Raw genomic sequence first — 50330 nt, forward strand, 5'->3', positions numbered from 1 at the left:
AAGGCTATAGCAAGTCAGAAATTCTTTGAGTTCAAAACTAAACTAATGTCTAAGTGTAAGCAAAATAATATAGAACTTAGAATTGTTGATAGATTTTATCCATCATCAAAGACTTGTAGCCAGTGTGGAGAGGTTAATAAGAATTTAAAACTTAAAGATAGAGTTTATAAATGTAGTTGTGGTTTATCTATTGATAGAGATTTAAATGCAAGTATTAATCTTAAAAATGCTAAAAAATATAAGGTAGCTTAAATACAAAGTAATTTTCCCACACGTGGCTCAAAAGCACTTATATATGTACGGAGGGCTAACTTCGGAATTTAAGCCTTTGGAGAACTATACCAAATCGTAGTAGCTTAGGCAAGGCGAGGTTCAGTGAAGAAGGAAAAATCTCGATATGGATATATTTGACCATATTTTGAGTAGCAGAGTTTAAAATGTTAAATATAGATGAAATAAAAGAATTAATACCACATAGATATCCATTTTTATTAGTGGACAAGATTACAGAGTTAGAAGTTGGAAAAAGAGCTGTTGGTATAAAAAATGTAACAGTTAATGAACCATTTTTTCAAGGTCATTTTCCAAATTACCCATTGATGCCAGGCGTGTTGATAGTAGAAGCTCTAGCACAAGTGTGTGGAGTGGCAATGATGTCTTTGGAAGAAAATAAAGGGAAATTAGGTGTATTTGCTGGTATTGATAAAGTTAGAATCAAGAGAGAAGTAAGACCAGGAGATACATTGACTATGGAAGTTGAAATGACAACGCTTAGAAGAAATATAGCAAAAGCAGATGCTAAAGCTTATGTTGGTGAAGAACTTGTCTGTAAAGGTGAGTTAATGTTTGCTCTAGTAGAGAAATAAAATTTTTAAGAGTGAAAACAGAAGAATAAATATCAAAATAAAAAGGTAGATAATTTGGAGTATTTATTAAATTAAATACTCTATAGTATCTACCCTTTTAATACAAAAAATTTTATCAGTTACCTTATATAAGATTTAAGTAGATACCAATAGTGCTAAGGCTATTGTTTCAGCTAAGTCTAGTATAAAGCTAAGACGTATATTATTAAATGAAAGTCTGTTATTTTCATCAATTTTATCTACAATTCCTACTATAGAATAATTTCCTATTTGAGGTAGTTTTTTTCCCACACCTTTTCCAGGCAGGATAGGTCCTTCTCTAATCTGTATATTACCTATGTTACTCTGTGACCCCAAGCAAGCATCTATAGCCAAGAAGTTACCTTGCATATGTGTATTTTTTATAGTATCTAAAGACTCATATATATTTAAGGCGTGAATAGGGTTATCTAGTGTACCGTAAACGGGGTATTTAAATTTACTGTTTTTAAGTATTGTTCCAACTAAAGGGCCTAAAGTATCACCTATAGCCCTGTCTGTTCCTATGCAAACAACAATCGTATTTTCATTAATTATGGTTTTGAGAACTGAACTTAGCATCTGTATAACATCATCATCGCTGTAATTTACTTTAGCTAAATACAATAGGAACACCCCCTTCAAAAAAATATATGAATAAAAAACATTAAAAAGACCTAACTTTAAATTTCAGATAGAGATAATATTTTATTTGTCTCACAAAAAAAGTAATGGCAAAAATATGACTAAAAATCTTGACAAAATTTTAAAAAAATAGTAAGCTAATAAGGTAAAATAAAACTTAAATCTTGATTACCTTATCAAGAGAGGCTGAGGGATAGGCCCTGTGAAGCCCAGCAACCACCCAAATGGGAAAAGGTGCTAATTCCTGCAAGACAAAAGTCTTGAGAGATGAGGTCAGTTAATTAGTATGCGATTACGATTATTAACCTCTTCTTATAAGGAGAGGTTTTTTATTTTGAGTAAAATTTCTAAGAATTGAAGATAAGGTAAAACCTATAATAAAAATTAAGAATGAATAAGGAGGAACAAAAATGGCAAGACATTTATTTACGTCAGAATCAGTTACAGAAGGACATCCTGATAAGATATGTGACCAAATATCAGATTCAATATTAGATGCATTGTTAGAAAAAGACCCACAATCTAGAGTAGCTTGTGAAACTACAGTAACAACAGGCTTAGTTTTAGTAGCTGGAGAAATAAGTACATCTGCTTATGTAGATATACCTAAATTAGTAAGAGAAACAGTAAAAGAAATTGGATATACAAGAGCAAAATATGGATTTGACTGTGACACTTGTGCAGTTATAACTTCTATAGATGAACAATCTGGAGATATAGCTATGGGAGTTGATGAAGGTCTAGAGAGTAAGACTGGAGAAGAAATAGAACAAGAAATAGAAAAAGTGGGAGCTGGAGACCAAGGTATAATGTTTGGATTTGCATGTAATGAAACTCCAGAATTAATGCCACTTCCAATATCATTAGCTCATAAATTATCAAGAAGACTTACAGAAGTTAGAAAGACAGGTTTAGTTGATTATTTAAGACCAGATGGAAAAACTCAAGTTACTGTTGAATATGAAGGAAATAAAGCTATAAGAGTACATACAGTTCTTATATCAGCTCAACATTGTGAAACAGTATCAAATGATAAGATAAGACAAGATTTAATTGAGCATGTTATAAAATCAGTTATACCAGCTGAATTACTTGATGAAGATACTAAAATTTATATAAACCCAACAGGAAGATTCGTTATAGGAGGACCTCAAGGAGATACAGGTCTTACAGGAAGAAAAATAATAATAGACACTTATGGTGGATATTCTAGACATGGTGGAGGAGCTTTTTCAGGAAAAGACCCTACAAAAGTTGATAGATCTGCTGCTTATGCCGCTAGATATGTGGCTAAAAATATTGTTGCAGCTGGACTTGCAGATAAATGTGAGATAGAACTTGCATATGCCATAGGTATAGCTAGACCATTATCTATATTTATAGATACTTTTGGGACAGGCAAAGTTTCAGAAGAAAAGCTTGTTGAACTAGTAAACAAACACTTTGATTTAAGACCAGGAGCAATAATAAGAGATTTAGATTTAAGAAAGCCTCTTTACAAAAAGGTTGCTGCTTATGGTCACTTTGGTAGAACTGATATAGATTTACCATGGGAAAAAACTGATAAAGTAGAACAATTAAGAAAAGACGCATTAGGTGAATAGTGCTTAGACAAGGAACTGCTAGAATGTAATTTTATAATTACGTTTTAGCAGTTTTTTATTTTATGATTAAATATATTTAATAAATACTAATTTTCAATCATATAATAAAGAAACATTATTTAGTGAGATTAATATATTTCATTATATAATATTGCATTAAATTAATACATATTAGGAGACATATGTTAAAAACTGGTTAAGATTTCGTTAAGTAATGTTAAATAATTCAAAAAATATTGAAAAGCATCAATAATACAACTAATATAGTCTTAATAAACTTACATTAAATTTTACTTATTAAAAAATTTATTTTATTTAGGAGGGAGTAGTGTGTATGTCGAGTAAAATGAACATCAAAATGGTTATAAGTTTTGCTGGAGCATATGTAGCGACTGTAATAGGTTCTGGATTTGCAACTGGTCAAGAGATATTACAATTCTTTACGTTTTATGGGTATGCTGGTATTATAGGAGGAATAATATCTATGGTATTATTCTCATGGTTTGGAGCAGAAGTTATAGAAAAAGGGAGAGAACTAAAGCTTAAAGAGCCAATAAAGATTTATCAAGTATATTGTGGAAAATATCTTGGTACATTTTTTGAATGGTTTGGACCATTGTTTTTGTTTGGTACATTAGTAATAATGATTGCAGGAGCAGGAGCTACATTGTCAGAGTATTATGGGCTAAATCCATATGTAGGTAGAATTGGCATGGCAATAGTTTCCCTAATAACTGTATCTCTAGGTTTGACAAGACTTTCCAAGATACTAGGCAATATAGGTCCTATAATAATAATATTTACACTTTTAGTGGGAGCAATTAGTTTATTTAGTAATATTGGTGCTTTATCAAATGCAGGAGCTATAGTTGATAGTCTAAACGTTAAAACTGCTACATCAAATGGATATTTCTCAGGTGTACTTTATACTTGCTATAATGTAATAATAGTAATAACATTCTTGACAGGAATGGGAGCTTCAGCAGTAAATAAGAAAGATGCTGTATGGGGAGGTATAGTAGGTGGAGTAGCACTTATGGCAGCAGCTATAATGATGAATCTAGCACTACTTTCAGATGTAGGAAATATATACACAAAAGAAATACCAGCTCTTTATTTAGCTGACAAGATATCTCCAATTATAGGTATTTTATTCTCAGTAGTACTTTTATTAGGAATATATACTACAGCTGTACCATTATTATGGTCAGTAACTAATAGATTTGTGGAAGATGACCATCCTAAATTTAAAATAATAACAGTAGTAGTAAGCATATTAGCATGTATAGGAGGATTATTACCATTTGATAAACTTGTAGGGACATTATATCCATACACAGGTTATATGGGAATTTTAATTTTACTATGTATGCTTTATCGAAGAATTACCAAAACTGAAGGATATAAGGAAAATAAATCTGAAGTAAATTAATATCAAAATAAATTTGTGAAATTTAATCTATGTTTTAGAAGCAAGCTGGTTGAAATAAAATAATTATTTGTATATGGTGCCTTTATTTTAAGGTACCATATTTTTAGGATGCAGATTTTTTTTGTTTCTGATAAAATGTATAATAGTTGGAAATTAAGTTAAGTATAAAAATATAGAAAAATTTTCTGATAGAATCCTATCATAGAACTTAATATATTTAAGTATACTAACATGCAAACGGAACAATTATTAGTATTTTTAGGAGATAAAAATGGAAAAATTAGAAGGAATGATAAGTGAAATAGTCTTTAAAAATGAAGATAATGGCTATACAATAGCTCATCTGGTAAATGAAAATGATGAAATTGTTGTTGTAGGATGTATGCCTACCTTAGCAATGGGAGAGAGTATAGAAGTTGAAGGTAAATGGGTAAACCACAAAATTTATGGAACTCAATTTGAAGTGAATAGTTTTATGCCAGTGACACCATCATCTTTAGAAGGAATTTATGTTTACTTATCTTCTGGTATGATACATGGAATTGGCGAAAAAATGGCTAAGAGAATAATTGATAAGTTTGGTGTTGATACACTAGATGTAATACAAAATTACCCAGAAAAATTACAAGAAGTAGAGGGTATAGGCAGTAAAAAGGTAAAGCAAATAGTAAAGAGTTATGAAGAAGATAGAGAATTAAGAAACATAATAATAGAACTATCTCCTTTTGGAATAACACCCAATTACTGTCTAAAAATATATAAAAAATATAAAAGTAGTGCAATAGAAATTATAAATAAAAATCCATATCAGCTTGCTGAAGACATAAGAGGAATAGGGTTTAAAGTAGCTGATAGTATAGCTAATAAAATTGGCATAGATAAAAATTCTAAAGATAGAGTATGTCAAGGAATATTATATACCTTAAATAAATCCCTAAGTAATGGACATACATATTTACCAGAACACATTCTAATACAAGATTCGGAAAAATTGTTGGAGTTAAGTGGAGACATAGTAAAAGAATGTGTAATGATGTTGGTATATAATCAAAAAATACATATAGAAAAAGTAAATAATGAAAATCTCATATATCTTATGCCATACTACCTATCTGAAAATGGAGTATGTAGTCAAATAGTAAAATTGTCGCAGTATGAATTTGAAGATTTGAATATAGATATAGAAAATGAAATTAAAATTTTAGAAGATGATAAGAAAATTAAGTTAGCAGAGAAACAAGTTTTAGCAGTTAAAGAATCTATGAACAGTGGAGTATTAATTATAACTGGTGGTCCAGGTACTGGAAAGACTACTACTATTAATGCAATTATAGATATATTTGAAAATAATGGTAAAAGCGTAACTTTAGCTGCTCCAACGGGAAGAGCAGCTAAGAGAATGAGTGAAACTTCTAATAAAGAAGCAAAGACTATACATAGATTATTAGAAATGGGATTTTCAACAGATGATGATTTAACATTTTTTAAAGATGAAGAAGACCCGATAAACTCAGATGTAATAATAGTCGATGAAGTATCAATGGTAGATATTATCTTAATGTATAATTTACTTAGAGCAATAAAATTAGGAACAAGAGTAATATTAGTTGGGGATAGTGACCAATTACCTTCTGTAGGTGCGGGTAATGTACTTAAGGACATGATAGACTCAAATATTATAAATGTGGTCAAATTAAATGAAATATTTAGACAAGCTCAAGAAAGTATGATAATTGTGAATGCGCATAAGATAAATAATGGCGAACCACTTCATTTAAATACAAAGGGAAAAGACTTCTTTTTTATAAGAAAATCAACGAATGAAGAGATATTGAATGAAATAATAGGTTTGGTAAATGAAAGACTACCTAAATTTTATAATGTTGATAAACTAAAAGATATACAGGTTTTATCTTCAATGAGAAAAGGAGAGCTAGGAGTTACCAATCTGAATATAGAGTTACAAAAGTATCTTAACAAAAAGGAGAAGTTTAAAGTAGAAGAAAGTTTTTCTAAAAGGTTGTTTAGAGTTGGTGACAAGGTAATGCAAGTAAAAAATAATTATACAAAAAAATGGGAGACAGAAGACCAAAAGGAAAGTGGGGAAGGTATATATAATGGAGATATAGGCTATGTATATCATATAGATAAAGATAAGAAAACTATTTATGTGTTATTTGACCAAACTAAAATTGTATCATATTTATATGATGAGTTAGATGAGATTGACCATAGTTTTTGTACAACTATACATAAAAGTCAAGGAAGTGAATTTCCAGTTGTAGTGATACCAATAACTTGGGCTCCTCCTATGTTATTAAGCCGTAATTTATTATATACAGCAGTGACAAGAGCAAAAAAATTAGTTGTATTAGTTGGAGATGTGAAATATTTGGAATATATGATAAAAAATAATAGAGTAAATCAAAGATATTCAAACTTAGGATATAAGCTAAATAAATTCAAACAAGAAGGGCTGTTGATAGAGTAAATATGAAAATATGCAATGATAATTTTATTAAGAGTCTTAGAAATCTGATTAATAAATGTCTGGATTTTATTTATCCTGAAAATATAAATTGCATAATTTGTGATAAATCAATAAAAAAAACTAATACCTATTCAGTCTGTAAAAGTTGTTTTGATGAAATGAATTTTATACTAAATGGGTGCATAAAATGTGGAAAGCCAATCATACATCATTCGCTTGAAAAAGAATTTATTGAAGGATGTAGCTATTGTTTTGATAAAAGTTTTTATTTTGATAAGTCAATCTCCTGTATTGAATACAATGATATAACTAAAAAAATAATATTAGGATTAAAGTACAATCAAAAAACATTTATGGCTAAATACATAGCTCAAATAATGAAAGAAAAGTTGGATTTAGAAAATGTGAAATTTGATTATATATTATTTGTTCCACTTCATAGGAAAAGACTTAATAAAAGAGGATTTAATCAAGCACGAAAAATAGCTTTGAGTTTGAGTAAAATAACAAATGTTCCAATATTAGATTGTATATCTAGGGAAAAAAATACAAGGATGCTCTATAAGTTAAGTAAACAAGAGCGAAAAAAGGAATTAAAAAATGTATTTGCTGTTAACGAAAATATTAAATTAATAAATAATAAAAATGTACTTTTGATAGATGATATATTTACAACTGGCTTGACAACAAATGAAATATCTAAGATTTTAAAGTTATCTGGTGTTAATAAGGTTTTTGTAATGACTTTGCTTACAAGAGCAAATGACAACTATGTTATGGAATAATCTTATATATTGACAATTTCACTTTAAAATATTAAAATGAATAAGTGATATTTAGGTCTGTGGTTGAAAGTCCAAGCCAGTCGCAGGCAAAAGGATCCACGTAAGTTAACACTAAAAGTTGAGTTAATGAGCATGGTGCGGCTTAGAAGTAAGACCTACCGATAATAAAATCGAGAGAGAGTAGTAGTGCGGCGAACCCAAGCGAACCCTCCAGTAGGCGAGTGTGGGGTCAAAGACCAGGTCAGCTAAATATCATATTAAAAGAGAGCTAACATAATGTTTTTATGTGTAGCTCTTTTTTATATATAATAAATTTAGAATGAGTCATAAAGAGGTGATATATATGAACAAAAGACAAGAGAATTTGTTGACAGTATTGCTATTAAAAGAAGAATTTATAAATATCAATGAGATTGCTAACGATTTTGAGTGCTCAGAGAGAACAATAAGAAATGATTGTAAGTACATTGATGAATGGTTATCTACTTTTTGTAGTGCTTATATTAAAAGAAAGCCTAACATAGGGATTAAGTTTAGTGGAGATGATACGGATAAAATAGTAGTAAATCAGAAGTTAAGAGGTGAAGTTAAAAGAGTAAATAGTGAACTTCATAAACAAGTTGAGATATTGAATCTATTACTTTGCAATAATAAGAAAGTTACCTTAAATGATTTATCCAATAAATTGTATATAAATAAAAATATTGCTAGAGAAGAAATAAATAAATTATCAGTAGAATTAAGTAATTATAATTTAAAAATTTCAACTAAAACAGGTAGTGGTATATGTATTGAGGGAAATGAGAAAGACATAAGGATAATGTTAGTGGCGTTCTTATTTAAATATATAGATAAATACAGACTAAACATGGATGAAATAGAATATTTCCATATGGTAGACATAATAGTTGTCAAAAATATAATGTCTATGATAGAAGATAAAATGGATATAAGACTTACAGATGTCTCATTCAGGCAATTGATGTTATTTTTACTTATAAATATCATACGAATAAGGTTAGGGAATTCTTTTGAAATATTAAATATTAAAAAAGAACTAAAGTTAGAAATTCTTATATTAGATATAGAAAATGAGTTGAAATCCAGTCTGTCTATAGTGTTAAACCATGAAGAAAAATTATTTATAGAGTCACTAATACTTGGTATGAATAAACAAATAAATAGTAAAGATACTAAAAAATCACTATACCTTAATGAAGAATTATCAGAGTACACAAAAAGAATTATAAATCTAGTATCAGAAGAATCAGGTATAAACTTTAATAATGATATATTGCTTTATGACCAATTAATATGTCACTTAAATGTTACAATGTACCAAATGCAAAGTAATGTTTATTTGGAAAATCCACTTTTAGATAATATAAAAAATAAATTTTGTTTTTTATTTACAGTAATTTCAAATTCAATAGGAATTGAGCAAAAAGAAAAACAAATAACTGAAGATGAAATAGGTTATCTTACTCTTCACTTTCAAACATCTTTAGAAAGAAAAAGTAATAAGAGAGAATCAACTAAAAAAGCAAGTATCGTATGCCCATTTAGCTTTGGAGTAAGTATGTTGCTAAAAGTAAAGATAGAAAAGAGATTTAATAATATAGAAATAGTTGAAACTCTAAGGGAAGAAGATTTAAGAAGAGATAACTTCAATAAAATGATAGATTTTATAATTGCATTTCAAGAATATGAAAATGTACAAAAGCCAATTTTTATAACAACACCACTATTTACTGATGAAGATGAAAATAAACTTAAAGAATTTACCAACAAAATAAAAGAAAAAGATACATCATATAAACTTATGAATAGATTAATGATGTCTGATTATTTAATAAGAGAGCTAGAACATAATGATATTTATGAGGCTATAGCATACTTAACTAATTTATTAATCGAAAAGCATTATGCAGATAAGGAGTATTTAAATTCTATTATAGAAAGAGAAAAGGCATATCCAACTAATGTTGGGAAAGGAATATTGTTTCCTCACGGAGATATGAAATACATAAAACAATCTGTCTTATGTTTTGCAAGATTGAAAACACCAATAAAAATTAGAAATGGAAAATACATAAAGATTATACTTTTGTTAGCTTATAAAAAAGATGATGATAGAAAAGTATTTAGAGAATTATTCAAAGAAATATCTAAATTGACAGAAGATGAAAATATGCTTGATGTGCTAAGTAAATGTGATATTAAAAATATAAAAAATATTCTTATATAAATTTATATCAAAATGTGAATAAGCACAAAATTTTCCATCCAATGGAAAAAGTTGTGCATGTTTTTTTGTTTTTATAAGATATGATATATCTATCAGATAGAAATCAGTTAAAAGTAGACAAGTAATTTAGGAGGAAGAAATGGAAGAAATAGTATTAAAGATTATAATTCATGCTGGAAATGCAAAATCTATGCTTTACGAAGCTCTTGATTGTGCAAAGGAAAACGATTTTGAAAAGGCTGATGAATTAATCGAAAGTGCAAATGAAGAAATATTAAAAGCACATAAAGTACAAACAGAACTTATACAAAAGGAAGCAGGAGGAAATAAGTCAGATATATCTATCTTACTAATTCACTCTCAAGACCATTTAATGACTTGTATGAGTGAAAGAAACCTTATAAAAGAAATGATAGTGCTAAGAAAAGAAATTCAAAAACTAAAATAAAAAGTAATTAAGGGGGATTTAAGATAATGAAGAGAAAAGTATATTTATTTTGTAGTTTTGGGATGTCAACAAGCTTACTTGCAGGAAAGATGCAGAAAGTAGCAGATGAACACAATTTACCAATAGAAGTAGAAGCATTTCCAATAGCAGAAATTGATAAGATAGTTGCAGAAAAGAATCCAGATTGTATATTGTTAGGGCCTCAAGTTAAATACATGCTAAAGGAGTTAAAGCCAAAGTTTGAAGCTCAAGGAAAACCTGTGGATATAATAAACGAAACTGATTATGGAACTATGAATGGAGAAAAAGTATTAAAGCTTGCTATAAAATTAATAAAATCTAAACAAGCTTAAAGTCTTAAAATATAGTAAAAAGATACTGAGAAATGAGGGTGGATAGATGAATAAATTGGAAAGAATACTTATGCCATTGGCTGAAAAAATAGGTAAAAATAAATTATTAATTGCAATTAGAGATGGTTTTTTAGTATCATCACCATTATTGATAATAGGGTCGTTATTTTTATTAGTAGCGAACTTCCCAATAAAAGGATGGGACGAATTCGTAGGTCAAATTTTTGGTCCAGATTGGGCAGTAAAATTACAACAACCAACTATAGCGACTTTTGAAGTAATGACTTTACTTGCAGTTTTAGGAATTGGTTACTCTTATGCTAAACAAATAGATGTAGACCCAATTGCATCAGCAGCAGTTGCAATAGTAGCTTTTTTTATAGTGACACCATTTGTAATACCATATACACCAGAAGGAACAAAGGCAGTCTATATGGTAACAGGTATCCCATTAGGTTGGATGGGTTCTAAGGGAATGTTTGTAGGAATGATAACCGCAATAACATCTGTTAAATTATTTGCAGTAGTTGTTAAAAAAGGGTGGACATTGAAGATGCCAGATGGAGTTCCTCCAACTGTTTCAAAATCATTTGCTGCATTAATACCAAGTGCAATAGTTATGATAGTTTTCTTTTTAGTTAAGATTGCTTTTGAAGCTACACCATATGGAAGTATACATGAATTTATATTTAAGTTTTTACAAATGCCATTATTAAAATTAGGAAATAGTTTAGGTGCTATGGCAATAGCTTATATATTCTTACATTTATTCTGGTTCTTTGGAATAAATGGTAGTAGTGTTGTTGGAGCTGTCTATAATCCAATATTAAAAATTTTATCAGCTGAAAATTTAGCGGCTTTTCAAGCTGGTTCAAAAATACCAAACATAATAACTGGTCAATTCCAGGATATGTTTGCAACATTTGGTGGAGCAGGTAGTACACTATCCTTAATTATAGCTATGTTACTTATATGCAAAAGTAAACGTATAAAATCAATGGGTAAATTATCAATTCTACCAGGGATATTTGGAATAAATGAGCCATTAATATTTGGTCTACCAATAATGCTTAACCCAATATTATTGATACCATTTGCAATAGTTCCAACAATAAACATAATAATAGCTTATTTCTGTATGTCAGCAGGATTAGTACCACTTACAAATGGAGTTCAATTGCCATGGACAACTCCAATTATATTCTCTGGATTTCTAACAACAGGATGGCAAGGTGCTTTACTACAAATAATACTTCTTGTACTAGGAATATTTATGTACATGCCATTTATAAAAATGTTAGATAAACAATATTTAAAAGAAGAAAAAACAAATGTTGAAGAGGAAGATGATGATATATCTTTTGATGATTTAGTATTATAGGAGGAAAATTATGAAGAAAATAGTTATGATATTGGATCAAATACAAGCAGGTGCAGGTGGGAAAGAAAAAAGCAATATACCTCCTGCTGGAAAATCAAGCCCATTAGGTCCAGGTATAATGATGGAACCATTTTTAAAAGAATCTAAAGTGATAGCGACACTTTTTTGTGGGGATGAATTTTTTATAAACAATGAAGAAGAAGTAACAAATAAGATGATAGCTATGGTTAAAAAGTTAAATCCTGATGTAGTAATTTGCGGACCAAGTTTTAACTATGAAAATTTTTCTAAGATGTCAGCAATATTATCTAAAAGTATAAACAATAAAACGGATATACCAGCTTTTGCGGCTATGTCAGAAGAAAATACAGATATAATAAACGAATACAAAAATGATATATGTATAGTTAAGACACCTAAAAAAGGTGGAATTGGTCTTAACGATTCACTAAACAATATATGTAAATTAGCAAAATCAATAGCAAATAAAGAAGATATAACTTCAATGAGAGAAGAATTTTGTTATTAATTAATACTCCACCAATTGTCAAGTTTAAGTACCATACTATATTATGATTAAAGTATATGGATAGAGTTTATATAATTAAGGAGGGATTTTCTGATATGTGGGGAATGATAGCAACATGGAGAATGGCCATAGAAGGAATCACTGAAGCATCAGAACATTTAGAAAAAGGAATGGAAGCAGGAGATGCTGTAGAACTTGCTGTAAGAAAAGTTGAAGATTATCCATTCTATAAATCGGTTGGATATGGAGGACTTCCAAATGAAAACTGTGAAGTAGAACTTGATGCTGCATTTATGGATGGAAACACACTAGATATAGGAGCAGTTGCAGGTATAAGAGATTATTCTAATCCTGTCAGTATAGCTAGAAAACTAAGTTATGAGAAAGTGAATAATTTCTTAGTTGGAATAGGAGCTGAAGAGTATGCTCATAAAAATGGATTTGAAAGAAAAAATATGTTAACAGATAGAGCTAAGCTCCATTATAAGAAAAGGAAAAAAGAAACTTTAGATAAAGGATTAAGCCCATATGCTGGTCATGATACTGTTGGGATGATATCTTTAGATAAAAATGGAAAGATGTGTGCAGCAACCTCAACAAGTGGTCTATTTATGAAGAAAAGAGGTAGAATAGGAGATTCTGCACTATCTGGTTCGGGGTTCTTCGTTGATAGTAGCATAGGAGGGGCTACAGCTACTGGTCTTGGAGAAGATTTGATGAAAGGATGTATATCATATGAGATAGTTAGACTTATGAAAGAAGGAAAACATCCACAAGAGGCATGTGATATAGCAGTAAATGAGTTAGATGAACAGCTTATCAAAAGACGAGGAAAAGCTGGAGATTTATCATTAGTTGCTATGAATAATAAAGGAGAGTGGGGAGTAGCTACAAATATAGCTGACTTTACATTCTCAGTAGCTACTAAAGCAGAAACTCCTACAGTGTATATATCAAATAGAATAGATGGTAAAACTATACATAAGGTTGTTTCAAACGAGTGGATGGAAGCATATGAAGCTAGAATAAAGGCACCAATAGAAGTGAGTGAATAAAGTTTGTATTTATACAGTAAAGTAGAGTTCTTTAATATTTAAAAGGAGATTTTTATGAATATCATAAACAATAAAGTAGATGAGATAAAAGAAGATTTATTAAGTGATATTGTAGATATTGTAAAAATACCTAGCGTTGAAGGGGAGCCAGAAAATGGCTTCCCTTTTGGCGAAAAGGTAGGAAAAGCACTTAATAAAGCACTAGAAATTTCAAGAAAATTAGGATTTAAAGTTAGAAACTTAGACAATTATATTGGTTATGCAGAATATGGAGATAGTAAAGATTATATCTGTGTAATTGGCCATGTAGATGTAGTACATGAAGGTGAAAATTGGATATATCAACCTTATGGAGGAGATATATATAATGGAAGAATCTATGGTAGAGGGGTATTAGATAATAAAGGTCCTATAATGTGTGCTTTATATGGACTATATGTTATTAAAGAATTAAGTTTAAAGTTAGATAAAAAAGTTAGGATAATTTTTGGTACAAATGAAGAAAGTGGATTTAAAGATATACCATATTATTTAAAAAAAGAAAAACCTCCTATAATGGGGTTCACACCAGATTGCAAATATCCTGTTGTATATGGTGAAAAAGGTATGGCGAAAATTATAATCAAAAATAACTGTAACTATAAGGAAGATATATTTTTAAGCTTTATAGAAAATATGTCTGAAAAAGTGATTGTTACAAATCAAGAGTTACATAAAGAGAATAGTTACATAATGCTGGAGATAAAAGTAAAATATGACTTTAGTTATAAACTAGAAGATGTACTACATGAAATAAAATCTAATTTTCCTAATGGTACAGAGATAGAAGTAATTTGTAATTTTAATCCTGTATATTTTGATAAGGATAGTAAGCTTGTTAAAAAACTTCAAATAGCTTATGAAAGAGTAACATCATTAGATGGTACTCCAGTAACAACTAATGGAGGTACATATGCAAAAGTAATGCCAAATATAGTTCCATTTGGACCTTCGTTTCCAGGACAAAAAGGAATAGCACATAATCACGACGAATATATGGATATAGATGATATAATTTTAAATGCAAAGATATTTGCAAATGCAATATATGAATTAGCAAAGGAGTAGTTATGTTAGAGATAATAGGAATGACAGTAGAAGACGCTAAGATTATAGAAGATTGTGGCGCAGATAGAATAGAATTAGTTAGTGCTTTAACTGAAGGAGGACTGACACCAAGCTTTGGCCTTATAGAAAGTGTTGTTAACAGTGTAAAGATACCTGTGAATGTAATGATAAGACCTCATGCCAAAAGTTTTGTGTATAGTAAAGAGGATATAAATATAATGTTAAAAGATATAAATACAGTCAAAGAGATTGGAGCTAATGGCGTTGTATTTGGAATGCTAGATAAGAATGATAATATAGACGAAGAAAATTTAGATTTTTTGTTGCAATACTGCGATAATCTTGATGTTACATTTCATAGAGCAATAGATGAATCAAATACAATAGAAAGTGTTAATATTCTAAAGAATTATGACAGAATTACAAATATACTAACATCAGGGGGCAAGGGAAATATAAAAGATAATATAAAAATTATAAAAGATATGATGCTTAACTCTAATAATATAAAAATTCTTTTAGGTGGAGGTCTTGATTTTAATAATATAGTTGAAATAAAGGGAGTAACTAAGGCAAATAATTTTCATTTTGGTACAGCTGTTAGAATAGATAAGAGTCCATTTGAAGATATAGACGGACAAAAGCTTAAACAATTAGTAGATATAATTTCGAAATAATATAAACATATATGATTTATACAACTTATTAGATTAAATAAAGAGTGTTAGTCAATTGTAGTTTGGGTATATGAATATTGATTAAGAAATTATTGTTATGATGCTTTACTACTTTTAGGTAATCTTGAAGCTAAACTAAATAGTGAAAGAAAAAATGAAATATGGAGGTCTTAGAAGGTGGATAACTATGAAAAATTTATAAAAGTTAAGTGGCATAGAATACATATAATTTCCTAAAATTACCACTTTATGACATGAATTCACATATTAATAAACAATTATTGGAGATATTTGTGGATAGAAAGGGCAATAAAAATAGCTTTAAATACACAGGAACAAGAGTTATTAACAGTTTTATCCACATTATCCACAGGGTATTGTTATAATATTAATCCACATAAGCGTTAAGGTGATTAAAAATGAAAAATAATTCTATCAATTGAATAGAAAAAATCACAAAAGTTAATAATAAAAGAAGGATTATGAGAGTTCGTGTAGAATATATTATTAAAGTATAAATTTTCTTATACTGGCATAATTGAAGGGAGATGTACTTATGAACATAATTATATCTGGAAAACAAATCGAATTGACTGATGCAATAAAAAATAAAATCGAAAGCAAATTAAGTAAGTTAGATAATTACATTCATCCAGACACTGATGTAAAGGTTACAGTAAGTGCTAGAAAAACAAGACAAAAAATAGAAGTAACAATAGCTACTGTAAATGGTCCTATAATTAGAGCAGAAGATATGCAGGAAAATTTATACACAGCTATAGATGTTGTATATGATAAATTAAGTAGACAATTAAAAAAATATAAAAAGAGACTACAAGATAAGCATCAAGACAATAAGAGTATAAGATTCCAAGATGCAGAGATAAATCTAGCAGATGAACAAGAAGATTACGAAGATGAAAATCAAGATATAGTAATTCAAAGACGTAAGAAGTTTAGTGTTAAGCCAATGAGCGAAGAAGAAGCTGTATTACAAATGGAATTAGTAGGACATGATTTCTATATGTTCAAGAATATAGATTCAGATGAAATAGCCGTAGTTTATAAACGTCATAATGGCGGATATGGTATAATAGAACATGAATAAAGCAATTTAGATTTAATCATATTAGCTATCGATAAATTATTTATCGATAGCTTTTTAAATTAATATTAAAAGTATAGTTTTTATGGTAAAATGAATAATAGTACAATAAAGAACGAGGAGAGATGTAAAATATGAGCTTTATGGATAGTTTATTCAACATGGCAGATAAAAAAGAATTGAAAAAGTTCAGTAAGACTGTTGATATAATAGATTCATTAGAACCTAAATTTGAATCTATGGCAGACTCGGAACTTAAAAATATGACAAATACATTTAAAGAAAGATTAGAAAATGGAGAAAGTATAGATGATATACTTCCAGAAGCATTTGCAGTAGTCAGAGAGACTTCTAAAAGAGTATTAGGTCTTAGACACTACAGAGTTCAAATGATTGGAGGTATAGTATTACATCAAGGAAGAATAGCTGAGATGAAAACAGGTGAAGGTAAAACTTTGGTTGCAACTGCTCCTGTTTATTTGAATGCTCTTACTGGAAAAGGTGTACATGTTGTAACAGTAAATGACTACCTTGCAAAACGTGATAGAGACCAAATGGCAAAAGTTTATGAGTTTTTAGGAATGAGTGTAGGTGTTATTGTACATGGTCAAAATCCAAAAGTTAGAAAAGAACAATATGATTGTGATATAACTTATGGTACAAATAATGAATACGGATTTGACTACTTAAAAGACAATATGGTAATACACAAAGAGCAAAGAGTTCAAAGAGGATTAAATTATGCGATAGTGGATGAGGTCGACTCTATACTTATAGATGAAGCTAGAACACCACTTATTATATCTGGTCCTGGAGATAAATCAACTCACTTATATTCAGATGCAAATACATTTGTGTTAACTTTAAAACCAGATGACTATGAATTAGAAGAAAAAGATAAGGCTGTATCTCTAACAGCATCAGGTATACAAAAAGCAGAGGTATATTTTAATGTTGATAATATAACAGATATATCTCATACAGAGTTATACCACCATATAAATCAGGCTCTAAGAGCACATGTAATAATGAAAAAAGATGTTGATTATGTTGCTAAAGATGGAGAAATAGTAATAGTTGATGAGTTTACTGGTAGACTTATGTTTGGTAGAAGATATTCAGAAGGCTTACATCAAGCAATAGAAGCAAAAGAAGGTCTTAAAATACAGAGAGAATCTAAAACACTAGCTACTGTAACATTCCAAAATTACTTTAGAATGTATAAAAAACTTTCAGGTATGACTGGTACAGCAAAAACAGAAGAAGAAGAGTTTAAAGCAATATATAAAATGGATGTTTTCCAAGTGCCTACTAATAAGCTTATGGTAAGAGAAGATTTACCAGATTGTGTATATAAAAGTGAGATAGGTAAATTTAACGCTGTAGCTGAAGAAATAATTGAAAGACACAAAGTTAATCAACCAATACTTGTAGGTACAGTTTCGATAGAAAAGTCAGAACTACTATCACAAATATTAAAGAAAAAAGGTATTAAACATGAAGTGTTAAACGCTAAACACCATGATAAAGAAGCAGAAATAATAGCACAAGCAGGTAGACTTGGAGCTGTTACAATAGCTACTAACATGGCTGGTCGTGGTACTGATATAGTTTTAGGTGGGAATCCAGATTTCTTAACTAAGAGAGAAATGAGAAGAAATGGATTTAAAGAAGATGTAGTAAATAGAGTTGATACTCCAATAGAAGGAATACCTGTGGCAGGAAATGAAATTTTATTTGAAGCTAGAGCAGAGTACGAAAGATTATATAAACAATTTAAGCAACAAACAGAAGAAGAACAAAAACAAGTGATAGAAGCAGGTGGACTTGCTATAATTGGTACAGAAAGACATGAATCTCGAAGAATAGATAACCAGTTAAGAGGTCGTGCTGGTCGTCAAGGTGACCCAGGTAGCTCAAGATTTTATATAGGGCTTGATGATGACCTTATGAGATTGTTTGGAAGTGATAGAATATCTGGAATCGTAAATAAAATAGGTCTTGAAGAAGACATGCCTATAGAACATAGAATATTATCTAAATCTATTGAAGGTGCACAAAAGAAAGTCGAAGGTAAAAACTTTGGAATAAGAAAACATGTACTTCAATATGATGATGTTATGAATAAGCAAAGAGAAATAATATATGCAGAGAGAAAACGTGTATTAGAAGGTGAAGATTTACAAGAGCAAGTACAGTCAATGACTCATTCTATAATAGAAGAATCAGTGACTCTTTATACAAAAGATAAAGGATTTGATGAAGACGGATTTAAGGAACATATGTATAATCTGTTTTTACCAAAAGGTAGTATAGAAATCCCAGAGATAGAAAAGCTTAATCCAGTTGAAATAACAGAAAAAGTTTATGAAATAGCTATGAAGATATATACTGCAAAAGAAGAACAAATAGGTTATGAAAGAATGAGAGAAGTTGAGAGAGTTATCTTACTTCAAGCTGTTGATAATCATTGGATAGACCATATAGATGCAATGGATCAATTACGTCAAGGTATAGGGCTTCGTGCTGTAGGTCAACAAGACCCAGTTATTGCTTATAAAATGGAAGGTTTTGATATGTTTGATGAGATGAATAAACATATCAAAGAAGATACTGTAAGATATTTATTTAATATAACAATAGAGGCTCCAGTGGAAAGAAAAGCAGTTGTAGATGTTGAAAATCTAACTTCTCCATCAGATGGAACTCTTCCAACAAGTAAAACTATTAAAAAAGATGAAAAGGTTGGAAGAAATGATTTATGTCCTTGTGGAAGTGGCAAGAAATATAAAAACTGTTGTGGAAGATAGTCTTGGAGGATTAAATGTTAAGGATACAAGAGTATAGACATAGTGTGGAGCAAATAGCTTCAAATTTAGAAGAATTGAGGGTTTCTCTTTGACGTAGCTTCATTGATGGAAAAGATAAAAATTAATGAAGAGAAGATAAACAAACAAGATTTTTGGAATGATAATGAAGTAGCACAAAAAGTACTTCAAGAAAATAAAGCTTTAAAAGAAACTCTAGATGAATATGAAAGTCTAAACAGCTTATTAGAAGATGTAGAAGTATTAATTGAAATAGGTCTAGAAGAAGAGGATGATTCTGTTGAAAAGGATATAGAAAAGTCTATAGAATCAATAGAAGAAAAATTATCTGAGATGAAAATAAAAACTCTTCTAAATGGTGAGTATGATAAAAATAATGCTATATTATCTATAAATGCTGGAACTGGAGGTCTAGACGCTCAAGATTGGGCTCAGATGCTTCTAAGAATGTATATAAGATGGGCAGAAGGTAAGGGTTATAAAGTTAAGCTTTTAGATATAATATCAGACCCTGAAGCGGGAATAAAGACAGCTACAATTCTTGTAGAGGGAACCAATACTTATGGATATTTAAAAAGTGAAAAAGGGGTTCATAGATTGGTAAGAATATCTCCATTTGACCCATCAGGAAAGAGACATACTTCATTTGCTTCTATAGATGTAACACCAGAGTTAGATGAAAATATAGAAGTGGAAATTAATCCATCAGATTTAAAGATAGACACATATAGAGCGTCTGGTGCTGGAGGACAGCATGTAAATACAACTGACTCAGCTGTTAGAATAACACATATTCCTACTGGTGTAGTGGTTCAGTGTCAAAATGAAAGGTCTCAACATTTAAATAAAGATAGAGCTATGAGACTTTTGATGGCAAAATTGATAGAGTTAAAAGAATTAGAGCAAAAGGAAAAAATAGAAGATATACAAGGCAAATACTCACAAATAACGTGGGGTAGCCAAATTAGGTCATATGTTTTCCAACCATATAAGTTAGTCAAAGACCATAGGACAAATGCTGAGTTTGGAAATGTAGATAGTGTGATGAATGGAAATATAGACTTGTTTATCAATGAATACTTAAAAATGAATAAGACAGTTTAATAAATAATGCACAGTAATTAAGATAGATATATAAGAAGGTTAGTGCTTACTATGCACTTTACAGCACTTAGGCTGAGGACTACAACCCTCAGCCTTCGTTCTGTTTGTTATACTTATGAAAAAACTAACATTAGGAGTGAAAAAAATTGGATATAAATCAAATCTTAAAAAATGAATTTAATCTCAGAGACGAACAAATAAATAATACACTAAAGCTTATTGATGAAGGAAATACAATACCCTTTATAGCTAGATACAGAAAAGAAATGACTGGTGAGATGAGTGATGTCACATTAAGAGAATTCTATGAAAAATTGATGTATCTAAGAAACCTTCAAAGTAGAAAAGATGATGTAGTTAGGTTAATAGATGAACAAGGAAAATTAACAGATGAGATAACACAAAATATAGAAAAAGCAAAAACACTACAAGAAGTAGAAGATATATATGCGCCATATAAACAAAAGAAAAGGACTAGAGCAACAATAGCAAAAGAAAAAGGGCTAGAAAATCTAGCAGTATCAATACTAGAGAGGAATCTAGATAATATAGATTTAGAGGCAAAGAGTTATATAAATGAAGAAAAAGAAGTAATTTCTGTTGAGGATGCCCTAAAAGGCGCAAGAGATATAATTGCAGAAACAGTTTCAGATGATGCTAAGATTAGAAAATACATAAGAGAGCTTGCTTTAAGAGAAGGAATGATAGTTAGTAAAAGTTCTACTGATGAGAAATCAGTTTATGATATGTATTATGATTATAGTGAAGCAGTAAAAAGTATGGCTCCACATAGAGTTTTAGCAATAAATAGAGGAGAAAAAGAGAATTTTTTAAAAGTTAAATTAGAAATAAATAATGATAAAGTTTTAAATTATATAGTAAATGAATATGTAAAGGATAAAAACTTTAAGAATAAAGATGAAATTGTAAATTCAATAGAAGATTCGTATAAAAGATTAATTTTCCCATCTATAGAAAGAGAAATAAGAAATCATCTGACAGAAATAGCTCAAGAAAGAGCTATAAGTGTATTTGGAAAAAATGTTAAAAGTTTATTACTTCAACCACCAGTTAAAGATAAAGTAGTTATGGGATTTGACCCTGCATTTAGAACTGGTTGCAAAATAGCAGTTGTAGATAAAAATGGTAAATTATTGGACTATACAACAGTATATCCAACAGACCCTCAAAATAATGTAGAAGGGGCAAAGAAGACTTTAAAAGAATTAATTGAGAAATATAATATAGATATAATTTCAATAGGAAATGGGACAGCATCAAGAGAATCAGAAACATTTGTATCAGAAATGATAAAGGAGATAGATAGAGAAGTTCAATATGTTATAGTCAGTGAGGCTGGTGCATCAGTTTATTCAGCATCTGAACTTGCAAATGAAGAACATCCAGATATAAATGTATCAATAAGAGGAGCTATATCTATAGCGAGAAGACTACAAGACCCATTAGCAGAACTTGTAAAAATAGACCCTAAGAGTATAGGTGTAGGTCAATATCAACATGACTTAAACAAGAAGAGATTAGAAGAAGTATTAAATGGAGTTGTTGAGGATTCTGTAAATAGTGTTGGAGTAGATTTAAATACTGCATCATATTCTCTCTTAGAGCATATTGCAGGAATAAGTAAGGTTATCGCAAAAAATATAATAGCATATAGAGAAGAAAATGGAGACTTTACATCAAGAGTCCAATTGAAAAAAGTAAAAAGACTTGGACCTCAAGCATTTACTCAATGTGCTGGATTTATGAGAATTTTAGATGGAAAAAATCCTCTAGATAATACAGGTGTACATCCTGAAAGTTATGATATATGCAAAAAAATGATTGAAATAATAGGATATTCTTTGGATGATATAAAAAATAAAAATATAGAAGAAATAGATGAAAAAGTTAAGGAAATTGGTTTGAGAGAATTAAGTGAAAAATTGGAAGTAGGTCAAGTTACTTTAAGAGATATAATAGCTGAAATCAAAAAACCAGGAAGAGACCCAAGAGAAGAAGGTATAAAGCCTATACTTAGAACTGATGTCCTAAAAATTGAAGATATACAAGAAGGAATGTCTTTAAAAGGTACCATAAGAAATGTTGTAGATTTTGGAGCATTTGTAGATATTGGAATAAAAAATGATGGATTAGTTCATAAATCAGAAATGAGTAATAGCTTTGTAAAAGACCCTATGAGTATTGTTACAGTAGGTGATATAGTAGATGTAAAAGTAATTGGAATTGACTTAAATAAAAAAAGAGTAGCATTGTCAATGAAAAAATAGGCTAATTTATGTTTAGTTATGCTACTTACATGTAACAATTATAAATGTAAGTAGCATAATAAAAAATTTAAGAAATTATGAAATGAGATTGTAAAAAAATAATATTTAAAATAATTAGTATAGTATTGAAAATCAGGAGGAAAATGAATGGTTTTTGTAAAAAATGGTAACATAAATACCATAACAAATGGAATAATTCAGGGAGATATACTTATAGACCAAGGAAAAATAATAGAAATAGGAAAAGATTTAATAGCACCTTTAGATGTAGAGGTGATAGATGCAAGTGGTAAATTTGTGTTTCCAGGGTTTATAGATGCCCATACTCATTTAGGATTATGGGAAGATGGTATAGGATTTGAAGGAGCAGATGGAAATGAAGAAACTGACCCAATAACACCACAATTAAATCCTATAGATGGAATTAATCCAATGGACAGAACATTTAAAGAAGCTTTTGAAGGTGGTATAACTTCTGTATGTACAACTCCTGGAAGTGCAAATGTTATGGGAGGTCAATGTATAGCTATAAAGACATATGGAAAAAGAATTGATAAAATGGTAATAAAAAATCCAGTAGCATCTAAAATAGCCTTTGGAGAAAATCCAAAAAGTTGTTATGGTCAAGATGATAAATCTCCACAAACTAGAATGGCAATAGCTTCATTACTTAGAGAAAATCTTAAAAAAGCAGAAGAATATTTAGAGGAAGTCGACCTGTATGAAAGCCATGATGATGAAGACTGTGAAAAACCTGAATATGATATAAAAATGGAAAGTTTGATACCTGTTTTAAGAGGAGAAATTCCTTTTAAAGCACATGCCCATAGAGCTGATGATATGTTCACAGCTATAAGGATTGCAAAAGAGTTTAATTTAAAGCTTACATTAGACCATTGTACAGAAGGTCATCTTATAGTAGATGAGCTATTGGAAGAAAGATTTCCTGTAATAGTAGGACCATCCTTATCAGAAAGGTCTAAATTTGAACTTAGAAATTTAACGTTTAATACAGCTGGAATACTTTCAAATGCAGGGCTTGATGTGTGTATAATGACAGACCATCCAGTAATACCAGTTCAATATCTTCCAATATGTGCAGGTATAGCAGTTAAGCATGGTATGAAAGAAGAAAAAGCAATAGAATCTATTACAATAAATCCAGCTAAGACTCTAGGGATTGAAGATAGAGTAGGTTCTATAGAAGTTGGTAAAGATGCAGATATAGTAATTTGGGATAATTCTCCACTAGAGATTCAAAGTAAGGTGCTTTACACGATAATAAATGGTAAAGTAGTGTACGAAAAAAAATAACTTGACAATTATTAAAAAATTAACTAATATAAGAGTGTAAGGAAAATTAAAAAATCAAAGAAGATCTTCGGGGCAGGGTGAGATTCCCTACCGGCGGTATAGCCCGCGAACTACTTAGGTGGTTGATTTGGTGAAATTCCAAAGCCGACAGTAAAGTCTGGATGAGAGAAGATATTTATGGAATATAAATAAGTTTATTTTAGTTTGTTTAAACTATATCCATAAAAACTCGAAGATAGGGTCTTCGAGTTTTTTGTTTTTCCTAAAAAATATAAATATATTTATTAGGAGGATAATAATTATGCAAAGTACAGCAAAAAGAGGTAATATGATTTCAACAAGAACTTTAGTAGTAATGTCAATTTTATCAGCAATATCTTATTTACTAATGTTTATTCAAGCACCAATACCAGGTATATTTCCAGATTTCTTAAAAATCGACTTATCAGATATTCCAGCAATATTTGGAGGAATGTCTTTAGGACCATTAGTTGGATTTGGAATAGTTGTAGTAAAAAATGTACTACAAGCGATTACAGCAACAACAACTGGAACAATAGGAGAGTTTGCAAATATATTAATTGGTGGTTCTTATGTAATGATACTTTGTTATTCATATAAGAGAAGTAAAGATTTAAAAGGTGTATTAATTGGTTTTGTATTAGGAACAATAGCAATGACTATAATTGGTTCATTAGTGAATTATTTTGTAATGTTACCACTTTATGGTCAAATGATGGGACTAGATGCTATAATAGGCTTAGGTTCAGCTCTAAATCCTAAAATTCACGACCTATTTACTTTTGTAATTTGGATGATAGCTCCATTTAATGTACTAAAAGCTGTGATAATATCTTTAGTAACATTACCACTTTATAAAAAAATGGGAAATGTAATAAAAAAATAATCAGACAAGAAAATATAAAATTTTAAAATTAAATATATTGGAAAGCCATAATTTATTTATAACTTCAGTCTCATGTTGTGATTGATGTATTAAATACATTATGGCTTTATTAATTTATCAAAAAATGTATTTAAAATAAGAAATATTTAGACAGATTTAATTTTTAAAATAAAGGAAGAATTAAAACGATTAACTATTAAAATACTAAAAAGGTATCTACAATATGCAGAGCGAATTCATAATAAACAAAAAATAAAGTTATTATTAAGAATAAATAATGTTTTGAAATGTAATTCTTAATAATAGCTAATTTAATAATGATAGGAGAGTAGATTTATGAAGGTATGCAAAAAAATGAAAAAAGTATTTTTAAACGATAAAGGGTATTATTTTAATAGTGATTGGGAAAATATTCATATAGGCATTGATAGTGAAATATTAGGAGATTCTTTAAAGCATATTACAAATGAATATATTGAAAATATGGAAAGAGTAAAGTATGATTATCATGAATTAGAAAATATAAATAACCAAACAGATGGTATGTGTATTTTAGCGGTAAGGCAGAATTATAAAGCTTTGAAGTATGTAAAAGAGCAAACAGAAGAATTATGTTTAGAAGCTATAAGGTACAATTATAGAGCACTTGAATATGTAAAAGAACAAACTGAGTATATATGTCTTGAAGCAATAAAAAAGGATTGCAATGCACTTAAGTATGTAAGAAATCAAACAGAAGAACTTATTATAAAAGCAATAAGATGTTCTTCTAATATAGATGTTGTAAGTATATTAAAAGCTTTAGAGGTTCAAACAAGAAAAATATGTTTAGAAGCAATTAAAAAAGATGGCAGGTGTCTTGCATATGTTAGAGAACAAAGTGAAGAATTATGTATAGAAGCAATAAAACGAAACTATAAAGCACTTCAATATGTACAAAACCAAACAGAAAAAATGTGTATAAAAGCTGTAAGTCAAAATGGTATGGCATTACAATATGTAAACCAGCAAACAGAAAAAATATGTTTAGAAGCAGTTAAACAAGATGGAAGGAGCCTACAATTTGTTAATAATAAGACAGAAGAAACATGTATAAGAGCTATAAGATATTTGGATAAAAAGTACAATATTAAAGATGTACTAAATTACATAGATAACTATACAGAAGAGATATGTACAGAGATTGTAAGACAAAATGGAAAGATGCTTATGTATATAAAAAATCAAACAGAAAAAATGTGCATTGAAGCAGTAAAAGAAAATTATAAATCTCTCAAGTACGTAAAAGAGCAATCAGAGGAAATATGCAAAGAAGCCCTAAAACAAAATTGTAAGGCAAAAGAATATGTAAAGATTGCTATTGATGATTATATATAAGTTTTGATAGAATCATCAATATTGAAAGATAAACAAAAAAGATAAATAGAAGTACTTTATAATAGTTGGGGCTTATACTATAATTAATTAAGCAGTGATATAAATTCACACGACGATTATATCAAGATGGAGATGAATTAATGGCAAAAATATATTTAGAAAATGAAAGTAAAACTAGAGAAATAGGACATAAATTAGGTAAATTATTAAAAGAAGGTAGTGTAATTTGTTTAGTGGGGGATTTAGGAGCTGGAAAGACCACAATGACACAAAGTTTAGCAGACTCATTAGGAATAAATGATTATATAACAAGTCCAACTTTTACTATAATAAACGAATATGAAGGAAAAATACCTTTGTATCATTTTGATGTTTATAGAATTGGTAGTAGTGATGAAATGTATGATATTGGATATGATGAATATATAAATTCAAATGGAATCTGTATAATTGAATGGGGTAATTTAATAGAAGATATACTTCCAAAAGAATATTTAAACATAGAATTAAGATACAAAGATGAAGGAAGAGAAATGATATTAACTCCAAAAGGAGATTATTATAAAGGTATAGTTGAGGAGCTGATTAAATAATGAAGATATTAGGTATAGATACATCTTCTATGGCAGCAAGTGTAGCAGTTGTTGAAGATGATAATTTAATCTGTGAGTTTACAGTAAATAACAAAAAAACTCATTCACAAAAGCTTATGCCAATGATAGAAAATATGTTGGATATGAGTGATTTAAACATAAAAGAGATGGATTTGTTAGCTATATGTATAGGGCCTGGTTCATTTACAGGTCTTAGAATAGGTATGGCTACAGTAAAAGCTATAGCCCATGTAAATAATCTACCAATAATAGCAGTAAATTCTTTAGAATCTTTAGCTGGTAATATGAATTTATGCGAAAGAAAAATATGCTCTATATTAGATGCACAAAAAAATCAGGTTTATTCAGCTAAATATAAGTTTGAAGATGGAGAGTTAATAGAGTTAGATAGTGTTGATGTTGTAGAATTTGAGACTTTACTAAAAGAAATTAAATCAAGTGATGAAGAATTTATAATAGTTGGAGAAGCTGTTTATAAATATAAGGATGAGCTAGAAAACATAAAAAATATAAAGATACCTTCACCAGCTCATAATGTATCTAAAGCAGGAAGCTTATGTTCTGTAGCATTAAATAAATATAGTAAAAATATAGATGTACATACTTGTTATACAATAAACCCTATGTATATCAGAAAATCTCAGGCTGAAGTACAATATGACGAAAAAATGAAGAGGATAAATAATGAAAGATAATACAAAACAAATAGTAAATGATGTAAAAATAGAAGAAATGACTATTAAAGATATAGATGAAGTGTTTGAAGTAGAAAAAAATTGTTTTGAAGATTATTGGTCAAAAGAATCTTTTAGAAAAGAGTTATCTAATGAAGTTGCAAAGTATATAGTAGCAAAACTAGATGGAAAAGTAGTTGGATATGTTGGAATTTGGCTTATAATTGATGAAGGGCATATAAATAATGTAGCTGTTCATAGTGACTATAGAGGCAAAAAAATAGGAGATAAGTTAATCAAAAGATTAGTTGATTTATGTAAAGATAATAATATTGCGTCTATGACATTAGAAGTTAGAGCATCAAATAAAATAGCACAAAATCTATATAGAAAATATGGTTTTAAAATGGGTGGAATCAGAAAAGAATACTACAGTGATAATAAAGAAGATGCAATTATAATGTGGAACCAATTAAAAGAGGTGTAGAGTTTATGGGTGATATAATAACATTAGCTATAGAGAGTAGCTGTGATGAGACAGCTGCATCAGTTTTAAAAAATGGTAGAGAAGTACTTTCAAACATAATCTCTACTCAAATAGAAACACATAAAAAGTTTGGCGGTGTAGTACCAGAGGTGGCTTCAAGAAAACATGTGGAAAATATTGATATAGTTGTTCAAGAAGCTTTAGACAAGGCAAATATAGGATTTAATGATATAGACCACATTGCAGTTACATATGGTCCAGGGCTAGTAGGGGCTTTATTAGTTGGATTATCTTATGCTAAAGCACTTGCATATACATTGGATATTCCTCTTGTAGGAGTAAATCATATTGAGGGACATCTAAGTGCAAACTATATAGAACATAAAGATTTAAAACCTCCTTTTATAACATTAATAGTATCGGGAGGTCATACTCATTTAGTAGAAGTTAAAGATTATGGTAAATATGAAATTTTAGGAAAGACGAGAGATGATGCGTCTGGAGAAGCCTTCGATAAGATTTCAAGAGCTATGAATTTGGGTTATCCAGGAGGTCCTATTATTGATAATTTAGCTAAGAAGGGAAATAAGCATGCTATAGAATTTCCAAGAGCTTATTTAGAAGAGGATAGCTATGACTTTAGTTTTAGTGGTCTAAAATCTTCTGTATTAAATTATCTAAATGGAAAAAGGATGAAAAACGAAGAAATAGTAGTTGAAGATGTTGCTGCATCTTTTCAAGAAGCTGTAGTTGAAGTTTTAGCTACTAAAGCATTAAAAGCAACAAAAGATAAAGGTTATGATGTTATAACTCTTTCTGGTGGAGTTGCTTCTAACTCTGGTCTTAGAGCTAAAATAACAGAACTTGCAAAAGAAAGTGGAATTATAGTTAAATATCCTCCTTTAATTTTATGTACAGATAATGCTGCTATGATAGGTTGTGCAGGATATTATAATTTCATAAACAATAAAACACATGATATGAGTCTGAATGCAGTTCCAAATCTTAAGATAAACCAGTAATATAAACTAGGTTTAAAAATATATTGAGTAAGTATTTTTATAAAATTAAATATGTTGTCTATTAAAGCTTAAAACAAGACCATGGATAATCTTTATATTCTAATAAATCAGGAGGTTTTTTAGATATTTAGATATAAGGTAAATTTATGGTCTAAATTGTTTTAAGTTTTATTTTTTTGTAGAAAGATTATTTTAGAAAGTGGGTAATAGACTCTTTTTTTTCATTCTTAAAAAGTTTTATACTAAGTGTAGAAAGTTTAAGGAGGGGAAGAAATGAGTCAAAGTAAAGAAGATAAAATAAGAAGTATTTTAGAAGCAAAAAATATTAAAGCAAATTTTCAAAATCAAGAAAATTTAGATGAACTTAGTGAAAAAAAAGCAAGTAAAAGAGCAGATGATTTATTGAATGTATATTACAATACATTGTCTACAGCTGATATGGAATTTCCATATTGGTACAATAGAGAATATAGAAAATCAGATGGTGATATAGCAGTAGTTAGAAGAGCTAAAGCTCTTAAAGCTGCTTTTTCTCATATGACACCAAATATAATACCTGGTGAGAAGATAGTAATGCAAAAAACACGCCATTATAGAGGCTCTTTCCCAATGCCTTGGGTAAGTGAAAGTTTCTTTGTTGCTCAGGGAGAACAAATGAAAGAAGAAGCAAAGAAGTTAGCTAGCAATACAGCAGATGAGCTTACAAAATTTGGTTCTGGTGGAGGAAATGTAACTGAAAGTTTTGGAAATGTTGTTTCAATAGCTGGTAAATTTGGAATGAGAAAAGAAGAAGTTCCTGTTCTTGTAAAAATGGCAAAAGAATGGGTTGGAAAATCAGTTGAAGATTTAGGATTTCACTATGAAAAGATGATGCCAGATTATGATTTAAAAGAAAATTTAATGAGTACACTTATATGCATGTTTGATTCAGGATATACACTTCCTCAAGGTAGAGAAGTTATAAACTATTTTTATCCTTTAAATTATGGATTAGATGGAATTATAGAAATGGCAAAAGAATGTAAAAAAGCAGTCGCAGGAAATGCATCTGGAGATGGTCTTATCGGAATGGATCGTCTATATTTTTATGAAGCTGTTATTCAAGTTATTGAAGGGTTACAAGCTTGGATTTTAAACTATGCAAAACATGCAAAATACTTAGAGAGTATAGAAACAGATTTAGAAGCAAAAAAAGAATATTCAGATTTAGTAGAGATATTAGAACATATTGCACATAAACAACCTCGTACATTTAGAGAAGCTCTTCAATTGACTTATACAATCCATATAGCATCAGTGAACGAAGATGCGATATCTGGTATGTCTATAGGTCGCTTTGGTCAAATTTTATATCCTTGGTATGAACAGGATATGGAAAAAGGACTAATTACAAGAGAAGAAGTTATTGAATTATTAGAACTTTACAGAATAAAAATCACTTGTATTGACTGTTTTGCTTCAGCAGGTGTAAATGGAGGAGTATTATCAGGAAATACATTTAATACCTTATCTATAGGTGGGTTAAGAGAAGATGGTTCTACAGGAGCTAATGAATTAGAAGAATTATTATTAGAGGCAAGTATGAGATGTAGAACTCCTCAACCTAGCTTGACTATGTTATATGATGAAAAACTTCCAGAAGATTTTTTAATGAAAGCTGTTGAATGTACAAAACTTGGTTCTGGTTATCCAGCATGGGTAAACAATTCAAATGGGACAACATTTATGATGAAGCAATTTGCCGATGAAGGAATGACTGTTGAAGAAGCTAGAGCATTTGCATTAGGTGGATGTCTTGAAACATCTCCAGGATGCTGGAAACAACTGACTTTAAATGGAAAGACATATTCTATTGCAGGTGGAGCAGGACAATCTGCTGGTTCTGGAGTTCACTTTATTGCTAATCCCAAAATCTTAGAGCTTGTTCTTATGAATGGTAAAGACCATCGTATGAATATACAAGTATTTGAACCTCATAATAAGCCATTAGATACTTATGAAGAAGTTGTAGAAGTATTTAAAGATTATTATAAACAAGCGATAAATGTTCTTGAGAGAGCAAATAATATTGAGTTAGATATATGGAGAAAGTTTGATACTTCTATAATAAATTCCCTATTAAAACCAGACTGTTTAGATAAAGGTCAACATATAGGAAATATGGGCTATCGTTATAATGCAACATTAAATGTAGAAACTTGCGGAACTGTTACTATGGTTAATTCATTTGCTGCACTTAAAAAACTTGTATATGATGACAAAACTTTTACAGTTGAAGAAATGAAGGATGCTGTATTAAATAATTTTGGATTTAAAGACGCATTAGAAGTTGGTAATTATTCTATGGCAGACCAAGTAAAAGTAGATAAGACTGGCAAATATGATGCTATTTATAAGGCCTGTCTTGATGCACCTAAATATGGAAACAATGATTTGTATGCAGATACAATTCTTAAAAATTATGAAATATGGTTAGCAAAAGTGTGTGAAGAAGCACAATCTTTATATGCTAAAAAAATGTATCCTTGTCAAATTTCTGTATCTACACATGGGCCACAAGGAGCTGCCACTTTAGCTACTCCAGATGGTAGATTAAGTGGAACAACATATTCAGATGGTTCAGTTTCTGCATATGCAGGAACAGATAAAAATGGTGTGTATGCATTATTTGAATCTGCAACTATTTGGGACCAAGCAGTAGTTCAAAATTCTCAAATGAATTTAAAACTTCACCCAACAACTATTAAAGGACAACAAGGAACAAAAAAACTGTTAGATTTAACAAGAAGTTATTTAAGAAAAGGTGGATTCCATATTCAATACAATGTTGTGGACTCAGAAACTTTGAAAGATGCACAAAAAAATCCTGACAATTATCGTCAACTAATGGTACGTGTTGCTGGATTTACTCAATATTGGTGTGAGTTAGGTAAACCAATACAAGATGAAGTAATTGCTAGAACAGAGTATGAAGGGGTGTAAAATATGAGAAAACATAGTGATTGTATGAATTTTTGCGCAGTAGATGCCACTAAAGGGATTTGTAGATTATCAAAACAAATGATTAATCTAGATGATGAAGCATGTTCAGAAATAAAAGTAATGCCAAAATGTAAAAATTGTAAAAATTTTGTTGACGCTAATGATGAAGGTATAGGTAAATGTGTTGGGTTAGAAAATGAAGATTGGGTATACTCAACATTAAACTCAATTACTTGCGAAGGGCATGTGTTTAATGAATAGTCAAAGCCAATTAGAAGGAATGATTTTTGATATACAAAGCTTTTCAGTTCATGATGGGCCAGGTTGTAGAACAACTGTATTTTTAAATGGATGTCCACTTAGTTGTAAGTGGTGTGCAAATCCTGAAAGTTGGACTGTTAGACCACATATGATGTTTAGTGAGTTGTCTTGTCAATATGAAAATGGATGTACTGTATGTCATGGTAAATGTAAAAATGGTGCATTGAGTTTTGACCTTGACAATAAGCCAGTCATAGATTGGGATATATGTAAGAATTGTGAGAGTTTTGAATGTGTCAACTCATGTTATTATAATGCGTTTAAATTATGTGCAAAACCCTATACTGTAGATGAACTTGTAAAGGTGATTAAGCGTGATTCTAATAACTGGAGAAGTAATGGAGGAGTAACATTTAGTGGAGGAGAGCCACTACTTCAACATGAATTTTTACATGAAGTGCTATTAAAATGTCATGAAACAAATGTGCACACTGCTATTGAAACGAGTGCATGTGTTTCAAATGAAATTTTTAATAATATATTTAAGGATATAGACTTTGCGTTTATTGATATAAAGCATATGGATAGAGAAAAACACAAAGAACAAACAGGTGTGTATAATGATTTAATATTAGAAAACATATCAAATCTTGTAAACTCTGACTGGGGTGGAAGATTAGTACTTAGAGTACCAGTTATTTCAGGGTTTAATGATAGTATGGAAAATATAAATGATATTATATCTTTTATGCATAAAAATAATTTAGTAGAAATTAACCTATTACCATTTCATAGACTAGGAGAATCAAAGTGGATTCAATTAGGTAAAGAATATGAGTATTCTGATAAAGGAGATGTTGATGAAGAACATCTTGAAGAATTACAGGACATATTTTTAGATAATGGCATAGCCTGTTATGTTGGACATGAGACTGCTTTTTAGAAATAAATATCATAAAAATTAAATATTAGTTTGCAGAAGGGAGTTATCGCATGAGTAAATTAAATTTATTCTGTGATAGCTTCTTTTTGCTATTCATACTCTACTATATAGTTCATCCAGCGTTAATTAAAAATATAATGGACATAAAAAATATCATAAATATGTGATAAGATAAATATATAGAAATATTTTACTTATTTTTGGGTTGTTATATATTTAGGTACTGGGGTGATATAGTTGAACCAAGAAATATTTTTTAAAGTAATGAATGAAATATTGGAAAATATTGATGAAGGGGTACATTTTGTTAATAAAGAAGGGAAAACTATAATCTACAATGATTCTGTACAAAAAATGGAAAAAATGAATAGACATGATATTTTAACTAATTCATTTTTTGATATAGTCAGCAAAATGAAAATAAATAGAAGTACACTAGTAGAAGTTTTGGAAAAAAGGGAAATTATTAAAGACAATATTCAAAAATATCTAGATAAAAATGGAAAAGAAATAACAGCAATAAATACTACGATACCAATTGATATTAAAGGAGAATTTGTAGGGGCACTTGAAATATCAAAGAATATGACAACTATAGAAAATTTATTAAATAGAAGCTATAAAAAAAATTTAGTTAATAAAGTTAATAATAAACAAAAAAATGGCTATGAATTTGATGATATTTTAGGTGAAAGTGATTTGATTAAAGAGGCAATAGCAAAATCTAAGAAAGCTTGTAAGTCTGATGCCTCAGTATTTATATATGGTGAAACTGGGACAGGCAAAGAGTTATTTAGCCAGTCCATTCACTATGGAAGTAATAGAAAAAATTATCCGTTTATAGCACAAAATTGTGCAGCTTTACCAGAATCATTATTCGAAGGAATACTATTTGGAACTGCTAAGGGAGGATTTACAGGTGCAATAGACAGGCCAGGTTTATTTGAACAAGCTAACAAAGGAACATTATTATTAGATGAAATAAATTCCATGCCTATTATGTTACAGGCTAAATTACTAAGGGTTTTGCAAGAAGGTTATGTAAGAAGAGTTGGAGGGACCAAAGACATACCTGTTGATGTAAGAATTATTGCAACAACAAATGAAAGTCCAAGAGTTATTTTAAATGAGAATAAAATTAGAAAAGATTTATATTATAGGCTTAACATAATACATATAAAAATTCCTCCTCTTAGAGATAGAAAAGAGGATATATCTGTATTATGCAAAAAATTTATTTCAAAGTATAATAAAAAGTTAAATAAAAAAGTAGTAGGTATTTCAGATGAAGCTATCAGAATTTTAAAAAATTATGACTGGCAAGGTAACATAAGAGAACTGGAAAACATAATTTATTGTACTATGAGTATGATGGAAGACGAGATACAAATAGAAACAAGCATGATTAATCTAAATGACTATTACAATCTAAAAGAGAATAAAGAGGTTAACAATTATTCTTTAAATGATTTAGAGAATAAGACACTTAATAATATTATTGGTGAGATAGAAGAGAAGTATATATATGAATCATTAGAAAAGACCTCATATAATATAACTAAGGCTGCATCAATTTTAGGTATGAACAGGCAAAATTTACAGTATAAAATGAAAAAATATAATATCAAAATATTATAAAGGAGCAAAATAAAGGAGCAAAATTATTATGAAAGAGCAAAATTTTTTGCTCTTTTTTTATTTCTCAGAAAAAATATTATTTTTTATTTATGAAAATATATAACAAGATAATTATAGTTTCAACGTTCTCATAAATATTTGACTTCGTTTTGAAGTTGGCACGATTTATGCTTTAACTAATAATTAAGAATATATAAATTTTTAGGAGGGTGTATATATGAGAAAAGTAAGAGTTGGTATATGGGGATTTGGAGCTATGGGGATAGGAATGGCTAATATGATTTTAAAAAAAGAAGGTATAGAAATAGTATCTGTTTGCAGTAGAAGTACTTCAGGTAAAAGTATGTATGATGTCCTAGGAATTGAAAGAGGAGAAAGAGAAGAAGTTATTATCAATGGAAATTATGAAGAAGTTTTTAAAGAAAAAAGTGCAGATGTTGTTTTATTAGCAACTGATTCATTTACCAAAAAGGCTTTTGATAAAATAATGTTCTTATTAAATAGAAAAATAAATGTTATATCAACAGCAGAACAAATGGCATATCCAAAAGCTGATGATGCAGATTTGGCTAAGCAAATGGATGAAGTTGCAAAAGAGAATGGAGTAAGTATTCTTGGAACAGGAATAAATCCAGGGTTTGTATTAGATTTACTAGTATTAGCACTTTCAGGGACTTGTGAAGAAGTTAATAGTATAAAAGCTAAGAGGGTAAATGATTTATCACCATTTGGAAAATCTGTTATGGTAGAACAAGGTGTTGGAGTAACAAAAGAAGAGTTCATAAAAGGTGTAGAAAATAATACTATAGCAGGTCATGTAGGATTTGTAGAATCAATAAATATGATAGCTGATGGATTAGGATGGAAACTAGATAAGATAGAACAAACAAAAGAACCAATAATGACTACAGTAGATAGAAAATCTAAGTACGGTGAGGCATTAGCTGGAAATGTTGCTGGTTGTAGACAATGTGGATATGGATATGTAAATGGAGACATTTTAATTGAAATGGAGCATCCACAACAGATAATACCTGAAGCAGAAGGCATTAAAACAGGAGACTATGTATCAATAAAAGGGATACCAAACATTGATTTACAAATAAATCCTGAAATACCTGGAGGGGTAGGTACTTACGCAATGATAGTAAACTCTATTCCATTAATAATAAATGCTAGACCAGGTCTTAAAACTATGTTGGATATACCAGTACCTAGAGCAATAATGGGAGATATAAGAAATCAGATAGAAGTTGAATTAGAAGAAGAATCAAAAGCAAATTAATAAAATAACAGTTAGTTAATAAGGGGATGAAAAAATGGATGCTAAAATTAATGATTGGGTTATTATACACAATATAGTGTTAACTCCAGAAGAAAGAGCTCCACAAGTTCCAGAGGATACTAAGAAAGTATCCTTAGAAATGTGGGTTAAAGGATTTATACAAAAAGATGCTTTTATAGGCGATTTAGTAGAAGTTAAAACAATTACAGGTAGACTTGTAAAAGGTAATTTACTTAAAGTAAATCCATACTATACTCATGATTATGGTAAATGTATACCAGAGTTACTCCAAATAGGAATACAGGCGAAAGAAATATTATTTGGAGGTGTATGTAATGAATAATGCAGCATCAATGAAAGATATGAGCTATCAAGCTGTCATGGGAAGAAATAATGAAATAATGAAAAATGCAATTGGACTGGATTACTCATCTTTTGAACAAGAAGGAATAGGATTTGATTATGAAAAAATGATGGGTGAAACAGGATATACATTACAAGATATTGAAGCAATTCAATCACAATATGCTGTTGGAAATACTCCTATAATAGAACTTAAAAATTTGACTAAGCTAGCTAGAAAATGCGCTCCAGAAGGTAAAGGTGCTAGAATATTTGTAAAAGATGAAGCAATGAATGCATCTGGTAGCTTTAAAGCGAGAAGAGCAGCTACTGCAGTATATCATGCCAAAAAAATGGGATATAAAGGTGTAATAGCAGCCACTAGTGGTAACTATGGGGCAGCTGTAGCATCTCAAGCAGCAATGCAGGGGTTAAAATGTATAATAGTCCAAGAATGCTATGATTCTAATGGTGTAGGTCAACCTGAAATTATAGAGAAAGCAAGAAAATGTGAAGCTTATGGAGCAGAAGTTGTTCAATTAACTGTTGGACCAGAATTATTTTATACATTCTTAGTTTTATTAGAAGAAACAGGCTATTTTAATGCATCATTATATTCACCATTTGGCATTGCAGGTGTAGAAACTTTAGGGTATGAGTTAGCTATTCAATTTAGAGAAAAATATAAAAAAGACCCAGATATAGTTGTTTGTACAAATGCAGGTGGAGGTAATCTTACTGGAACTGCAAGGGGTCTAATAAAAGCTGGTTCTCTTAATACTAAAGTAGTAGGAGCAAGTGTTGATTTGAAAGGATTACACATGGCTAGTGATAATCAATTTAATAAAAAATCATTCACAACAGGACATACAGGTTTTGGTATACCATTCTGTACATGGCCTGATAGGTCAGATGTACCTAGATCTGCAGCTAGGCCACTTAGATATATGGACAGATATGTGCTAGTAAAACAAGGAGAAGTTTTCTATACAACTGAATTATTAGCACAGTTGGAAGGTATAGAGAGAGGTCCTGCTGGTAATACATCTTTAGCAGCAGCATTTTCTTTAGCACAAGAATTAGATGAAGATAAAGTTATAGTAGTACAAGAGACAGAGTATACAGGTGCAGGTAAACACATATGTCCACAACTTACTTTTGCAAGAGAAAATGGAATAGATATAAAATTTGGGAATCCAGAAGAAGAAATTGCAGGAGTAAACTTAATATTACCAGAAAGACCAGAATTATTAAAATGTGTTGATATTGATATGAATAAAATAAGAAAATCATTTATAAAAAATTGTATCTCTCACAACGATATTCATGATGTTGATAGTATAAGTAATCAAGATATAGAATTTTTAATGGAAGAAGTAAAAAGTTCAAGAGATTTTGTTATTGATACGTTAAATAATTTATAATAGTTACTGTTTTTTAATTTAACATGAAATAAATAGTTGGAAAATTCACTTAAATTGATATGAATGGGGGAATGTTCATGAAAAAAAGAGAGGATGATTTTGAGGTTAGAAGAAAACATCTTCAGAAATTGAGTGATGATGAGTTAAAAGAAAGATTTTGGAGTTTAGCTACCCAGATAGTAGAACCAATGATAGACCTTGGTAAAAAGAACACAACACCATCAATAGAAAGGTCTGTTTTGTTAAGAATGGGATTTTCTTCTCTTGAGGTAAAACCTATTTTAGAAGGTGTTATGGAAAGAGGTCTTATAGGTAAGGGGGCAGGGCATGTAGTTTATAAGTTTGCTAAATCTAAAAATATATCAGTTAGAGAAGCTGGTTTATTATTAGTTAATGGTGAATATTGGGATGAAGTTACATGTTTATTTAGAGAAGGGGTAGAATCATGTTAAAGGAAAATAAAAAATTAGATATAGACTATATATTAAAAGATTTGGATAAATATAAACCAAAAAGAAGAGGTTGGGTTTGGAGAGAACACTTGGAAAATCTTGAAATGGGACCTTTTGAATATAAAGACTGTACAAAACCTTTAAAGAAGAGTATAGGGTTACCATCATCTAAATATTTCAATAATATAGACCCTCAACCAAGCCCAGTTATTACTACTGAAATAGCTTCTGGAAGATTTGAAGATGATATAAGAAGAATGAGGATGGCAGCTCATCATGGTGCTGACCACTTAATGGTCATTAGAACAGCTGGACAATCGCATTTTGATGGACTTATAGAAGGCACTCCTCAAGGTATAGGTGGTGTTCCAATAACAAGAAAACAAGTAAGAGCTCAAAGAAAAGCTCTTGACTTTATAGAAGAAGAAGTTGGTAGACCGATTAATTACCATTCATATGTAAGCGGTGTTGCGGGTCCTGAAGTAGCAGTAATGTTTGCTGAAGAAGGGGTCAATGGAGCACATCAAGACCCACAATATAATGTTCTATATAGAAATATAAACATGGTAAGATCTTTTGTAGATGCTTGTGAAGCTAAACAAATAATGGCTTTTGCCAATATAGCTCAAATAGATGGAGCACATAATGCTAATGCTACTGCTAGAGAAGCATGGAAGGTAATGCCTGAACTTATGGTTCAACACGCTTTAAATTCTATATTCTCAGAAAAAATAGGAATAGATAAAAGTAATATATGTTTATCAACAGTTCCACCAACAGCACCTCCAGCACCATGTTTAAGAATAGACTTACCTTACGCTGTTGCACTTAGGGAGTTATTTAGTGATTATAAGATGAGAGCTCAAATGAATACTAAATATATGGAATCATCAACTAGAGAAGCTACAGTCACTCATGTATTAAATTTATTAACATCAGTTTTAACTAGAGCTGACATACAATCAACTATAACACCTGACGAAGGTAGAAATGTACCTTGGCATATATACAACATAGAAGCATGTGATACAGCAAAGCAAGCTTTAGTTGGTATGGATGGTCTTATGGATATGATAGAACTTAAAGATGTTGGCGAATTAAGATACAAAGCAAGAGAGCTTAAAGAAAGAGCTGTATTATATATGGAAGAAATATTTGAAGTTGGAGGATATTTTGAATCTGTAGAACAAGGATTCTTCGTTGACTCAGGAAATTATCCAGAAAGAAATGGTGATGGAATATCTAGAAAAATAAAAGGAGGAGTTGGAGAAGGTACTGTTTATGAAAGAGATAAAGATTATTTAGCACCTGTAACTGCTCACTTTGGATACAATAATGTAGCTCAATACGATGAAAAAGCTATAGATAATCCATCAATATTAATAGATGGATGTACATTTGAAAATCCAGACAAAATAATATACATCGATGAACTGGATGATTTTGATAATGTGGAAAATAGACTAAAAGAATCAGAGGAATACAGAAGTGGAACTAAAATCAAGCCTGAAATGGAATGGTGTGCAGATGGAATTGTAATGATAACAATGATGCTTCCTACCGACAAAAGAACAGCTGAGTTTGCAGCATTGGAATTTGTCAAAAAAATGAATTTACAAGAAGTTGAGGTTATAAGTAGAGAAGTTATGCATGAATCTGAAGGTACTAGGATAGAAGTAAAGGGAAGAGTTCCATTTGATATAGATTTAAATGATTTAGTAATACCAGAAGAGCCTAAAGTACTAACTGATGAAGAAATAAGAGCAGATATAGAAGAAAAACCTATGAAAATAGTTTCAGCAACAGTTGGAGAAGATGAACATTCAGTTGGTTTAAGGGAAATAATAGATATAAAACATGGTGGTATTGAAAAATATGGTATAGAATGCCATTACTTGGGAACTTCTGTACCTGTAGAGAAATTAGTAGATGCAGCAATAGAGCTAAATGCAGATGCAATACTTGCATCTACAATAATAAGCCATGATGATATTCATTATAAAAATATGAAGAAATTACACGATTATTGTGTAGAAAAAGGTATAAGAGATAAAGTAATGATTGCTTGTGGAGGAACACAAGTAACACCTGAAATAGCCGTTGAACAAGGAATAGATGCTGGATTTGGAAGAAATAGTAAAGGTATACATGTAGCCACTTTCTTAGTTGAAAAAAGAAGAGAAATGAATAATAAATAATGAAGAATAAAAAAGTTTCTCTAAAAATAGATGTGTTGGTAGCTGAAATAGGAAGTACTACCACTGTGGTAAACGCTTTTCATGATATTGATACTGATAATCCTGTATTTTTAGGTCAAGGTCAGGCTCCAACAACAGTGTTTGAAGGTGGCGATGTAAGAAATGGCTTATCAGGTGCTATTAAAGATTTAGCTAATAAATTATCTGTAGATGATATAAAATATAATGATATGTTTGCAACTTCTAGTGCAGCTGGTGGATTAAAAATGACTGTTCATGGATTAGTATATGATATGACAGTAAAAGCAGCTAAAGAAGCTGCTCTAGGAGCTGGAGCTGTTATTCGTCAAGTAACATCAGGTAGAATTAAAAGAACTGATTTAAAGAAAATAAAAGAAATAAATCCCAATATAATTTTAATAGCTGGTGGAGTTGATTACGGAGAAAGAGATACAGCTATTTATAATGCCGAAATGATAGCTTCTATGAATTTAGGTATACCAGTTATATATGCTGGTAATGTTGAAAATCAAGAGGAAGTAAGATTAATATTTGAAGATACAAATTATAAGCTTTATATAACAGAAAATGTATACCCTAAAATAGATTTATTGAATATAGAACCTACAAGAAAAATCATTCAAGGTGTGTTTGAAGATCATATAACTACAGCACCAGGAATGAAGTATATTAAAGAAATGGTTAATGAAAATATTACTCCAACTCCAGGGGCTGTAATGGAAGCTTCTAAACTCTTATATAAAAATATTGGAGATTTATTAACTCTAGATGTAGGTGGAGCAACTACTGATGTACATTCTGTTACAGATGGAAGTGACTATATTAATAAAATATTAGTTAATCCTGAACCTGTAGCTAAAAGAAGTGTTGAGGGGGATTTAGGTGTATATGTAAATATGAAAAATATAGTAGAAGTTATAGGCAAAGAAAACTTACAAAATGAATTATCTATAGATATTGATAAAGTAATAGATAATTATCCGCCAATACCAAAATCAAAAGAAGAAATATTATTTGTCGAGAGATTGACAAAAGAAGCTGTTATTAAAGCTATGTTAAGACACTCAGGAAAAATAAGAAATATTTATGGAACAACTGGAAAAATCAAAATTGCAGAAGGAAAAGATTTAACAGAAGTAAGATATATAGTGGGTACAGGGGGAGCACTTACTAGGCTCCCTAGTAGAATTAAAATATTAGATAATATAACTAAATACAATAAAAATAAAGAATTACTATTTCCAAAGGAAAAAACAAAGATATTGATAGATAGTGACTATATTATGGCTTCTATGGGTGTTTTGTCTAAAAAATACGAAGAAGCATCTCTTAAGCTCCTACTAAAAAGTTTGAACTTCAAGGAGGAAAGATTATGTACCCTAGATTAGAAATAGATATAGAAAAATTAAAACATAATGCTAAAATAATTTTACAGAGTTGTCATGAAAGAAACATTAAAGTATCTTTTGTAACTAAATCATTTTGTGCACAAAAAGAAATAGTAGAAGCAGTATATAGTGAAGGAATAGACTATATAGCAGATTCAAGAGTTCAAAACTTAAAAAAATTACAAGATATAAATTTACCTAAAATGCTGATTAGAATACCCATGATAAGTGAACTAGAAGAAGTTATCAATTATTGTGATATAAGTTTTAACTCAGAATTAGAAACTATAAAGAAATTAAATGAGTTATGTGAAAGTAAAAATATTATTCATAATATAGTTCTTATGTTTGACTTAGGAGATTTACGAGAAGGTTACTTTTATGAAGAAGACCTCTTTAATAGTATAAAAGAGATAGTAAGATTAAAAAATATTAAAATAGTTGGTATAGCTACAAACTTAACTTGTTATGGAGCTGTTATACCATCTAAAGAAAATATAGGTAGGCTAGTAAGTATAGCTCAAAAGATAGAAGGTAAATTTGGAATAAATCTAGAAATAGTATCAGGAGGTAACTCAAGCTCTATACATTTAATGACAAGTAATAATATGCCAGAAGGTGTTACTAATTTGAGAATAGGTGAATCTATTCTACTTGGTAGAGAAACCGCATATGGCAAAAATATAAATGGGACATATCAAAATGTATTCAAATTAATATGTCAAATAGTTGAATGTAAAGAAAAGCCATCAGTTCCTATTGGCGAAATAGGAGTGGATGCTTTTAGAAATAAACCTGTTTATGAAGACAAGGGAATCTTAAAAAGGGCAATCATAGCAATAGGTAAACAGGACATAAATATTGACTCTTTAATTCCAATAGACACTGATATAAAGATATTAGGGGCAAGTTCAGACCACATGATATTAGATGTAAGTAATACAAAATATGACTATAAATTAGGCGACAATGTAGAATTTTTATTAACTTATGGAGGTATCGTGTCATCTAGTACGAGCGAATATGTTTCAAAAAAAATTATAGTGTAGTGTTCAAATAATTAGGAGGAAATTATTTTATGAAAGAGCGAGAATGTAGAAAAGCAAATCTGTTTGATGCAATGATACCAATTACTTGCTTGATATTATTTTTAAGTTTAGGGGTATTAATGTATGGCTCATCACCTCATGTACCACTAATAGGAGCTGCAGCAGTAGCAGGACTTGTGGCTGTATATAGGCTTGGATTTAAATGGAAAGACCTAGAATTAAGTATGTTCAATAGTATAAAGATGGCAATGCAAGCAATCTTAATCATAATTATAATAGGTGTACTTATAGGAACTTGGATAGTAAGTGGAGTAGTTCCATGTATGATTTACTGGGGACTAAAAATTTTATCACCAAATATTTTTTTAGTAGCATCAACGCTAGTATGTGCAATAGTATCTCTTGCAACAGGTTCATCTTGGAGTACAATGGGTACAGTAGGTGTAGCACTTTTAGGAATTGGCCAAAGTTTGGGTATGCCAACTGGATTAATAGTTGGTTCTATAATATCTGGAGCTTACTTTGGAGATAAACTATCACCTTTATCTGAAACGACTAACTTAGCTCCAGCTATGGCAGGAACAGATTTATTTACACATATAAAATATATGCTATATTCAACTATACCATCATTATTAATTTGTTTAGTAATTTATGGTGTAATCGGAATGAAGTATTCAGGTCAAGCATTAGACATAAAACAGATAGAGTTAATTAGGTCTACATTAGATTCTACATTTAATACTTTATCACCAGTATTATTATTAGCTCCAGCAATAGTAATTGGATTAGTTATATTTAAAGTTCCTGCGATACCAGGGCTTATAGTAGGTGCTGTATTAGGAGTATTGTTTGCAATAGTTTTCCAAGGAGAATCTATGAATGTAATATTAGACGCAGCACAAAATGGATATGTTTCATCAACACAAATAGAAGAGGTAGATGCTTTATTATCTAAAGGTGGGATTATGAATATGATGTCCACTGTATCTTTAACAATATGTGCTTTATCTCTTGGAGGTATTTTAGAAAAAACAGGCATGCTTGAAGCAGTAGCTTCTTCTTTACTAAGATTAGCAAAGGGTGTATTTGGAACAGTATTATGTACAATGGTAACTTGCACGGTTACTAACATAATAGCAGGTGAACAATACTTATCTATAGTTATACCAGGAAGAATGTATAATAAGGAATATAAAAAGAGAGGTATACACCCTAAGATGTTGTCAAGAGCTTTAGAAGATAGTGGAACTTTAAGTTCTCCACTGGTACCATGGAATACATGTGGAGCGTATATAACAGCAACATTAGGGGTATCTGCATTAACATATGGTCCATATGCATTATTAAATATTATAAATCCATTGGTATCTCTAGCATTAATTGCATGTAAGTTTAAAATAGCAAAAATAGAAGATGAACCTGAAACTTGTTTGAATTTTGATGTTTGATTATAGTATTTAATATATGTTACTTATTAGAAAAAATAAAGACCTAAACTTTGTGTAAATAACAAAATTTAGGTCTTTATTGACTTTTTCTATAAATTTAAAATAAAAAAGAATGTCAAGTAATCTATAAAATATTACTGAATTTTTTCTCTTGGAATATACAATTTTGAATCTTCTGATTTATTTTCGCACTCACATTCATTTTTTTTATTTTTTTTCATAAGTACATATAAAGGTGCTATCAATAACATTGCTCCTAGTCCTATCAAAACCCTATTTTGAGTTATAGGTTTTGACATATCTTCAAGCCAAGCTTGTTGTAACAACCATAAACTACCTAATATAGCTACTGTTGGTATAACAGGACCAAAAGGAATTTTAAATGAAGCCTGAATATCTGCTCTTTTTCTTAAAACTATTACTGATAAACAAGTTGGTATGTATTGAGCAAATCTGGCAATTACACTCATTACTGCAAGCTGTTCAAAACTTCCAGTTAATACAAGTGGTATACAGAAGATTAAAGACATTATTATTGCTACATATGGAGCATCATATTTATTTGTTTTTCCTATAAATGCTGGAAGAGAACCTTCTTCTGCTAGAGCAGAGCCACATTTAGGAGTTACTATTGAAGAACCTATATTTATTCCAAATATAGATATTAATGTTGCTACAGATATAAAGACTTTGCCATAATTACCTAAAAATACGCTTGAAGCGTCTGCGATTGGAATACTATTTTCAAATAGTTTGTCTCCAAGTATACCCATACAGACAACTTGAATTAAGATATAAATTATTGCACATATAAATATTGTAGTTATTAATGCTATTGGAAGATTTTTTTTAGGATTATCCATTTCTCCACTTGCTACAACAAATGATTCAAATCCAGTAAACGCGTAAAATACTAATATTATAGCTGGTCCTATACTGGAATTTACAACATTACCTGAAGGAACAACATTATCAAATTTTATAAAGAATATTCCGATTATTACAAAAACTATTAATGGTACTAATTTAGCTATAGTTATTACATTATTCATTATCTTTGTGCTTTTAATTCCAAATAAGCTGTTTATTGAAAGTAATGTCACTAATGTCACTGCGATATACCCTTTATATTCAGTAGCAGCTTCTGGCCAAAATGCGCCTAAAGCTGTTGCAAATCCTACTGCTAGTGTAGACCATGATATGATTCTAATAACCCAAGACATTGTGCCAACTTCAAAACCTATAAAATCACCAAATGCCTTTTTGGAGTATAAATATGCACCTCCATTTTTGTCAAACATACTTCCAGCCTCTGCAAAACATAAAAGTATTGATAGAACTAGAAGTGTAGCAAAAATATATATAAATATACTGTTTTGGCTTGCTAGATTGTAAACTTTACCTGGTAGTAAGAATATACCTGAACCTATGATACTATTAATTCCTAATAATATCATACTAAATAACCCTAATTTTTTAGCTTTTTCCATATTAATTTATCTCCTATTCTTTTATTAATTACCATATTAATTAAAATATAAAGTATTCATTACATGCATCATAACTCCTATTGGCAGACAATCCTCATCTACATTAAATTTAGAGGTATGAAGAGGTGAAGTCAGCCCTTTTTCCTCGTTTTTGCACCCTAAATGGAAGAAGGCTCCTTTGCAATGTTCTGTATAAAAAGAAAAATCTTCTCCACCTAATGAAGAGTTTGTTCTCAGTATAAATTTTTCTTCTCCAAGTAATTCCTTAGTATTTGAAATAACAGTATCTACTAATTCCTTTTCATTTATAACAGCAGGGTAATTTTCGTCACTCACATATAATGTTCCAATACATCCAAATGCAGATGCTGTATCTTCAACAATTTTAGTAATCTTATTAATTACAAAATCCCTTGTCTCACTATTTAAAGTTCTCAATGTACCTTCTAATTTTACATCTTCACATATTACATTATGTGCATCACCACCATATATTTTGCCTATAGTCAAAACTGCAGCATTATTTGGTTCTAGGTTTCTACTTATTATGGTTTGTAGTGATGTAACAATTTGTGAAGCTGTGACTATTGCATCAATACCATTTTCAGGGTATGCACCATGAGCTCTTTTACCCTTAACACTTATTTCTATAGTATCAACACTTGCATTTAATGTGTCGTATTTTGTTTCAATAAATCCTGTTTTAATGTGTGGCATGACATGAAGCCCAAATATATAATCAGCTTTAGGGTTTTCTAAACACCCGTCTTCAACCAAGAATTTTGCTCCACCAAAACCTTCTTCTGCTGGTTGAAATAAGAATTTTACATTTACATTTAGACTATCTTTCATTGAATGGAGTACTTTACATGCTCCAAGTAGCATTGTTGTATGCGCATCATGACCACAAGCGTGCATTTTTCCATTATGTATTGATTTGTAAGGTATATCGTTTTCTTCTTCTATAGGAAGTGCATCCATATCTGCTCTTATACAAATAGTTTTATCTGCATTTTCCTTTAAAATGTATGCCATAATTCCATTGTGTTTTGTAAATTCCATATAATCAATTCCTATTTCTTTTAAATAAGAAATGACTTTTTGTTTTGTAAGATTTTCCTCAAGAGCTAATTCTGGAATTCTGTGTAATTCTCTTCTAACATCTATTAACCAAGGTTTTATAGAATTACAACTTTCTATTACAAAATCTTTTTCTAATTCTTTAACTTGATTTTCTAATTTTAAAGCTGGTTGCATTTTTATTCCTCCAATTGCTTTTTATTGTTTTGTTAATATAGTTAAGCAATTATTATGCCATATTTTTTTACTTAAGAATTTTGTTTTTTATAAAAATATTGAATAAAAAAAATCATTATATTGTATTAAAAGTATGAAAAATAAATATTATATTGCAATTTTCAGTAAAAAATCTTATTTTGGATAAAGATTATGCTATATATGAGTGTTTATAAAGAAAATAGGAAAATTTTTATGTATCCTATTCCTATTAATTCCTATTAATTAGATAAAAATAAACTATAATTTTTATGTATTTAGCAAACAAAAAAATCTACTAAGGAAACAAATTATTCCCTAATAGATTTTTTATTTAATATTTGATAAACTTATAGAGTTTCATACTTTAATTTATTATAAAAGGTTTCTCCTTTTTGAGTTATTTTACTTCCATATCTTCCTGAATTACAAATTATAAATTCTTCTTTTTTTAGATATTCAAATATTTTTTTTATTTTCCCTTCAGTAATTTGAATATTTTTATCTAGTAATCTTTGTAAAATTAGTCCTCTACCAATACCAACATCTGATTCTTTATTTAAGATTAACACTTCTAGTATATTTAAAATATCATTTTTATTATACTTTAGTTTTAATGGGGAATTCTTATTATCTAAAGTTCTTAAGTTTGGAGGTAAGTCCTTTTCAAGTACAATATCATCACACATAATATTTAAATAAGATGTTACATTTTGGAGTTCTCTTATATTACCTTTCCATTTATAGTTTTGTAGAAGCTCTTTTGCTTCTGGTGTAATCAATAACTTTTTATTAATTAAATCTTCCATAATAATTAAAATATCTTCTTTTCTTTCCCTTAAAGGAGGTATATTTATTGGAATTGTATTTAATCTATAATATAAATCCTCTCTAAATTTACTATTATCAATCATTTGTTCTAGATTTTTATTAGTAGCTGATATGATTCTAACATCTATATTAATTATATTATGAGAACCGACAGGCATTATTTGTTTTTCTTGAAGAACTCTAAGGAGCTTTGTTTGTAGTTCTAAGGGCATGTCGCCAATTTCATCTAAGAATATAGTTCCATTGTTTGCTAGCTCAAATAATCCTTGTTTTCCTTCTTTTAGACCACCAGTAAAAGTACCTTTATCATATCCAAATAACTGACTTTCTAGTAAGTTTTCGGGAACAGCTGCACAATTTACTGCTATAAATGGCTGATTTTTTCTAGTTGAATTATTGTGTATAGATTGGGCTATGAGTTCTTTACCAGTTCCACTTTCACCTCTAATAAGTATACTTAAATCAGATTTAGAAACTTTTTTAGCTAAATCTATGCATTCAAGCATCTTTGGGCTATTTGTTTTTATATCTTTGAATGTATATTTTGCTATTTGTCCTTTTTCTCTTAATTTTTTAGTTAAATTTTGTTCTAGCTTTTTTATGTATGTTATTTCTTGTAAACTGTAATATGTACCCATTTTTTCATCTTTATTGTATATGTTTTTTTTATTTACATTTATATACTTTTTATCAAATATAACAACCTTGTCCAATATCTCTTTTTCATTTAATAAAACCTTTAAACTATCTATAAACACTTCTTCAATATGTTTACCATAGATATCTTCTTTTATATTTAAGATGTCTTTTACTTTACTATTATATGTATTTATTACACCATCTTTTGAAGTAAATAATATTCCATCTTTTGATAAGTTCAATATTGTATCTAATTCTTCTATCTTTAAAAACAGTTCCTTATATTTATCTTTTATACCTGTGTCTAAACTTATTATTTCTTCTGAGTATTTAACTAGATTAGATTGTATTTCTTTTGAATCGATTTGTAATAAGTTTATTATTTCTATAAATGTAGAAATATCTATATATCTATGACCTAAATCAAAAATATCTGAGATAAAACTAGGGACTTTTTCTGGAACTCCTGGAGTTATAGCTATCTTTATATCTTTATAATTATTTTCGTTCATATATGGAACTGGTCTGATATTAGTTACTCCAATCTTATAAAATAAGCTTATAGTCTCTAAAGTAGTTTCATCAGAATCATTTACAATTAAAGCATTTGTACCTTGTGGTAAGGATAATAAATCATATACTTTATCTTCTTTAAAAGTTCTTCTTATTACAATAACTTTTTTCTTGTCCAATATATTATTTATAATTTTATCTAATCTCTCTACAGACATTACTAATATTACGTCATCGTTTATAATATCATCATCATTTATTTCATTTATAAAATATCTGTTAATTTTTATGTAATCTCCAAAAACTAACTTTAAGTTATTTTCCAAAAAATCTATTAAATCTTTTCTGCTATCATTTACCAAAGCTACTGATTTTTTCATTGATTTCTCCTTATTTATATAATAAATAGTTTTTAATAATATTTACAGGAAGGTTATTTCCATAATCAATATATCTCATTGTATCTAAAATGGTACAAAACTTATACAATATTAATACTTAAACTATTCAACATTATTAATACTATAAAATAATTTAATTTTAATATCTTTTTTATGTAACATCAATAATTTTATATCTAACCTTTTAAGTTTAATAGAGTTTTATACAAAAAAGAAGGTGCCTAGATATGATTTTTTGAGAATCATACATAGAAACCTTCTTCCTTATAATTAAATCTTGTCACCAAATCCCCCTAAGTGTTGCTTAAAATTCAAAATGTATGTATATTTTTCATTTCTATTCGATTAAATTATAATATACATCTAAAAAATTTATTTTAACAAATTC

At 29.5% G+C, this 50330-nt stretch carries 41 protein-coding genes and 2 riboswitches; of the genes, 37 read left to right on the forward strand and 4 right to left on the reverse strand.

The features are described from left to right. Together KGF48_RS14775 and fabZ are read left to right on the forward strand one after the other, a co-directional pair. On the forward strand, nucleotides 1–252 hold a 252-nt coding region (locus KGF48_RS14775; protein WP_227843082.1), incomplete at its 5' end, for a transposase. Nucleotides 253–437: 185 nt separating this feature from the next. Further along, nucleotides 438–866 (forward strand): 3-hydroxyacyl-ACP dehydratase FabZ, encoded by a 429-nt coding sequence (fabZ, locus tag KGF48_RS14780; protein WP_227483562.1) that lies wholly within the window; start codon nucleotides 438–440, stop codon nucleotides 864–866. Between the two features lie 135 nt (nucleotides 867–1001). Here fabZ and yyaC read toward each other — a convergent pair whose 3' ends face one another. Then, nucleotides 1002–1511 (reverse strand): spore protease YyaC, encoded by a 510-nt coding sequence (yyaC, locus tag KGF48_RS14785; RefSeq protein WP_021382545.1) that lies wholly within the window; start codon nucleotides 1509–1511, stop codon nucleotides 1002–1004. A gap of 188 nt (nucleotides 1512–1699) precedes the next feature. Continuing rightward, nucleotides 1700–1803, forward strand: a riboswitch (SAM riboswitch). 136 nt (nucleotides 1804–1939) lie between these two features. Between yyaC and metK the strand changes: the two genes are divergently transcribed. From metK to nhaC, 35 genes are all read left to right on the forward strand, one after another. Beyond that, nucleotides 1940–3133: a methionine adenosyltransferase gene (gene metK, locus KGF48_RS14790; protein ID WP_227840015.1), complete on the forward strand. Its 1194-nt coding sequence runs from the start codon at nucleotides 1940–1942 to the stop codon at nucleotides 3131–3133. A 334-nt stretch (nucleotides 3134–3467) separates the two neighbouring features. Next, nucleotides 3468–4565, forward strand: coding sequence for a hypothetical protein (locus tag KGF48_RS14795; protein WP_227840014.1), 1098 nt, complete (start codon nucleotides 3468–3470; stop codon nucleotides 4563–4565). Between the two features lie 271 nt (nucleotides 4566–4836). Further along, nucleotides 4837–7056, forward strand: coding sequence for an ATP-dependent RecD-like DNA helicase (locus tag KGF48_RS14800; protein ID WP_227840013.1), 2220 nt, complete (start codon nucleotides 4837–4839; stop codon nucleotides 7054–7056). A gap of 2 nt (nucleotides 7057–7058) precedes the next feature. Beyond that, nucleotides 7059–7841 carry a ComF family protein gene (locus KGF48_RS14805; protein ID WP_227856560.1) on the forward strand — a complete coding sequence of 261 codons (783 nt, stop codon included), beginning with the start codon at nucleotides 7059–7061 and terminating at the stop codon, nucleotides 7839–7841. A gap of 343 nt (nucleotides 7842–8184) precedes the next feature. After that, nucleotides 8185–10089, forward strand: a complete 1905-nt coding sequence (locus KGF48_RS14810) for a BglG family transcription antiterminator (protein WP_227840011.1) — start codon at nucleotides 8185–8187, stop codon at nucleotides 10087–10089. 139 nt (nucleotides 10090–10228) lie between these two features. After that, nucleotides 10229–10537, forward strand: a complete 309-nt coding sequence (locus KGF48_RS14815; protein WP_227483559.1) for a PTS lactose/cellobiose transporter subunit IIA — start codon at nucleotides 10229–10231, stop codon at nucleotides 10535–10537. Between the two features lie 26 nt (nucleotides 10538–10563). Beyond that, complete coding sequence (locus KGF48_RS14820) at nucleotides 10564–10890, forward strand: PTS sugar transporter subunit IIB (protein WP_227434553.1); 327 nt, start codon at nucleotides 10564–10566, stop codon at nucleotides 10888–10890. Nucleotides 10891–10936: 46 nt separating this feature from the next. After that, nucleotides 10937–12271, forward strand: coding sequence for a PTS cellobiose transporter subunit IIC (gene celB / locus KGF48_RS14825; RefSeq protein ID WP_227842679.1), 1335 nt, complete (start codon nucleotides 10937–10939; stop codon nucleotides 12269–12271). A 10-nt stretch (nucleotides 12272–12281) separates the two neighbouring features. After that, nucleotides 12282–12800: a GrdB-related putative oxidoreductase gene (locus tag KGF48_RS14830; protein ID WP_227827874.1), complete on the forward strand. Its 519-nt coding sequence runs from the start codon at nucleotides 12282–12284 to the stop codon at nucleotides 12798–12800. Between the two features lie 95 nt (nucleotides 12801–12895). Beyond that, nucleotides 12896–13855: a N(4)-(beta-N-acetylglucosaminyl)-L-asparaginase gene (locus tag KGF48_RS14835; RefSeq protein ID WP_227840007.1), complete on the forward strand. Its 960-nt coding sequence runs from the start codon at nucleotides 12896–12898 to the stop codon at nucleotides 13853–13855. A gap of 54 nt (nucleotides 13856–13909) precedes the next feature. Beyond that, a complete protein-coding gene (locus KGF48_RS14840) occupies nucleotides 13910–14962 on the forward strand; it encodes a Sapep family Mn(2+)-dependent dipeptidase (protein WP_227840006.1) in 1053 nt (350 codons plus the stop codon). Between the two features lie 2 nt (nucleotides 14963–14964). Beyond that, nucleotides 14965–15639 (forward strand): copper homeostasis protein CutC, encoded by a 675-nt coding sequence (locus KGF48_RS14845; RefSeq protein ID WP_227840004.1) that lies wholly within the window; start codon nucleotides 14965–14967, stop codon nucleotides 15637–15639. Between the two features lie 556 nt (nucleotides 15640–16195). Then, nucleotides 16196–16747, forward strand: a complete 552-nt coding sequence (gene hpf, locus KGF48_RS14850) for a ribosome hibernation-promoting factor, HPF/YfiA family (RefSeq protein ID WP_227827870.1) — start codon at nucleotides 16196–16198, stop codon at nucleotides 16745–16747. 131 nt (nucleotides 16748–16878) lie between these two features. Continuing rightward, nucleotides 16879–19554, forward strand: a complete 2676-nt coding sequence (gene secA / locus KGF48_RS14855; protein ID WP_227827869.1) for a preprotein translocase subunit SecA — start codon at nucleotides 16879–16881, stop codon at nucleotides 19552–19554. Between the two features lie 14 nt (nucleotides 19555–19568). Next, nucleotides 19569–20676, forward strand: a protein-coding gene (gene prfB, locus KGF48_RS14860; protein ID WP_227840001.1) for a peptide chain release factor 2 whose coding sequence is annotated in 2 segments (ribosomal slippage) — nucleotides 19569–19643 and nucleotides 19645–20676 — 1107 coding nt in all. Because the reading frame shifts where the segments join, the coding sequence is not laid out codon by codon here. A gap of 146 nt (nucleotides 20677–20822) precedes the next feature. After that, nucleotides 20823–22964, forward strand: coding sequence for a Tex family protein (locus KGF48_RS14865; RefSeq protein ID WP_227840000.1), 2142 nt, complete (start codon nucleotides 20823–20825; stop codon nucleotides 22962–22964). A gap of 147 nt (nucleotides 22965–23111) precedes the next feature. Next, nucleotides 23112–24278 carry an amidohydrolase gene (locus KGF48_RS14870; protein ID WP_227839998.1) on the forward strand — a complete coding sequence of 389 codons (1167 nt, stop codon included), beginning with the start codon at nucleotides 23112–23114 and terminating at the stop codon, nucleotides 24276–24278. Nucleotides 24279–24337: 59 nt separating this feature from the next. After that, nucleotides 24338–24455: riboswitch (FMN riboswitch) on the forward strand. 124 nt (nucleotides 24456–24579) lie between these two features. Beyond that, nucleotides 24580–25185 carry an ECF transporter S component gene (locus KGF48_RS14875; RefSeq protein ID WP_227839996.1) on the forward strand — a complete coding sequence of 202 codons (606 nt, stop codon included), beginning with the start codon at nucleotides 24580–24582 and terminating at the stop codon, nucleotides 25183–25185. A 336-nt stretch (nucleotides 25186–25521) separates the two neighbouring features. After that, on the forward strand, nucleotides 25522–26562 hold the full coding sequence (locus tag KGF48_RS14880) for a DUF4116 domain-containing protein (protein ID WP_227839995.1): 1041 nt from the start codon (nucleotides 25522–25524) through the stop codon (nucleotides 26560–26562). Between the two features lie 140 nt (nucleotides 26563–26702). Next, nucleotides 26703–27155: a tRNA (adenosine(37)-N6)-threonylcarbamoyltransferase complex ATPase subunit type 1 TsaE gene (gene tsaE / locus KGF48_RS14885; protein ID WP_227827863.1), complete on the forward strand. Its 453-nt coding sequence runs from the start codon at nucleotides 26703–26705 to the stop codon at nucleotides 27153–27155. Continuing rightward, nucleotides 27155–27871 carry a tRNA (adenosine(37)-N6)-threonylcarbamoyltransferase complex dimerization subunit type 1 TsaB gene (gene tsaB / locus KGF48_RS14890; RefSeq protein ID WP_227827862.1) on the forward strand — a complete coding sequence of 239 codons (717 nt, stop codon included), beginning with the start codon at nucleotides 27155–27157 and terminating at the stop codon, nucleotides 27869–27871. The genes tsaE and tsaB overlap by 1 nt, the downstream gene beginning before the upstream one ends. Next, nucleotides 27861–28337 (forward strand): ribosomal protein S18-alanine N-acetyltransferase, encoded by a 477-nt coding sequence (gene rimI, locus KGF48_RS14895; protein ID WP_227839994.1) that lies wholly within the window; start codon nucleotides 27861–27863, stop codon nucleotides 28335–28337. Before tsaB ends, rimI begins: the two co-directional genes overlap by 11 nt. 5 nt (nucleotides 28338–28342) lie before the next feature. Continuing rightward, entirely contained in the window at nucleotides 28343–29359 is a 1017-nt protein-coding gene (tsaD, locus tag KGF48_RS14900) for a tRNA (adenosine(37)-N6)-threonylcarbamoyltransferase complex transferase subunit TsaD (protein ID WP_227839993.1), read from the forward strand. A gap of 273 nt (nucleotides 29360–29632) precedes the next feature. Then, on the forward strand, nucleotides 29633–32341 hold the full coding sequence (hpdB, locus tag KGF48_RS14905) for a 4-hydroxyphenylacetate decarboxylase large subunit (protein WP_227868212.1): 2709 nt from the start codon (nucleotides 29633–29635) through the stop codon (nucleotides 32339–32341). A gap of 3 nt (nucleotides 32342–32344) precedes the next feature. After that, nucleotides 32345–32602 carry a 4-hydroxyphenylacetate decarboxylase small subunit gene (hpdC, locus tag KGF48_RS14910; RefSeq protein ID WP_227839991.1) on the forward strand — a complete coding sequence of 86 codons (258 nt, stop codon included), beginning with the start codon at nucleotides 32345–32347 and terminating at the stop codon, nucleotides 32600–32602. After that, nucleotides 32595–33545 (forward strand): 4-hydroxyphenylacetate decarboxylase activase, encoded by a 951-nt coding sequence (hpdA, locus tag KGF48_RS14915; RefSeq protein ID WP_227827857.1) that lies wholly within the window; start codon nucleotides 32595–32597, stop codon nucleotides 33543–33545. The genes hpdC and hpdA overlap by 8 nt, the downstream gene beginning before the upstream one ends. A gap of 237 nt (nucleotides 33546–33782) precedes the next feature. Continuing rightward, nucleotides 33783–35183: a sigma 54-interacting transcriptional regulator gene (locus KGF48_RS14920; RefSeq protein WP_285891668.1), complete on the forward strand. Its 1401-nt coding sequence runs from the start codon at nucleotides 33783–33785 to the stop codon at nucleotides 35181–35183. Nucleotides 35184–35400: 217 nt separating this feature from the next. Beyond that, nucleotides 35401–36468, forward strand: a complete 1068-nt coding sequence (ord, locus tag KGF48_RS14925; protein ID WP_227868213.1) for a 2,4-diaminopentanoate dehydrogenase — start codon at nucleotides 35401–35403, stop codon at nucleotides 36466–36468. A 34-nt stretch (nucleotides 36469–36502) separates the two neighbouring features. Beyond that, nucleotides 36503–36811, forward strand: coding sequence for a 2-amino-4-oxopentanoate thiolase subunit OrtA (gene ortA, locus KGF48_RS14930; RefSeq protein ID WP_227827854.1), 309 nt, complete (start codon nucleotides 36503–36505; stop codon nucleotides 36809–36811). Then, nucleotides 36804–38234: a 2-amino-4-oxopentanoate thiolase subunit OrtB gene (gene ortB, locus KGF48_RS14935; protein ID WP_227839989.1), complete on the forward strand. Its 1431-nt coding sequence runs from the start codon at nucleotides 36804–36806 to the stop codon at nucleotides 38232–38234. Before ortA ends, ortB begins: the two co-directional genes overlap by 8 nt. A gap of 77 nt (nucleotides 38235–38311) precedes the next feature. Beyond that, on the forward strand, nucleotides 38312–38686 hold the full coding sequence (locus KGF48_RS14940; RefSeq protein WP_227827852.1) for an ornithine aminomutase subunit alpha: 375 nt from the start codon (nucleotides 38312–38314) through the stop codon (nucleotides 38684–38686). Next, on the forward strand, nucleotides 38680–40884 hold the full coding sequence (oraE, locus tag KGF48_RS14945; RefSeq protein ID WP_227839988.1) for a D-ornithine 4,5-aminomutase subunit OraE: 2205 nt from the start codon (nucleotides 38680–38682) through the stop codon (nucleotides 40882–40884). Before KGF48_RS14940 ends, oraE begins: the two co-directional genes overlap by 7 nt. Continuing rightward, entirely contained in the window at nucleotides 40884–42293 is a 1410-nt protein-coding gene (locus KGF48_RS14950; RefSeq protein WP_227856558.1) for a GlmL-related ornithine degradation protein, read from the forward strand. Before oraE ends, KGF48_RS14950 begins: the two co-directional genes overlap by 1 nt. Continuing rightward, complete coding sequence (gene orr / locus KGF48_RS14955; RefSeq protein ID WP_227868214.1) at nucleotides 42278–43342, forward strand: ornithine racemase Orr; 1065 nt, start codon at nucleotides 42278–42280, stop codon at nucleotides 43340–43342. Before KGF48_RS14950 ends, orr begins: the two co-directional genes overlap by 16 nt. Before the next feature lie 29 nt (nucleotides 43343–43371). Beyond that, on the forward strand, nucleotides 43372–44793 hold the full coding sequence (gene nhaC, locus KGF48_RS14960; RefSeq protein ID WP_227827848.1) for a Na+/H+ antiporter NhaC: 1422 nt from the start codon (nucleotides 43372–43374) through the stop codon (nucleotides 44791–44793). Between the two features lie 134 nt (nucleotides 44794–44927). Here nhaC and KGF48_RS14965 read toward each other — a convergent pair whose 3' ends face one another. From KGF48_RS14965 to KGF48_RS14975, 3 genes are all read right to left on the reverse strand, one after another. After that, on the reverse strand, nucleotides 44928–46283 hold the full coding sequence (locus tag KGF48_RS14965; protein ID WP_227841406.1) for an APC family permease: 1356 nt from the start codon (nucleotides 46281–46283) through the stop codon (nucleotides 44928–44930). 36 nt (nucleotides 46284–46319) lie between these two features. Next, the gene (locus tag KGF48_RS14970) at nucleotides 46320–47540 is read right to left on the reverse strand and encodes a M20 family metallopeptidase (protein WP_227841408.1); all 1221 of its coding nucleotides are present in this window, start codon (nucleotides 47538–47540) and stop codon (nucleotides 46320–46322) included. Nucleotides 47541–47908: 368 nt separating this feature from the next. Beyond that, complete coding sequence (locus tag KGF48_RS14975) at nucleotides 47909–49921, reverse strand: sigma 54-interacting transcriptional regulator (RefSeq protein ID WP_227827845.1); 2013 nt, start codon at nucleotides 49919–49921, stop codon at nucleotides 47909–47911. Nucleotides 49922–50330: the final 409 nt, after the last annotated feature.

It is taken from the genome of Clostridioides sp. ZZV15-6388, assembly GCF_020657755.1.
GTDB lineage: Bacteria > Bacillota > Clostridia > Peptostreptococcales > Peptostreptococcaceae > Clostridioides.

What these genes read in the sequence shown, in the direction of transcription:
- hpdB (WP_227868212.1), top strand. Translation starts at nt 29,633, where the DNA reads ATGAGTCAAAGTAAAGAAGATAAAATAAGAAGTATTTTAGAAGCAAAA.
- ortA (WP_227827854.1), top strand. Translation starts at nt 36,503, where the DNA reads ATGGATGCTAAAATTAATGATTGGGTTATTATACACAATATAGTGTTA.
- KGF48_RS14810 (WP_227840011.1), top strand. Translation starts at nt 8,185, where the DNA reads ATGAACAAAAGACAAGAGAATTTGTTGACAGTATTGCTATTAAAAGAA.
- tsaD (WP_227839993.1), top strand. Translation starts at nt 28,343, where the DNA reads ATGGGTGATATAATAACATTAGCTATAGAGAGTAGCTGTGATGAGACA.
- hpdA (WP_227827857.1), top strand. Translation starts at nt 32,595, where the DNA reads ATGAATAGTCAAAGCCAATTAGAAGGAATGATTTTTGATATACAAAGC.
- tsaE (WP_227827863.1), top strand. Translation starts at nt 26,703, where the DNA reads ATGGCAAAAATATATTTAGAAAATGAAAGTAAAACTAGAGAAATAGGA.
- hpf (WP_227827870.1), top strand. Translation starts at nt 16,196, where the DNA reads ATGAACATAATTATATCTGGAAAACAAATCGAATTGACTGATGCAATA.
- KGF48_RS14820 (WP_227434553.1), top strand. Translation starts at nt 10,564, where the DNA reads ATGAAGAGAAAAGTATATTTATTTTGTAGTTTTGGGATGTCAACAAGC.
- KGF48_RS14975 (WP_227827845.1), bottom strand. Translation starts at nt 49,921, where the DNA reads ATGAAAAAATCAGTAGCTTTGGTAAATGATAGCAGAAAAGATTTAATA.
- KGF48_RS14830 (WP_227827874.1), top strand. Translation starts at nt 12,282, where the DNA reads ATGAAGAAAATAGTTATGATATTGGATCAAATACAAGCAGGTGCAGGT.
- KGF48_RS14965 (WP_227841406.1), bottom strand. Translation starts at nt 46,283, where the DNA reads ATGGAAAAAGCTAAAAAATTAGGGTTATTTAGTATGATATTATTAGGA.
- KGF48_RS14950 (WP_227856558.1), top strand. Translation starts at nt 40,884, where the DNA reads ATGAAGAATAAAAAAGTTTCTCTAAAAATAGATGTGTTGGTAGCTGAA.
- celB (WP_227842679.1), top strand. Translation starts at nt 10,937, where the DNA reads ATGAATAAATTGGAAAGAATACTTATGCCATTGGCTGAAAAAATAGGT.
- nhaC (WP_227827848.1), top strand. Translation starts at nt 43,372, where the DNA reads ATGAAAGAGCGAGAATGTAGAAAAGCAAATCTGTTTGATGCAATGATA.
- KGF48_RS14970 (WP_227841408.1), bottom strand. Translation starts at nt 47,540, where the DNA reads ATGCAACCAGCTTTAAAATTAGAAAATCAAGTTAAAGAATTAGAAAAA.
- metK (WP_227840015.1), top strand. Translation starts at nt 1,940, where the DNA reads ATGGCAAGACATTTATTTACGTCAGAATCAGTTACAGAAGGACATCCT.
- rimI (WP_227839994.1), top strand. Translation starts at nt 27,861, where the DNA reads ATGAAAGATAATACAAAACAAATAGTAAATGATGTAAAAATAGAAGAA.
- oraE (WP_227839988.1), top strand. Translation starts at nt 38,680, where the DNA reads ATGTTAAAGGAAAATAAAAAATTAGATATAGACTATATATTAAAAGAT.
- hpdC (WP_227839991.1), top strand. Translation starts at nt 32,345, where the DNA reads ATGAGAAAACATAGTGATTGTATGAATTTTTGCGCAGTAGATGCCACT.
- KGF48_RS14845 (WP_227840004.1), top strand. Translation starts at nt 14,965, where the DNA reads ATGTTAGAGATAATAGGAATGACAGTAGAAGACGCTAAGATTATAGAA.
- KGF48_RS14840 (WP_227840006.1), top strand. Translation starts at nt 13,910, where the DNA reads ATGAATATCATAAACAATAAAGTAGATGAGATAAAAGAAGATTTATTA.
- secA (WP_227827869.1), top strand. Translation starts at nt 16,879, where the DNA reads ATGAGCTTTATGGATAGTTTATTCAACATGGCAGATAAAAAAGAATTG.
- KGF48_RS14875 (WP_227839996.1), top strand. Translation starts at nt 24,580, where the DNA reads ATGCAAAGTACAGCAAAAAGAGGTAATATGATTTCAACAAGAACTTTA.
- KGF48_RS14940 (WP_227827852.1), top strand. Translation starts at nt 38,312, where the DNA reads ATGAAAAAAAGAGAGGATGATTTTGAGGTTAGAAGAAAACATCTTCAG.
- KGF48_RS14835 (WP_227840007.1), top strand. Translation starts at nt 12,896, where the DNA reads ATGTGGGGAATGATAGCAACATGGAGAATGGCCATAGAAGGAATCACT.
- ord (WP_227868213.1), top strand. Translation starts at nt 35,401, where the DNA reads ATGAGAAAAGTAAGAGTTGGTATATGGGGATTTGGAGCTATGGGGATA.
- KGF48_RS14805 (WP_227856560.1), top strand. Translation starts at nt 7,059, where the DNA reads ATGAAAATATGCAATGATAATTTTATTAAGAGTCTTAGAAATCTGATT.
- KGF48_RS14795 (WP_227840014.1), top strand. Translation starts at nt 3,468, where the DNA reads ATGTCGAGTAAAATGAACATCAAAATGGTTATAAGTTTTGCTGGAGCA.
- fabZ (WP_227483562.1), top strand. Translation starts at nt 438, where the DNA reads ATGTTAAATATAGATGAAATAAAAGAATTAATACCACATAGATATCCA.
- ortB (WP_227839989.1), top strand. Translation starts at nt 36,804, where the DNA reads ATGAATAATGCAGCATCAATGAAAGATATGAGCTATCAAGCTGTCATG.
- orr (WP_227868214.1), top strand. Translation starts at nt 42,278, where the DNA reads ATGTACCCTAGATTAGAAATAGATATAGAAAAATTAAAACATAATGCT.
- KGF48_RS14870 (WP_227839998.1), top strand. Translation starts at nt 23,112, where the DNA reads ATGGTTTTTGTAAAAAATGGTAACATAAATACCATAACAAATGGAATA.
- KGF48_RS14880 (WP_227839995.1), top strand. Translation starts at nt 25,522, where the DNA reads ATGAAGGTATGCAAAAAAATGAAAAAAGTATTTTTAAACGATAAAGGG.
- KGF48_RS14800 (WP_227840013.1), top strand. Translation starts at nt 4,837, where the DNA reads ATGGAAAAATTAGAAGGAATGATAAGTGAAATAGTCTTTAAAAATGAA.
- tsaB (WP_227827862.1), top strand. Translation starts at nt 27,155, where the DNA reads ATGAAGATATTAGGTATAGATACATCTTCTATGGCAGCAAGTGTAGCA.
- KGF48_RS14815 (WP_227483559.1), top strand. Translation starts at nt 10,229, where the DNA reads ATGGAAGAAATAGTATTAAAGATTATAATTCATGCTGGAAATGCAAAA.